Here is a 56945-nt window from a genome sequence, read left to right on the forward strand (position 1 = left end):
GTGTACGGACGCTCGGTGCCGGCCTCGCGGAGCACATGGTATTCCTCCGGGCTCAGCTCGCGCCGCCATTCGTCGTCGCTCTTGGTCACCGGGAATTGTCCGGTTTCTGTGTTGCTCATATTCTCTCCAACGCTCACGAGTCGCCAATGTATCCCGAGCCCGAGTACAGGTGCAGCACGGGGATGCCCAGCTTTTCCTGCGCCCGGTTGGCCCAGTCCGTGTGGAAGGTATCCGAAATGGCATGCGGCCGGGTGATGACCACCGCCCGGTCCGCCGCATGGGCGCCGACGTACGCCACCAAGGCGGACACGCCGTCGTCCTCCACGATGTCCACCGTGGCCTTGAAGCCGCCTTCTTCCAGCAGTTTCACCGACAGCCGCTTGGCCTCGGCGGCCTCCAGCCGCGCCTCGTCCGGATCCGGCTGGCCCTGGGCCAGTTCGCGGAATGCTGTGCCGACCTCCAGCATGCTCAGCCGTTCAAGGAAATCCAGCAGCAGATTCCGCTTGGTGTCCTCCGGAATCAGCACCCGGAAGATGGTCTGTTCGGCGACGGTCTGGTCACCGGCCAGCCAACCCAGGTTCTGCAGGTCGGATTCGTTCAGCGGTTCCTCGGTCAGCACCACGATGGTTTCCGTCATGGGGCCAGCCTAATCAGCGGCCCAACCGCTCACAACAAGGCGGCACGCCGACGGCCTGCCGGTTAGCGGTCCGCGGCGGCACCGGCGAGAATGGAGCCATGGCAGTGTTCGAACGTCCTTCCCGGTCCGGGAACTTTTCCGCCGGCAACGGCAGCGCCAACGGCACCGGCACCCTGCCCAGGGCGCGCTGGCTGTTGCTGGGGGCAGTGGCGGGAGCCACGGCGGGATCCGTCCTGGCCGGCGCGACGTCCGGCCTGGCCTCCTACTTTGCCCGCCAGGTGCTGACCCCGGTCCGCGAGCATGTCCAGGATTTGGAGATCCTGGCCGTCGTCGGGACCGGGCCGGAGCAGGAAATCATCCTGCCGGCCACCTTGGACACCACCGCGCCGGGCGTCTACAGCGTCTATTTCGACGGCGGACGCGGCGTGGCGCGGGTGGGGGAAGTGACGTCGTACTCGCCGCGGGAAGGCACCGTCCAGCGCACGGTCGAGCAGGTGTACTCCGGCGACCTCGCCGCCGCCACGCGCGGTTGGTGGGGCGGTGCAGCCTACCCCGACCCGGCCGCCGTCGGGCTGGCCAATGAGGAAGTGCAGATCGAGGTGGACGGCGGCACTGCTCCCGCCTGGCTGGTCCGCGCCGAGTCGGAGGCCGCCACCTGGGCCATCATGGTGCATGGCCGCGGAGCATCACGGGCGGAGGGCGTGCGCGCCGTGCGGGCTATCCGTGAACTGGGGCTGACGTCGCTGCTGATTTCCTACCGGAACGACGGCGAAGCCCCCTCCGCGCCGGACCGCCGCTATGGGCTGGGCATGACGGAATGGCGCGACGTCGAGGCGGCGATCCGGTTTGCACTGGCCAACGGCGCGCAGGATGTTGTCCTGGTGGGCTGGTCAATGGGCGGGGCGATCAGCCTGCAGGCCGCCGACCAGTCGCTTTACCGGAATCGGATCCGGGCGCTGGTGCTGGATGCTCCGGTGATTGACTGGACCGATGTGCTGGCGCACCAGGCCAGGCTGAACCGGATTCCGGATGCGGTGGGGCAGTTCTCGCAGTGGCTGATCTCGAACAAGGCAGGGCGGCTGCTGACCGGCCTGGCCGCTCCGCTGGATTTGAAGATGATGAACTGGGTGGCCCGGGCCGACGAACTGCGGGTGCCGACGCTGATTGTGCACAGCGAGAACGACGACTTCGTGCCTTACGGGCCGTCCGCCGCACTGGCGGAGAAGAATCCGCTGGTCACCTTTGAGCGCTTCAGCGGGGCCGGGCATACCCGGGAATGGAACGTAGACCCGGAACGCTGGGAGCGTGTGGTCACGTCCTTCCTGCGCCGCGTGCTGAGTCCGGCGGGCCAACGCCAGCGGATGTGACTAGCCGGATTTGATCGGCGCGACGGCGGCCTGCGTCAGCGCGACCAGGTCGCCCGGCGCGATTTCGATGTCCAAGCCGCGGCGTCCGCCGGAGACCAATATGGTGGCGAAGTCCGGCGCGGTGGAATCCAACACCGTGGGGCTGGCCTGCTTCTGCCCGAGCGGCGAGATGCCGCCCAGCACGTACCCGGTGCGCCGCTGCGCCACCTGCGGATCGGCCATGGCAGCCCGCTTGCCGCCCAAGGCGGCAGCGAATCTCTTCAAGTCCAGGCTGGAACTGACCGGCACAATGGCGACCGCCAGCGAGCCGTCCAGCGTGGCCATCAGTGTCTTAAACACCCGGGCCGGATCCATGCCCAGCGCCTCGGCAGCTTCCAAACCGAAACTGGACGCCGACGGGTCGTGGGCATAACTATGCAGCAGATGCGGAACCCCCGCCCGCTGCAGCAGCGTGGTGGCGGGGGTTCCGGCGGACGGCTTGTGCTTGGCCATGCTTTAGGCCGAGGCGGCGCGCAGCTGCCGGGCCTCGGAGATCAGGCGCTTGATCCGGAACAGCATGGCGGACATGCCGCGGATCCGCAGCGGCGTGATCGCGCGGGTCAGGCCAAGGTGCTCGGCGATGTCGTCCGGTACAGCCAGGATCTGCTGCGCCGGAAGCCCATTTAGCCCCTCGTGCAGCACGGAGGCGAAGCCGCGGGTGGTCGGAGCTTCCGGCGGGGCAGAGAAATAGATCTGCACGTCCTGGTCCGGGTCGTCGCCCAGTTCCAGCGTGAGGAAGAGCGGCGACTGGCACTCCACCACCTGCTCCAGCAGCTCCGGATGCCCGGCGAAGCGTTCCGGCAGTTCCGGCAGTTCGCGGGAGAATTCCAGCAGCAGCTGCAGCCGTTCGGCCTCGGTGACCGCCTGGAAATCGTCAATAATCTCGGCCAGCGGTGCGGGGATGGTCTGGGGCGACACGGTCATACTTTGCGCTCTCTAGGGGGAGGATCAGGTCTGTCAGCGTTAACGTTCAGCGCCGGACGGCTATTCCTTAGCGGACGGCGGCAGGAAGCTGGCCGGGCTGGTCACCCTTGGCGATCGGCACACGCACCGCGTTGCCCCATTCGGTCCAGGAGCCGTCGTAGTTCCGGACCGTGTCGAAGCCGAGCAGGTGCTTGAGCACGAACCAGGTGTGGCTGGAGCGTTCGCCGATGCGGCAGTAAGCCACCACATCGTCGCCCGGCTTCAGGCCGGCCTCGCCCAGGTAGATGGCTTCAAGCTCGTCGCGCGAACGGAAGGTGCCGTCCTCGGCCGCGGCGCGCCCCCACGGGACGGACGCCGCCGTCGGGATATGGCCGCCGCGCAGCGCGCCCTCCTCCGGGTAGGCCGGCATGGTGGTGCGCAGGCCGGAGTATTCCTCGGGGGAGCGGACGTCCACCAGCGGCTTGCCGAAGTGGTCCAGCACATCGTTCAAAAAGGCCCGAATCGGTGCGTCGTTACGTTCGACGACGGGGTATTCCACCGGTGCGGGCTGCGGCACCTCGGTGGTGAGTTCGCGGCCTTCCGCTATCCACTTGTCGCGGCCGCCATCCAGCAGGCGCACGTCCTCGTGGCCGAACAGGGTAAAGACCCAAAGGGCATAGGCTGCCCACCAGTTGCTCTTGTCTCCGTACAACACCACGGTGGTATCGCGGCTGATGCCCTTGGAGCCGAGGAGCGCGGCGAAGCCTTCCCCGTCAACATAGTCGCGGGTGTCCGGGTCATTCAGGTCGGTGTGCCAGTCGATCTTGACCGCTGACGGAATGTGCCCGGTTTCATACAGCAGGATGTCTTCGTCGGACTCCACGACCACCAGCCCGTCGGTGCCCAAGTGGTCCGCCAACCACTGCGTGGAGACCAAACGGTCGGGGTTGGCGTAGGCGGCGAACTTCTCGTTCTGCTCAGCGGCAATGGGCATGGCAGGACCTTTCCGTAGCGTGCAGGGGCCGTGCAAAACGGCGCGGGACTTCTGTTTAGCCTAACCACCACAGCGCGCAAAAGCTTCCGGGCGGTCACTCCGCGCCACATTGGCCGGCCGCCCAACGCAGAATCCGTCGCCGCGGTGGCCGGCCCGACGTCGACTGCCGCCGATAGGCGCAGGTAGCGTATCGTTTTGCTGGCGGCATTCCGTCCGCCATGTCTCCATACCCATGTCAGGAAAGCAGCGGTAAGCGTCACGTGCCCAAGATTGAACAGCTTTCACGCCGGACACCGAAAGTGTCCGTGGACGAACTGCTGGCGGGCCTGCACCCGTCGCCTCGCTTCGGCGAAGTGTCCTTTACCAGCTATCGTCCGGACCCGGCGCAGCCGTCCCAAGCCGCGGCGGTCAAGGCGCTGCAGCACTTTGCCGCAGTTGTCGACCGGCCCAAGCCGAAGGGCTTGAAGAAGCTGTTTGGCGGGGCCAAACCAGAAGCTCGCTCCGGCATCTATCTGGACGGCGGCTTCGGCGTCGGCAAGACGCACCTGCTCGCCTCGCTCTGGCACGCGGTGGATGGCCCGAAGGCCTTCGGCACCTTCGTGGAGTACACCAACCTGGTGGGCGCTTTGTCCTTCCGCAAGACCGTGGAAGCGCTCAGCAGCTACCGATTGGTCTGCATCGACGAATTCGAACTGGACGATCCTGGCGACACAGTGCTGATGTCGCGGCTGATGCGCGAGCTGGCCGACGCCGGGGTCAAGCTGGCCGCCACGTCCAATACCTTGCCCGGCTCGCTGGGGGAGGGGCGCTTTGCCGCCGTCGATTTCCAACGCGAGATCCAGGTGTTGTCCGACCAGTTCGACGTCATCCGCGTGGACGGCGAAGACTACCGGCACCGCGGGCTGCCGGCCGCACCGGAACCGCTCAGCGACCACGAGCTCAAGCGCCGGTTGCGTGAATTCGACGGCAAGGTGGTGGCCGCCGACGAATTCTCCGACCTCATCAACCATTTGGAGGGGGTGCATCCCAGCCGCTACCGCCAGTTCCTCGACGGCGTGGATGCGGTTGCCTGGCACAACGTGCGCACGATCTCCGAACAGGCCCTGGCCTTGCGCTTCGTGGTGCTGGCCGACCGCCTGTACGACAAGGACGTGCCGATCATCGCCAGCGGCGTGCCGTTCGATCAGCTGTTCACACCGGAAATGATGTCCGGCGGCTACATGAAGAAGTACTTCCGGGCAGTGTCCCGCCTGACCGCGCTGGCCCGGGAAGGCCAGGCCGGCGAAGCCGCCGCGTAGCCTCTCCCTCGGCTCAGGCGCAGCTTCGCGGTGCGCCGCAACGAGGACTCCATAACGAGGACTCCATAACGAAGGCTCCACAACGTAGAAGGGTGCCGGTGCCGCCTCCCGGCGGTCCGGCACCCTCCATGGCGTGCTAAGGACTAGTTGGACGGAGCGTTCCCGTCGGACGGCGCCTGGCCACCCGTGCCGCCGAACGAGTCGACGAAATCGGAGGCCTTGGCCTGCAGGCCGTCTACCTGCTTGGAATACTTACCGCCGGTCTTGGTGTCGATGTAACCACCGACGTTGCCGACGGCACCCTTGATCGTGTCAGAGTTTTCTCCCACGAGACCGGCTGCCTTGTCCTTGAGCGCTCCTGCCCTGCCCTTGAGCTCGTCAAATAAAGTCACCAGCACCTCCTTCCTGACGGGGGGCCCTTCGCCCCTGCTATTTCCATCGTAGGCACTTCGCAGCGGGTGCTCAATAGTTTAAACAACTGAGGCTCCCACGAGGGGGAGCCGTTTATATGGTGGGCGATACTGGGATCGAACCAGTGACCTCTTCCGTGTCAGGGAAGCGCGCTACCGCTGCGCCAATCGCCCCGGTGTGCCCGAGGCGGGCGCTGGAGGAAATGAAGAAAAACTGGAGCGGACGACGGGATTCGAACCCGCGACATCCACCTTGGCAAGGTGGTGCTCTAGCCAGCTGAGCTACGTCCGCGCGAAACTGTTCCGGATCACTCCGGCCTGTTTCAGTGGGCGATACTGGGATCGAACCAGTGACCTCTTCCGTGTCAGGGAAGCGCGCTACCGCTGCGCCAATCGCCCGTGATCTCTCACGAGATGTTGCCTGCTTGCCATGCCACCGAACGAGGTGGGGACGGGATTCGAACCCGCGTATACGGCTTTGCAGGCCGCTGCCTCGCCTCTCGGCCACCCCACCGCGCCTATGAGCTAACGCTCTAGGACCGGCCAGCGAAGCTGGCGCTAAACAGTGACTTGCGAGCGGACGACGGGATTCGAACCCGCGACATCCACCTTGGCAAGGTGGTGCTCTAGCCAGCTGAGCTACGTCCGCAGAAGTTATCCATCACTTTGGCCGCGAACCGTTGGTTGCTCTGCTCGCGGTGTCGTTGTGATTTCCAACGAGTAAAAACTCTATAGGACGTTTCCCGCTTCGTCCAATCGGCGTGAGCGGCGAACGAATTGCCCGTGAATCCAAGGGGTCCCATCCCCGACGGCGGTGCCCGCGGAGGGTGCCAGCGCGCCTCGGTTGTGACCTCGATGCCGGCTGGCTCAACCGGAATGCAGGCGGCAGCTCCGGGCGATTTTTGATTCTCCGGACCTGTGGGCTAGCATTTCTACACGTTGCAGGAAGCGTTCGGCGCATCCGCAGCACGTTAGGGGCGATTGGCGCAGTGGTAGCGCGCTTCGTTCACACCGAAGAGGTCACTGGTTCGAACCCAGTATCGCCCACCACTTCATTTCATCCCGGCCAGGCAGCAGCCCGGCCGGGATGTTTGTTTAGGGTAACGGGACACTGCAGGCTGCCCTTGGCCGCAGGTGCCGCAAACGCGGACTGCGGACCGGAACCGTCAGTGGAACCTGAGAAGATCTCTATATGACTGCACCACTCCTTGCGCATGCCACCGCCAACGGCCGGATGTACGCGCGCTCCACCTCCGAGCCGCCTTCGGTCCCTTCCATCACCACCGTGATCGCCCAGGAACCGACCACGCTGGACGGCTGGTTCGCACACATGGCGGCCACCTCCTTGGCGTCGGATGCCCGGTTGGCCGAGGCCGCCGGTAATCCGGGCCGGCTGCGGACGCTGGCTAAAGAAGCCACGCTGGCGGCGGACCGCTATCGGGACGCTGCTGCGTTGCGCGGCGACCGGGTCCACGGGTACTGCGAACAGGTGGCACTGCGGGCACTGGACAAAGACCATGACGTCGCGGGGGCGCGGGAGGCGCTGAAGGCACACGGTGAAGAAGCTTTCGCCGACAGGTTCGACGAATGGTGGCAGCTTTACGCGGTGGAGCCGATAGCTCCGGAGATCACCGTCTGGAACCAGGAAGTGGGGTACGCCGGAACCCTGGATTTGGTGGCCCGGATCGGCGGTCGAACCTGCCTGATCGACTTCAAGACCAAGGGGACCGACCGCAACGGCCAAGTCAAAGCGCTCAATGACAAGGTGGTCATGCAGTTGGTTGCGGGCATGAAGGCGCAGGAGTCTTTGGTGGACGGCGTGGCGGGAAGCTGGGAGCCGTGGGCATACGGTGAGGACCCGTTGTTGTTGGGTGTGGCCATCGGCGAGACGGAAGTCCGCCCCATGCGGGCCAACCCCGAGGTTCTCCGCTGGCACTGGTACCGGTTCTGCTCGCTGCGGCGTGCCTGGGAGACGCACCTGCAGGTGTCCGAAGCCGGCCGCGCGCTGCTGCCGATAGCGCCTCCGTCCCCGGCCCTGCAGGCGGCCCAGCAGGCCCACTAAACTGGACCGGAACCCAACAGCTTTCAGCGCCGCCAACGCGGCAGCAGTGAGGACAAGAACTACATGGCGATCCTGAGCATCCGGATTATCGGCGACCCCGTCCTGCGGACCAAGGCGGAACCGGTGACCGAGTTCGGGCCGGAACTGGCCAAACTGGTAGCGGACATGGACGAGACCATGGAGGACGTCGACGGAGCGGGTCTGGCCGCCCCGCAGATTGGCGTCAGCCTGCGCGTCTTTACGTTCCGGGTGGCCGGCCAGCGGGGCCACGTGGTCAACCCGGTGCTTGAGCTCAGCGAGGACTTTCAACAAGACGTGGCCGAAGGCTGCCTGTCCATTCCCGGACTGGGCTATCCGGTGCGCCGGCGCCGCTGGACACGGGTGACGGGCCAGGATCTGCACGGCAACCCGGTGGAATACGAAGGCGAAGGCATGCTGGCCCGCTGCTTCCAGCATGAGACCGACCACCTGGACGGCGTCCTCTACATCGACCACCTCACCGGCGAGGACCGCAAGAACGCGCTGCGGTCCATCCGCAACGCGGGCTATAACGAAGTGGCCGGTGAAACCCAGGCCCAGCGGGCCGCGCACGTCGGTTCCGGCTTCCTCCGCGGAGCGGCACGTACCGGTTCCTTCGGGCAGCCGCTGGCATGACGGAAAGCGGCAACGGCTTGCGCGTTCTTTTCGCCGGCACGCCAGGCGTGGCGGTACCGTCCCTCGACCGCCTCGTCCAGGACGGCTTCGAGATCGTGGCTGTGCTCACCCGGGAGGATGCGCCGGTGGGCCGAAAACGCGTCCTGACTCCCTCGCCCGTGGCGGCCCGCGCCGTCGAGCTGGGCGTGCCGGTTATCCGGGCCAACCGGATTGACCAGGGCGTCATGGATGCCATACGTTCAGCAGCCCCGGATGTGGCGGCCATCGTGGCCTATGGCGGTCTCGTCCCGGAACCAGCCCTTGGCATTCCGGAACATGGCTGGATCAACCTGCACTTCTCCCTGTTGCCTGCGTGGCGCGGTGCCGCGCCGGTGCAGCACGCCGTCATCCACGGCGACGATGTCACCGGTGCCTCCACCTTCCTGCTGGAAAAGGGACTGGATACCGGCCCGGTCTACGGCACCTTGACGGAGACGCTGCGCCCGGAGGACACCAGCGGCGACGTGCTGGAGAGACTGTCCCGCAGCGGCGCCGTGCTGCTATCCCAAACACTCGCGGCCGTCGGCGCCGGCAAAGCCGCGGCGGTGGCGCAGACCGGTCAGGTCAGCCTGGCGCCCAAGCTGTCGCTGGAGGACGGACACATTGATTGGCGGCAGCCGGCGCTGGCCATCCGCCGCCGCATCAACGGCGTGACCCCGGAGCCCGGCGCCTGGACCATGCTTGATGGGCAGCGGTTCAAGCTGGGGCCGGTACGACCGCGCCCGGAGACTCGGGACTTGCCGCCCGGGGTGGTCAGGCTGTCCGGCGGCTCGTCGGCGTCGGCCTTGGTGGGCACCGGCTCCCACGCGGTTGAGCTGGACAAGGTTCAGCCGGCAGGCAAAAAGATGATGGATGCTGCGGACTGGGCCCGCGGGCTTGGGCAGCGTGAGGATGTGCACTTCGAATGAACGGCCGGAACGAAGGCAGCCGGAACAACGGCCGCGGCAGCAACGAAGGACGCGGGCGCGATAACGCCCGCGGGAACAACGAAGGACTCGGCCGCGATAACGCCCGCGGGAACAACCGCGGCAGCGGTCCAAGCGGCGGACGACGTGATGCTGCCGGGCGGGAGCGAAACCGCGGCGGCACCCGGCACTACTCGCAGGCGGCCCCGTCGCAGCGGTCCAGGACGGCAGATCCGGCGCGGCTGGCCGCATTCGAGGTGCTGCGCGCGGTGGAACGGGACGACGCGTATGCCAACCTGGTGCTCCCGGCGAGCATCCGCAAGCACCGGCTGGACAAACGTGATGCCGGTTTCGCCACGGAACTGGCGTACGGCGCCTTGCGCGGCCTGGGCACCTACGATGCCATTCTCGCCCGCTGCGTCGACCGGCCACTGGACCAGCTGGACCCGGCGATCCTTGACGCGCTGCGGCTGGGCGCCCACCAACTGCTGGCCATGCGGGTGCCGGCGCATGCCGCCTTGGACCAGACCGTTAGCCTGGCCCGCGCGGTAATCGGTGCCGGGCCAGGCTCGCTGATCAACGCCGTGCTGCGCAAGGTGACCGCGCACGACCTCAGCGGCTGGACCGCCGAGCTGACGGCGGGGGAGAGCGATCCGGTCAAGGCCGCCGCCCTGGAACACAGCCACCCGGAGTGGATCGTGCGGGCCCTGCGCCAGTCGCTGGCTGGCCATGGCCGCAGCGTGGAGGAACTGGAAGACTTGCTGGTTGCCGACAACGCCGCACCGGTGGTGAACTTGGTGGCGCTGCCCGGCCTGGGCACGTTGGACGAGGCGGTCGAGGCAGGCGCCGAGCCCGGCGACCTTGTCGAAGGCTCCGCCCTCTACGCCGGCGGCGACGTGGGCCGGCTGGCCAGCGTCCGATCCGGCACCACCCGCGTCCAGGACGCCGGGTCCCAGCTGGTAGCCCGTGCCCTGGCCGCAGCGGCTCCGGCAGCGCCGGACGAGCGCTGGCTGGACCTCTGCGCCGGCCCGGGCGGTAAGGCGGCGCTGCTGGCTGCCTTGGCCGCCGAACAGGGTGCCACGTTGTTGGCAAACGAGGTGGCCGTGCACCGTGCCGAGTTGGTCCGCAAGGCGCTGGCTCCGGTTCCGTCTGACGTCTGGGAGGTCCGTACCGGAGACGGCCGCGAAGTCGGTGACCTGTACGCCGGCCAGTTCGACCGGATCATGGTGGACGCGCCCTGCACCGGGTTGGGAGCCCTTCGGCGCCGCCCGGAATCCCGCTGGCGCCGGAAACCCTCCGACGTTGCCCAACTGGGTCCCCTGCAGCGCGACCTGCTCGAAGCAGCCGTCGCGGCCGCCAAGCCGGGCGGCCTGATCGCCTACGTGACCTGCTCCCCACACCCGGCGGAGACGACGGCGGTGGTCGCCGACCTGCTGCGCCGGCACCCCGGGCTGGAACTGCTGGACACATCCGCCGTCCTCGACGGTGTCAGCCTCCCGGGCCACCTGGACGCAGGACAACCTGGCGGGGACACGGTCGGCCGGGCCGGAGGGACAACCACGCAGCTCTGGCCGCACCGCCACGGCACCGATGCCATGTTCATGGCCCTGCTGCGCCGCAGCAACTGACCCCACCTGCGCAACCCGCGCAGGGACCCCCACTCCGACAACACCTAGACAGGCAGGCAAGCAACCGATGACCCACTGCTGCATCAACCCCAGCATCCTCTCGGCTGATTTCGTCAACCTCGAAGCCGAACTGCAGCGGATCAGCACCGCCGACGCCGTGCATGTGGATGTGATGGACAACCACTTTGTGCCGAACCTGACCATCGGGCTGCCGGTGGTGCAGCGGATCCAGGAGGTCAGCAGCCTGCCACTGGACGCGCACCTGATGATTGCCGATCCGGACCGGTGGGCGCCGGCCTACGCCGAGGCCGGCATCGAATCGGTGACCTTCCATGTGGAAGCGGCGAAGGCGCCGGTGCGGCTGGCCAGGGAACTGAGGCTCCACGGAGCCAAGGCGGGCATGGCGCTCAAGCCGGCCACCGCCGTCGAACCGTATCTCGATCTGCTCCCCGAGATGGACCTGCTGCTGATCATGACCGTTGAACCGGGGTTCGGCGGCCAGGCGTTTCTGGAGGTGACGCTGCCCAAGATCCGCAAGGCGGCAGACGCGGTGGCCGGCTCCGGACTGCCGGTGGCCATCCAAGTGGACGGCGGCGTCACAGAGGAGACAATTGTGCGGGCCGCGGAGGCCGGTGCCACGGTTTTCGTCGCCGGCTCCGCCGTCTACGGGCAGCCGGACCCTGAGCAAGCCATCGCCTCGCTGCGGGCCGCGGCCAAGGTTCTGTGACGGCTGTTACAGGATGTGACGGGAATGCCGGACCCCCTGCAGCAGTTGTGAGAGCATAGTTACGCAAACACAACGTGCTCCGGGGTCGGTGTAAGTCCGAACCGGCGGTTATAGTCCGCGACCCGTTGCCCAAGGTTCCACCCGGAACCCGAGGCCACGGTTGAACCGGTGGAATTCCGGTACCGACAGTTAAAGTCTGGATGGGAGAAGCACGTACAGGTGGCAGCAATGGGCCACCGGGTACGGCCACTGGCCGTCATCCCGGATGCCCGGACCTACCGCACTGTCGTTCCCCCGGAGCCGCCGCGGCTCGAAAGGAACGGCATGGATTTTCTGCGGTGGCTCTTTGAAGCCCAGATTCCCGTTGCCGGCAGCTCACTGCTGCTGCGCGAAGTTCTGGGAAATGTTTTTGGACTCCTCAGCGCCCTCGGCGGCATGCGCCGAAAAGTGTGGGCCTGGCCGGTGGGCATCATCGGCAACCTCCTGCTGCTGACGGTCTTCCTTGGCTCGCTGTTCGGCTCGGCCAACACCGCCAACCTGCTGGGACAGGCCGGCCGGCAGATCATGTTCATTGCAGTGGCCGTCTACGGCTGGAACCGCTGGCGCTCCGCACGCAACGGCACCGGCCGCGCCATCACCCCGCAGTGGGCCGGCGGCAGGGCGCGGGTGGGCCTGGTGGCTGCCCTGCTCTTGGGCACCGTCGCGCTCACCCCGGTCTTCGCCGCCCTGGGCTCCTACGAACCGGTGTGGGCCGACGCCTGGACCTTCGTCGGGTCGCTGCTGGCCACCTACGGCATGGCCCGCGGCTGGGTTGAATTCTGGCTGATCTGGGTCGCGGTGGACATTGTGGGCGTGCCGCTGCTGTTCAGTGCCGGTTACTACGCCAGCGCCTTCATGTATCTCTTCTACGGCGGCTTCACGCTGGTCGGGTTCTTCGTCTGGTGGCGGGCCAACGCCCAGGCCAAGCCCGAGGTCGAGACGCTGCACCCGGATCCGCGGATCGGGCAGCCGGCAGGTGCCGGCGGCTACGACAAGCCGGTGCATGCCCGATGAGCCAACCAGCCCTTGGCACCGGCCAGGAATTTTCGACGGCGGAGCAGCGCGGCATGGAGCTGGCGCTGCAGGCCGCCGGACTGGGTGTGCGCGGAGCGAATCCCCTGGTGGGAGCGGCGATCATCGATCCGCGCGGCGACGTGGTCAGCACCGGCTACCACCGGGGAGCCGGCACGCCGCACGCTGAAGTGGATGCGCTGGCCAACGTGCCACCGGGACGTGAAGCGGAGCTGGCCGACTGCACCATGCTGGTGACCCTGGAGCCGTGCAATCACCGCGGCCGGACCGGCCCCTGCTCCGGCGCCATTATGGACGCGGGCATCGGTTCGCTCATCTACGCCGCGGCCGACCCCACCCATGAGGCGGCCGGCGGAGCCCAGCGGCTGGCGGCCGCCGGCGTCGAAGTGCGCACCGGATTGATGCCGCAGCAGGCCCAGGAGCTGAACCACCGCTGGTTCCAGGCCCGGCGGGAAAACCGGCCCTTTACTACGCTGCACATCGCCCAGACGGTGGACGGACTGATCGCTGCAGCGGACGGCACCAGCCAATGGATCACCGGGGAGGAAGCCCGGGCCGACAGCCACGGCATCCGCTCCCGTGCGGAGGCGATCATCGCCGGCACCGGAACCATCGCCGCCGACAACCCCCGGCTGACTGCTCGGGACCGGGCCGGAGCTGAGACGCCCGGCCAGCCGCTGCGAGTGGTGATGGGGCGCCGAAAAGTGCCCGCAGACGCTGCCGTCCGCGGCACCGATGGACGTTTCCTGCAACTGGCCACCCATGATCCGGCTGACGTATTGGCCGAACTGGCCGGGCGTGGCGTCGGCCACGCCATGATCGAAGGCGGAGCCACCATCGCCTCGGCCTTCTTGCGCGCTGACCTGGTCGATGAGCTGGTCCTCTACCTGGCGCCGCTGATGCTCGGGGCCGGCACGCGCGCGGTGGCCGACCTTGGCATCGGCACCCTGGCCGAGGCAGGCCGGTGGCGCTGGGACAGCGCCGGCGGCAGTGCCCGTACCCTGGGCGCGGACCTGCGCCTGCACCTTGAACCTCTGCCGTTCCACGGCACCCAGAAAGGCAAGTGAATGTTTACCGGAATCATCGCCGAACAAGGGCGGGTTGAATCACTGGACCTGAGTCCATCCACCGACAGCGCCGTGCTGACCTTCACCGCGCCCCGGACGGCCTCCGGCCTCGGGCTCGGCGGCTCGATCGCCGTCAACGGTGTGTGCCTCACCGCCGTTGCGCTGGACGGCAGCCGGGTCAGCGTTGACGTGATGGGCGAGACGCTGACCCGCACCACCACCGGGTCGCTCCAGCCGGGGCAGGCCGTCAACCTGGAACGCTGCGTGCCGGCCGGCGGGCGGCTGGACGGCCACGTGGTCCAAGGGCACGTGGACGGCGTCGGCACGCTGGCTGAACGCGAGGACCTGGGCGACTGGGAACGCCTGCGGTTCACCGTTCCGCTGGAGCTGGCCCGCTACATAGCGGAAAAGGGATCCATCGCCGTCGACGGCGTCTCGCTGACGGTCACGGCGGTCAGCGATGCATCAGCGGCGACCCAGTTCTTCGAGGTCGGCCTGATCCCCACCACACTGGCCGAGACCGGACTGGGAGCGAAACAGCCCGGAGACATGGTGAACCTGGAAGTGGACGTCCTGGCCAAGTACGCCGAGCGGCTGCTGGCCTTCACCTCCGGAGCCCGGTCATGAGCGCCGCCGTGGAGCCGCGGATCGCGCTCGACACCATCGAAGCCGCCGTCGCGGCGATCGCCGCCGGCCGCCCCGTCGTCGTCGTCGATGACGAGGACCGGGAAAACGAAGGCGACATCATCTTCGCCGCCGACGCCGCCACCCCTGAGCTGATGGGCTGGACCATCCGCTATACCTCGGGCGTCATTTGCATGCCGCTCGCGGCGGCCCGTGCCGACGAACTGGGGCTGCCGCCGATGGTTGAAGTCAACCAAGATGCTAAGGGCACGGCCTATACGGTGTCCTGCGACGCCGCGGTCGGCGTGACCACCGGGATTAGTTCCGCGGACCGTGCACGCACCGCACAGGTACTCGCCGCCGCGGACAGTACCGCCGCAGATTTGACCAGGCCCGGCCATGTCTTTCCCTTGCGCGCGGTCGACGGCGGCGTGCTGGCGCGCCGCGGACATACCGAGGCGGCCGTGGACCTGTGCCGGCTGGGCGGGCGTGCGCCGGTCGGCGTCATCGCCGAACTGGTGCATGACGAGGGGGACATGATGCGGCTGCCGGCCCTGCGGGCTTTCGCCGACGAGCACAACTGCCCGCTGGTCTCGATCGAGGACCTGGCGAATCACCTGTCCGGGGGAGCGGTCCCCGCAGCCCTTCCGAAGGCGGTTGGCAGTGGCCACTGACGACATCCGCGAAAAGCCGCCGGCTGCAACGGTTGAGGCCGGGCCGTCGGTTCAGCTGCCCACTGCCTTCGGCAACTTCATGGCACAAGCCTGGACGGATGCCGCCACCGGCGTGGAGCACTTGAGCATTACCTCCCCGGTCCGGCCGGCGGCCGAGCCGTTGGTCCGGCTGCACTCCGAATGCCTGACCGGGGACGTGTTCGCGTCCTACCGCTGCGACTGTGGCGAGCAATTGGAACAGGCGCTGGGACTGATCGGCGAGCAGGGCGGAACCGTCCTTTACCTGCGCGGGCAGGAGGGGCGCGGCATCGGCCTGGCCAACAAAATGCGGGCTTACGCACTGCAGGAAGCCGGCGCCGACACGGTGGAAGCCAACGAGCAGTTGGGGCTCCCCGTGGATGCGCGCGACTATTCGGCTGCGGCTGCCATCCTGCGCGCCATGGGCATCGGCTCCATCCGGCTGCTGAGCAACAACCCGGCCAAGAGCGTGATGTTGGCAGCGCTCGGCATCGAGGTGGCGGAGATGGTGACCGCGGAAGTTCCCTTCCGTGAGCAGAACCGCCGCTACCTGGAGACGAAGCGGGACCGGATGGACCACCGGCTGGCCGTCCTGCAGACCACGCCCGTACAGCAGAGCTGACGTCCTGCGCCCCGGCCACACCATCCACTGCTAATCACTACCCATCAAGACATTCACGAAGGAAGAACATGAGCGGACACGGAGCCCCAGTTATCGACATCACCGGCCTGCAGGAGGCGACCGGCGGGCTGAAGCTCGCCATTGTCGCTGCCAGTTGGCACACCCAGATCATGGACGGTCTGGTCAACGGCGCGCTGCGCGCGGCCTCCGAGGCGGGTATCGACGACCCTGCCTTGGTCCGCGTGCCCGGCGCCTTCGAACTGCCCGTGGCAGCCGCCCGCCTGGCCCCGCACTATGACGCAGTGGTGGCGCTCGGCGTGGTAATCCGCGGGGGCACGCCGCACTTTGAGTACGTGTGCCAGGCCGCCACCGAGGGCCTGACCAGTGTCAGCGTCCGTTCCGGCAAACCGGTGGGCTTCGGCGTGCTTACCTGCGACACGGAGCAGCAAGGACTGGATCGTGCAGGGCTGGAGGACTCCAACGAGGACAAAGGGCACGAGGCGGTTACCGCAGCGCTGGCAACCGCGGCTACGCTCCGGGGCCTCGGGGTGTGAGCGGGCAGCCCGGCTGCCGCCGGAGGGGTTCGTCACAATGCGTACGGCCGTTTGTGGCGGCCCTGCGCTCCTGACGTAGGCTAAAGGGCGTGAAATCCTTCGAATCCCTGTTTGCGGAACTGAGCGACAAGGCGCAGCAGCGCCCGGAGGGCTCCCGTACGGTAGCCGAGCTGGATTCCGGAATCCACGGGATCGGGAAGAAGGTCGTCGAAGAGGCCGCCGAAGTCTGGATGGCAGCCGAGTACGAATCCGACGAGGCCGCCGCTGAGGAGATCTCCCAGCTGTTGTACCACCTGCAGGTCCTGATGATCGCCAAGGGATTGCAGCTGGAGGACGTCTACAAGCATCTCTAGCGGGACGCCGCCATCGTCGGCGCCCCGCCCGGACCCAGGCCGAATCCATCCTTGCAGGCCGCACTGCGGCCGAGCCGATTCCAGAAAGACTTCCAGATGCTCCGTGTAGCTGTTCCCAACAAGGGATCCCTGTCCGAGGCCGCCTCCGCCATGCTGGGGGAAGCCGGTTACCGCCAGCGCCGCGACAGCCGCGAACTGGTCATGACCGACCCGGACAACGATATTGAGTTCTTCTTCCTGCGCCCCCGCGACATTGCCGTCTATGTAGGCTCCGGCACCCTGGACGTCGGCATCACCGGCCGCGACCTGTTCCTGGATGCGCAGGTGGAGGCGGTGGAGCTGATGAACCTCGGGTTCGGCGCATCCACGTTCCGGTTCGCCGGCCCGGTGGGGGAGTTTTCCCGCGCCGAGCAATTGCACGGCAAGCGCCTGGCCACCAGCTACGACGGGCTGCTGCGCAGCTACCTGTCCGAGCGCGGCATCGAGGCCTCCGTGGTCCGGTTGGACGGCGCGGTTGAGTCCTCCGTTCGTTTGGGTGTGGCCGATGCCATCGCCGATGTGGTGGAAACCGGCAACACCCTGCGCGCCGCCGGCATGGAGATTTTCGGCGACCCCATCCTGAAATCCGAGGCCGTGCTGATCGGCCGCGCCGGCGAGACCCCTCCGCCAGGACTGGCTGTGCTGATGCGCCGGCTCCGCGGCGTGATTGTGGCCCGCGAATACGTGATGATGGACTACGACATCCGCAAGGATCTGGTGGACGCCGCCGCGACGTTGACCCCCGGCCTGGAATCACCGACGGTCTCTCCGCTCCGCGACACCGACTGGGTGGCGGTGCGTTCAATGGTCCGGCGGACCCAGACCAACCGGATCATGGACGAGCTCTACGATCTCGGTGCCCGGGCCATTCTGGTCAGCACCATCCACGCCTGCCGCATCTGATTGCTCCGGAGTAAGCCATGACTGTTGCCATCCGCGTCATCCCCTGCCTCGACGTCGACGCCGGACGTGTGGTCAAAGGGGTCAATTTCGAAGGCCTGCGCGACGCCGGTGATCCGGTGGAACTGGCACACCGGTACGACCGTGCCGGCGCCGACGAGCTGACGTTCCTGGACGTCACCGCTTCGTCCGGCAACCGCGAAACGACCTTCGACGTCGTGGCCCGCACCGCCGAGGAAGTCTTCATCCCGCTGACCGTTGGCGGCGGCGTGCGGGAAGTGGCCGACGTCGATAAGCTGCTGCGGTTCGGAGCCGACAAGGCCGCGATCAATACCGCTGCGGTGGCCCGGCCCGACGTGATCGACGAAATCACCCGCCATTTTGGTTCCCAGGTACTGGTGCTCTCGCTGGATGCCCGCCGGACTGAGAACCCCTCGGTGGCCTCCGGATTCGAAGTCACCACGCACGGCGGCCGCAAAGGCACCGGCATCGACGCGGTGCAATGGGCGACGGAGGCGGCGGACCGCGGCGTAGGGGAGCTGCTGCTCAACTCGATCGACGCGGACGGCACCAAGGACGGTTTCGATCTGGAAATGATCCGCGCCGTCCGGGCCGCCGTGAAAGTTCCGCTGATCGCCTCGGGCGGCGCCGGGAAGCCGGAACACTTCCCGCCGGCCGTCGCCGCCGGAGCCGACGCCGTGCTGGCCGCTTCGGTGTTCCATTTTGGTCCCGACGACGCGATTGCGCAGGTCAAGCAGGCTATCCGGGAAGCGGGCTATCCGGTCCGTTGATCCGCTCCGGTGCCCGGCTGGGCCAGGGCAGGTGGGCGTACGGTGTCAGAGGCCGATTTCGGCGCTCTCCAGCAGGGCAAGTGCATCGGGCTGGCCCTCAAAGGTAACCAGAGCGTGCTTGGTGCGGCCGTGGGCATGCATCAGCAGTTCGCTGGGTTCCCCAACGATGGCCACCGAAACCGGCGCGCGCTTGGCCACGTGCCGCGGGCCGTCCGGACGCACCAGCACGATGCCCAGGTCCACGCCCCGGTACAACAGCGCGGCGCGCTTGACCAGGTCCTCCCACAGGGCGGTTGAATAGTCCTCGTCGAGCGCGCGCGGCGCCCAACGGTCGGTGGCGCGGCGCACGTCTTCGGTATGGACGAAGAATTCCACCAGGTTGGCCACGTTGTCCACGGCCGGGACCTTGAGCGGCGATATGGCCGGCGGCCCGGCGCGGAAGGCTTCCACCAGTTTGGCGTAGCTGGACGTCGCCCGGGCCTTGTCAGCCGTCTTCCGCGTGGCATGGTCGGAAACTTTGGCGAGCGGTTTAAAGGCCAGCCCGAGTGCGGCACCCACGCGGTGTTCACGGATATACAGGTGCGCGGCGAGCTCCGCGGTCTTCCATCCCTCGCACAGGGTGGGCGAATCCGGCCCGGCAGCCAGCAAGGTCTCGGCCAGGACTTCACGGGACGGATTAACGTAATGCATCACTTCTGAACCTAGCACGAAGCCGCTGCTTTCGGGCCGCGAATCATGTCCCTTCCAGCAGCCCTGGCGCGGGCAGGGGGCCACCGGGACTTGGCACTAGACTTGTAGGGATGTCCTCCCAGCCTGATTCCCCGAAAACTCTGCCTCCCGCCGCCGGCCCGGCCGCCCTTGATCCTGCCGTCGCCCAGCGGCTCAAGCGCGACTCCGCCGGCCTGGTGGCCGCCGTGGTCCAACAGTTCGATTCCGGCGAGGTGCTGATGCTCGGCTGGATGGACGATGAGGCGCTGCACCGCACGTTGACCAGCGGCCGGGTGACCTTCTATTCACGCTCACGGCAGGAATACTGGCGCAAGGGCGACACGTCCGGGCACGTGCAGTTCGTCAAGTCAGTGGCCCTGGACTGCGACGGCGATGCCCTGTTGGTCCAGGTGGACCAGGTGGGGGCAGCCTGCCACACGGGCACCCGGACCTGCTTTGACGGCCGGGACCTCGGCGCTGTTGCCGGCCGCCGTCCGGCGTCGGACGACGCACCAGTGCTGGACAGCTGAAGAAGCTGCCGGCCCCTTCCCATAATCCCAGCTTGATAGCGACTGAAGCGAAAGACGGATAACGCATGCAGGACCTCGGAGTCATCAGCCCCAGCCTGGAAGAATTCCGCACCTTGGCGAAGGACCGACGGGTGATCCCGGTGTCCATCAAGGTGCTCGCCGATGACCAGACCCCGATCTCGATCTACCGCAAACTCGCTGACGCGAGGCCGGGCACCTTCCTGCTGGAGTCCGCTGCCGTGGGAGGCGTCTGGTCGCGCTATTCCTTTATCGGCGCCCATTCGCGGGCGACGCTGACCACCAAGGACGGGCAGGCGCACTGGCTGGGCGAGCCGCCGGTGGGCGTCCCGCGCGATGGCAACCCGGTGGAGGCGCTGCGCGCGACCGTGGAGGCGCTGCGGACCGAGCGCTTTGAATCGCTGCCGCCGCTGACCTCCGGGCTGGTCGGTTTTGTCGGCTGGGAAGCCGTGCGGCACTGGGAGAAGCTCACCTCCCCGCCGGAGGACGATCTGAACCTGCCCGAACTGGCCATGAACCTGGTCACCGACCTGGCGGTGCACGACAACGCCGAGGGCACGGTCACGCTGATTGCCAACGCGATCAACTTCGACAACCGCGACGAGCGCGTCGACGAGGCCTGGCTGGATGCGGTGAAGCGGGCCAAACACATGCTGGCCCAACTGGCCGAACCGCTGGCGCAGCAGGTGTCCGTGCTGGAGAACGCAGCGCTGGCGACCGATGACCTGATGAACAGCGTGACCCACCGCTGGGCCCGCGACAAGTACCTGGCAGCCGTGGACCGCGGCAAGGAGGCCATCGTCGACGGCGAGGTGTTCCAGGTGGTGATCTCGCGCCGGTTCGAGGCCGAATGCTCGGCGCCGGCGCTGGATGTTTACCGGGTGCTGCGGAACCTGAATCCCAGCCCCTACATGTACCTGTTCAGCCTGGAAGACGCCGACGGCGTGGGCTACTCGATCGTGGGATCCTCCCCGGAAGCGCTGGTTACCGTGACCGGCGATGAAGTCATCACGCATCCGATTGCCGGATCACGGCCGCGCGGGCACAGCGTGGAGCATGACAAGGAACTGGCAGAGGAGCTTCTGGCGGACCAGAAGGAACGTGCCGAGCACCTGATGCTGGTGGACCTGGCCCGCAACGATATCTCCAAGGTGTGCAAACCCGGCAGCGTCGACGTCACGCAGTTCATGGAGGTGGAAAAGTTCAGCCACATCATGCACCTGGTCTCCACCGTGGTGGGCCGGCTGTCCCCGGACAAGACCGCCTATGACGTGCTGGCCGCGACCTTCCCGGCCGGGACGCTCTCCGGCGCCCCCAAACCGCGGGCACTGCGGCTGTTGGACGAACTGGAACCGCACCGCCGCGGCATCTACGGCGGCGTAGTGGGCTACCTGGACTTTGCCGGGGACATGGACATGGCCATCGCCATCCGGTCCGCGCTGCTGCGCGGCGGGACCGCCTACGTGCAGTCCGGCGGCGGGATCGTGGCCGACTCCCAGCCGGAGGCCGAGGCGCTCGAGACGGTGAACAAAGCTGCCGCTCCGCTGCGGGCGGTGACGTTGGCCGCGCGGCTGCACCCCGCCAACCCGGCACACGTGCCGGTGAAGGGGCAGCAATGACGGAGGACAAGGCAACACCGGCCAAGGGCCAGCAGCCGGAACAAAGGACGGGTGTGGCGCGGTGGCAGCGCAAGGGCATCGTGGTGCTCGCCGCGGCGGCGGTCGCCCTGGCCGCCTTCGGGACGACCACCCAGACCTGGCTCACCGCCCACCTCCCGGGAACCCAGGTCCAGACACCGGACGTCAGCGTGGCCGGCAGCGATGCCGCCACTGCAGTAACGGCGCTGGCCCTGGTGGCGCTGGCCGCGGCCCTGGCGGCATCCATCGCCGGCCGGATTGCGCGCATCGTGATCGCCGTGCTGCTGGCAGCGGCCGGGATCGGCATTGCCGCAGCAAGTTTGGCCGTGATCGCCAATCCCGCAGCCGCTGCCTCGGCCGCCATCGGCGAGGCGACCGGCCAGATCGGGGGAGAGGCCGCCGTCGTCGTCACTGCCTTTCCTTACCTGGCGGCCGCGGCCGGGATCCTGCTGGTGGCGACGGCCATCTGGCTGGTACTGGCCGGCCGATCCTGGGCGGCGTCGAAGAAGTACGTGCCGGCCGCCGAGCGACAGGCCGACGGCATGCCCTCCGACCGGGCCGGCAGCGTCGACGAGATCGACTCCTGGGACCAGCTCAGCCGCGGCGAGGATCCGACCGACTGAACCCCGGCACCGGATCCGGACGGGAGTCCGGGCCGCCCGCCAGCGTGTCATACTGGCCCGCCACGCCGCTAAACAATGGCAGAATGAAGTAGCAGAACCGTTTAGAGGGAGAAACATCATGGCCAACCACGCCACCGCCACCGAAACCGCAATGAAGACGGATCCGGCAGGCAGCATCCACGACGAAGTCATCGGCCACGGCAACAGCCCCGCTGCCTGGACCTGCGTGTTCATCATGATCGCGGGCTCCATCGTGTCCGGCATCGGTTTCGCCATGGCATCGAACCTGATTTTCTGGGCCGGCGTGGTCGTGATCTTTATTGGCCTGATCGTTGGCTGGATCATGAAGAAGGCCGGCTACGGCGTGGACGGCAGCAAGATCCAAGGGAGCGGACACTAAGCGTGACCGTTCTCGACGACATCATCGTTGGGGTCCGCGAAGACCTCGAATCCCGACGGGCCCAGGTACCGCTCGCGGAGATCAAGCGGCTGGCCGCGGAAGCGCCCGCACCGCGTGACGCCTACGCTGCCTTGGGCGGCAACGATTCCCCGCGTGCGGCGCTGAAGGTGATCGCCGAGATCAAGCGCAAGAGCCCGTCCAAGGGCGAGCTCGCCTCGATCGCCGATCCCGCCGAACTCGGCGTTGCCTACGAACGCGGCGGCGCCGCCGTGATCAGCGTCTTGACCGAGGAACGCAGGTTCAACGGTTCGCTGGCCGACTTCGACGCCGTGCGCGCCGCGGTGGACCTGCCGCTGCTGCGCAAGGACTTCACCGTTGACGAATACCAGGTCTTCGAGGCCCGCGCCCACGGTGCGGACCTGGTGCTGCTGATCGTCGCTGCCCTGGACGACGCCGAGCTGAAGGCCTTGCTGGACCTCGCGCACGAACTGGGCATGAACGCCTTGGTAGAGACGCACACCGCCGAGGAAATCGACCGGGCCGTGGCCGTCGGTGCACGCATCATCGGAGTGAACGTCCGCAACCTCAAGACCCTGGACGTGGACCGTTCGGTGTTCTCGGAGCTCGCGGGCAGGATTCCGGCCGGTGCCGTGGTCGTGGCGGAATCGGGCGTCCGCTCCGTCGCCGACGTTCGCGATTACGCAGGCCAGGGCGCCAACGCCGTCCTGGTGGGCGAAGCACTGGTCACGATGGGTGATCCGGAAGCGGCCGTTGCCGAATTCGGCGCGGCCGGCTCCGAAGCCGTTGCCACCCGCCGCTGAGGCAACGGCCCGTACGACGTAAGAATCCTTCAGGGGCAGGCAGCGGGCCTCCGTGGCTCCGCGGCCTGCCCCCAGCACTAGACAGGACCGCCATGACGCAGAGCCCCGACACCCCGGCCGAGTCCGGAACCCCGCAGGAAGCAGCCGACGCTTTCCTGGCCGGAAGCAGCCTTCGCCATGCCCCCGGTCCCTACTTCGGTGCCTTCGGCGGGCGATGGATGCCCGAATCCCTGATCGCGGCGCTGGACGAGCTGGAAGACACGTTCGAAAAGGCCAAAGCGGACCCCGAGTTCATCGCCCAGGTCGCCGAGCTGAACAAGAACTACTCCGGGCGGCCTTCGCTGCTGACCGAAGCCAAGCGCTTCTCGCAGCATGCCGGCGGTGCCCGGATCTTCCTCAAGCGCGAGGACCTGAACCACACCGGCTCGCACAAGATCAACAACGTGCTGGGCCAGGCCCTGCTGGCCCAGCGCATGGGCAAGACCCGTATCATCGCGGAGACCGGTGCCGGCCAGCACGGCGTGGCCAGTGCCACCGCGGCCGCCCTGCTCGGCATGGAATGCGTGGTCTACATGGGAGCCGAGGACACCCGCCGGCAGGCCCTGAACGTCGCCCGGATGGAACTGCTCGGAGCTACTGTCGTGCCTGTCACCGCCGGCTCGCAGACCCTCAAGGACGCGATCAACGAAGCCCTGCGCGACTGGGTCGCCAACGTGCAGAACACCCACTACCTGCTGGGCACCGCGGCCGGGGCGCACCCGTTCCCGGCGCTGGTGCGCTACTTCCACGAGGTCATCGGCGAAGAAGCCCGCGCCCAGATACTGGACCAGACCGGACGCCTGCCGGACGCCGTCTGTGCCTGCGTCGGCGGCGGATCCAACGCCATCGGCATCTTCCATGGCTTCCTGGACGACCGCAAGGTGGCGCTGTACGGATTCGAAGCCGGCGGCGAGGGCGTGGACACAGGCCGCCATGCCGCAACCATCACGCTGGGCCGCCCCGGTGTGCTGCACGGCGCACGCTCCTACCTGATGCAGGACGAGGACGGCCAGACCATCGAGTCGCATTCGATCTCCGCCGGTCTCGACTACCCCGGGGTCGGACCCGAGCACTCCTATCTGGCCGACATCGGCAGGGCCAGCTACGAACCGGTCACCGACAGCGAAGCCATGGATGCCTTCCGGCTGCTCTGCCGGACCGAAGGGATCATCCCCGCCATCGAATCGTCACACGCCCTGGCCGGTGCCTTGCGGGTGGGCAAGCGCCTGACCGAGGGCAAAGACAATGCGCAGGACGTCATCATCGTGGTGAACCTGTCGGGCCGTGGCGACAAGGACGTTGCCACCGCCGCCGAGTGGTTCGGCCTGCTCCCGGAGGAATCACCAGAGGCAGGAATCGGCTCCGAAGGAGAGCAGCTGTGAACAATACCGCTACCGCCAGCAAGTCGGCGGCCGCCATCGACCGCGCCCTGGCTGCGGGCCGGACCGCACTGGTCGGCTACCTGCCCGCCGGGTACCCGGACGTCCAGACCACCATTGATGCCGCCGTCGCGCTGGCGGAGAACGGGACCGACGTCATTGAGATCGGCATCCCCTACTCCGACCCGGTGATGGACGGTTCGGTGATCCAAGCCGCCACGGTCCAGGCGCTGAAGGACGGATTCCGGGTCAGCCAGGTCTTCGATATCGTCGCCGGCATCACCGCCCGCTGCGACGCCGCGGTGCTGGTCATGACCTACTGGAACCCGGTGATGCGGATGGGCGTTGACGAATTCTCCCGCCGGCTGGCTGAGGCCGGCGGCGCCGGGCTCATCACGCCGGACCTGATTCCGGACGAGGCCGCTGAATGGTTCGAGGCCTCGGACAAGTACGGACTGGACCGGGTGTTCCTGGTCGCTCCTTCGTCCTCGCCGGAACGGATGGCCATGACGGTCAAGGCCAGCCGTGGCTTTGTCTATGCGGTATCCATCATGGGCGTCACCGGCGCCAGGGAGAACGTGTCGGACGCCGCCGAGCGAGTGGTCCAGGCAGCCCACGAGGCCGGCGCTGAACGGGTCTGCGTGGGCCTGGGCGTCTCCCACGCGGAGCATGTGCGGGAGATCGGCACCTATGCCGAAGGCGCCATCGTGGGCACTGCACTGGTCGCCGAACTCGGCCACTCCGGTGTGGAAGCACTGGGCGCACTGGCGGCGCGGCTGAGCGAAGGCACAGCCCGGGCCTGACAGAATGACCGGTGGGTCAGCGGTTCGCTTGCGGCCGCGCCCCGACCTGCAAACTTCGGCCTAGAGGACGAATCTGGTGTACAGCACGACTATGGCAACGGCCGTTCCGGCTTCCATCCCCAGCCCGGGCTGGTCCGGCTTCAGCATCGGCCCGCTCACGATCCACGCGTACGCGCTGTGCATCCTGCTGGGCATTGTCGCCGCGCTCTGGCTCACCAGCCGCCGCTGGAAGGCCCGCGGCGGACCCGACGAATTCATCTGGGACGCGGCCATCTGGGCCATTCCGTTCGGCATTATCGGCGGCCGCATCTACCACGTCGTCTCCTCGCCCGATGCCTACTTTGGGCCGAACGGGGACTTGTCCCTCATCCCGCAGATCTGGCGCGGCGGTCTAGGCATTTGGGGTGCGGTGGCCTTCGGCCTGCTGGGCGCCTGGATCGCCTGCCGCAGGGCCGGCATCAAGCTGCCCGCCTTCATGGATGCGGCCGCTCCCGGAGTGTTGCTGGCCCAGGCCATCGGGCGTTGGGGCAACTGGTTCAACCAGGAACTGTTCGGCGCGCCCACCACGCTGCCCTGGGGCCTGCAGATCGACGCGGACAGCCCCAACTTCCCCGCCGATGCGGCCCCGGGGACGTTGTTCCACCCCACCTTCCTCTACGAGTCGCTGTGGAACCTGGCCGGCGTGGCACTGCTACTGCTGCTGGACCGGCGCTTCAAGTTCCGCCGCGGCATGCTGTTCTGGTTGTACGTCGCGTTCTACACACTCGGCCGGGTCTGGATCGAGATGCTGCGCATCGACGACGCCGAGATGATCACCATCCTCGGCCTGACCCAGCGCCTGAATGTATGGACATCGCTGCTGCTGCTGGTCGTTGCCGTGGTGATCTTCATTGTGCTCGCGCGGCAACCGCGCACCGCGGAGACGGATTCGCTGTACCTGCCGGGCCGGGCACCGACCGCCGGCCTGGACAGCGCGGAAACGGCCGCGGAAACCGACGTGGTGCGCCAGCAGGCTACGGCGGACGACGGCCTTGCCGCCGCCTCCCGCAGCAAGCCCGGATCTTCCCCGGTGGCAGTTGAGACGTCCCCGGCAACCGCAGAGCCTTCCGCGAAGGCCGCCGAGGTTTCCCCGGCAACCGCAGAGCCTTCCGCGAAGGCCGCCGAGGTTTCCCCGGCAACCGCAGAGCCTTCCGCGAAGGCCGCCGAGGTTTCCCCGGCAACAGCAGAGCCTTCCGCGAAGGCTGCTGAGCCTTCTCCGGCAACGGGGGAGACGAGCGCGAAAGCGCCGGTGGCAAAGATTGAGCCGGACGCCGACGCCAAGGGCAGCGAGACTGGCGATCCGCTGGCGGCCGACGGCGCCGAGAGCAAACGGACCAAGGACTAATAACCCGCGAAGCCGCCGGGATGAACGCACGCGTTTGTCCCGGCGGCTTCGTGCTGTCCCCGCGGCCCAGAGGCCGCTGTTAACAATCTGGAAAACGCTCGTTAAATATCCAGAAAAATCTGGTCGCCGGGTGCCTGCCGTGCTATCGTCGCTCTACTGCAGAACCGACAGGTTCTGTGGATCGGGCAGCCCTCAGCGGCAGACCGAAACCAACAGGTACGCACCATCCCGGACTACCGACTGGGGCAGAAATGCAGCGTGCCGACCACACTGACGTGGATGATCCGCCGGCTCAGGCGCACCACTAGTGCGGTTCCCGGCGGTCGTGGCTGATCGACCGCACCGTCTACCCTTGCGGCCCTATCCGAACCCTGAACATCGAATGCGCTGTCCAGGGTGAGCATGCCACTTCCATTCCCAGTGCATCACGGGCGGGCTTGTCCTCAAGCCGGACCGGGCGGGGCCAGTGCCGTCCCCTTCTCACGAACATCTAGGAGAAGGAAGTTCAGATGACTCCTCCATTCAAGGGGTCGAGTACCCCGCGCAGCCTCGGCGGCGGACACGGGCACCAGCACACCACAGTGCAGTCGCCGTTCAGTCGTTTCGCCGCCTACCCGGAGCAGACCGGGCTGTACGATCCCGCTAACGAAAAAGATGCCTGCGGCCTCGCCGTGATCGCCACCCTCAGGGGCGAACCCGGGCACGACATAGTCGACGCGGCGCTGACGGCGCTGCGCAATCTGGAACACCGCGGCGCGGTCGGCGCCGACGAAGGAACCGGTGACGGCGCCGGGCTGCTCACCCAAATCCCCGATGAATTCTTCCGGGCAGTGGTGGGCTTCGAACTGCCCGCCCCGGGCCACTACGCGGCCGGAACCGCCTTCCTGCCCAGCGACGGAGCCGAAGCCGCGGTAGCACGGGACGGCGTGGAATCCCTGGCCGCCTCCGAAGGCCTCACCGTACTCGGCTGGCGCGAAGTGCCGGTAGCCGCCGAGCTGGTCGGTGCCATGGCCAGGTCCTGCATGCCCCACTTTGTCCAGGTGTTCCTGGCCCTCGAGGCCGGCAAGGCAAGCGAAAACGATCTGGACGCCCGCGTTTTCCGCGTCCGCAAGCGCGCCCAGAACAAGTACGGCGTGTACTTCCCGTCGCTGTCCTCGAAGACCATCGTCTACAAGGGCATGCTGACCACCGCGCAGCTGGAGCCCTTCTACCCGGACCTCTCCGACCCCCGGTTCAAGACCAAGCTCGGCATTGTCCACTCACGCTTCTCCACCAACACCTTCCCCTCCTGGCCGCTGGCCCAGCCGTTCCGCACCATCGCGCACAACGGCGAAATCAACACGGTCAAGGGCAACCGCAACTGGATGCGTGCCCGCCAGTCGCAGCTCAAGAGCCCGCTGCTCGGCGACACGCCCGAAGAACTCTTCCCGATCTGCACCCCCGGCGCCTCCGACTCCGCCTCATTCGATGAAGTCGCTGAACTGCTGATGCTCTCCGGCCGGCCCATCACGCACGCCATCATGATGATGATCCCCGAGGCATGGGAAAACCACGCCACGATGGATCCCGAACGCCGCGCTTTCTACCAGTACCACTCCATGCTGATGGAGCCATGGGACGGCCCCGCCGCCGTGTCCTTCACGGACGGCAAGCTCGTCGGAGCGGTGCTGGACCGCAACGGCCTGCGCCCGGCCCGCTACTGGGTTACCGACGACGGGCTGGTCGTACTGGCCTCCGAGGTCGGCGTGGTCAACATCGATCCGGCCACGGTGGTCCAGAAGGGCCGGGTCTCGCCGGGCAAGATGTTCCTGGTGGATACCGAGGCACGACGGCTGGTCGAAGACCAGGAAGTCAAGGCCGAGGTCGCCCGGGCCAACCCGTGGGGTGAATGGCTCAAGGAGAACATGATCCAGCTGGAGGACCTGCCGGAGCGCGAGCACGTGGTGCACACCACCGCGTCGGTCAACCGACGCCAGCAGACGTTCGGCTACACGCACGAAGAGCTACGCATCCTGCTGGGACCGATGGCCCGCACCGGCGCCGAACCGCTCGGCGCGATGGGCACCGACACGCCTATCGCGGTGCTGTCCAAACGGCCCCGGCTGCTGTTCGACTACTTCGTGCAGTCTTTCGCCCAGGTGACCAACCCTCCGCTGGATTCAATCCGTGAGGAACTGGTGACGTCGCTGCGTTCGTCGATCGGCCCGGACGGCAACCTGCTGGCGACCGGGCAGGTGCGCACCAGCCAGGTGGCCTTGAAGTTCCCGGTGGTCAATAACGATGAACTGGCCAAGATCGCGGCGATGGAAGACGACGAGGGCAACCGCGTCACGCTGAAGGTGCGCGGCCTCTACCGGCCCGACGGCGGCGCTTCCGAGCTGGCGGCGAGGCTGCAGGAAATCTGCGAAAAGGTTTCCGGTGCCGTCAACCGGGGCGTGAAATTCATTGTGCTCTCGGACCGGGACTCGAACGCGCAGTGGGCGCCGATCCCGACGTTGCTGCTGACCAGCGCGGTGCACCACCACCTGCTCAAGAGCGCCAACCGGACCAAGATCTCGTTGCTGGTGGAGGCCGGCGACGTCCGCGAAGTCCACCATGTTGCCGTGCTCATCGGCTTCGGCGCCTCGGCGGTGAACCCGTATCTGGCGATGGAAAGCTGCGAGGAACTGGTGCGCAACGGCCACCTGCAGGGCGTGACCGAAGCCCAGGCGGTGCAGAACCTGATCAAGGGCCTGGGCAAGGGCGTGCTGAAGATCATGTCCAAGATGGGCATCTCGACCGTCTCGTCCTACTGCGGCGCCCAGACGTTCGAAGCGATCGGGCTGTCCCAGTCGCTGGTGGACCAGTACTTCGCCGGAACGCAGTCCCTGCTGGGCGGCGTCGGGCTGGACGTCATCGCCGCCGAAGCCGCGGCGCGCCATGCCCAGGCATACCCGTCCGACGGGATCGAGGACCCGCACCGGACCTTGGAGACCGGCGGCGAGTACCAGTGGCGCCGGGAAGGCCCGCCGCACCTGTTCAACCCGGAGACTGTGTTCCGGCTCCAGCATTCCACCCGGGAACGCCGCTATGACGTCTTCAAGGCCTACACCCGCGGCGTGGACGATCAGTCCAAGGAACTGATGACGCTGCGCGGCCTGCTGAAGTTCAAGTCCGGCGACCGGCCGGCGGTTCCGCTGGAGGAGGTCGAGCCGGTTTCCAGCATCGTCAAACGCTTCTCCACCGGGGCGATGAGCTACGGCTCCATCTCCCAAGAGGCGCACGAGACGCTGGCCATCGCCATGAACCGGCTCGGCGCAAAGTCGAACACCGGTGAAGGCGGCGAAGATGTGGATCGGCTGCTCGACCCGGAGCGCCGGTCCGCGATCAAGCAGGTGGCCTCTGGCCGGTTCGGCGTTACCAGCCTGTATCTGACGAACGCCACGGACCTCCAGATCAAGATGGCCCAGGGCGCCAAGCCCGGCGAGGGCGGCCAGCTGATGAGCCAGAAGGTCTACCCGTGGGTGGCCCGGACCCGGCACTCGACGCCCGGTGTGGGCCTCATCTCCCCGCCGCCGCACCATGATATCTATTCGATTGAGGACCTGGCGCAGCTGATTTACGACCTGAAGCGCTCGAACCCTTCGGCACGCGTGCACGTAAAGCTGGTGTCGGAAGTCGGGATCGGCACCGTGGCTGCCGGCGTGACCAAGGCGAAGGCCGACGTCGTCCTTGTATCAGGGCACGACGGCGGAACAGGCGCCAGCCCGCTGAACTCGCTCAAGCATGCCGGCGCCCCATGGGAAGTGGGTCTGGCCGAGACGCAGCAGACACTGATGCTCAACGGGCTCCGGGACCGCGTGGTGGTGCAGGTGGACGGCCAGCTAAAGACCGGCCGGGACGTGGTGATCGCAGCCCTGCTCGGCGGCGAGGAGTTTGGCTTCGCCACCGCACCGCTGGTGGTTTCCGGCTGCATCATGATGCGCGTTTGCCATTTGGATACCTGCCCCGTGGGCGTTGCCACGCAGAACCCCGAACTGCGCCGGCGATTCACCGGCAAGCCCGAATTTGTGGTGAACTTCTTCGAGTTCATCGCGGAGGAAGTGCGCGAACTCTTGGCGGAACTGGGCTTCCGGAGCCTGGAAGAAGCCATCGGCCACGCCGAGCTGCTGGATACCCGCGAAGCGGTGGACCACTGGAAGGCTGACGGCCTGGACCTGGCGCCGATCCTTCGCGGCTACGGGGCCGACGCCGATGTGCCGCTGCGCAACCTGACGACGCAGAACCATGAGCTGGACAAGCACTTCGACAACCAGCTGATCGCGATGAGCGCCGACGCGCTGGCCCGGCGCGAGCCGGTCCGGATCAGCCTGGAAGTCATCAACACCGACCGGTCGGTGGGCACCATGCTGGGCCATGAAGTGACGAAGCGCTTCGGCGTCCAGACCCTCGCGGACGACACCATTGACGTCACGCTGACCGGCCAGGCCGGACAGTCGCTGGGAGCCTTTCTGCCGGCCGGTATTACCTTGCGGCTGCTCGGCGACTCGAACGACTATGTGGGCAAGGGGCTTTCCGGCGGACGGATCATCGTGCGGCCGGACCGGGCCAATGTCTTCGAGTCGGAGCGCAACGTGATTGCCGGCAACGTCATCGGTTACGGCGCCACCAGTGGGGAAATGTTCCTGCGTGGCCAGGTGGGAGAGCGGTTCCTCGTGCGCAACTCGGGTGCCACCGCCGTCGTCGAGGGAATCGGCGACCACGGCTGCGAGTACATGACCGGCGGACTGGCCCTGGTCCTGGGCAGGACCGGCCGCAACTTCGGCGCCGGCATGTCCGGCGGCGTGGCCTACGTGCTGGATTTGGACCCCGCACGGCTGAACACGCAGGGCGTGGACAGCGGGGAACTGCAACTGCTGCGGCCGGACGCCGTGGACGAACAGTCCATCGCCGCGCTGCTGAAGAAGCATGCAGAGGAGACCGGTTCCCAGCTGGCTGCCCAGCTGCTGGAGAACCTCGAAGACACCCTGACCCGCATCACCAAGGTGCTGCCACGCGATTACGCGGCGGTACTGCAAGCCCGGGCGAACGCCGAAACCGAAGGGCTGGACCCCGACGGCGATGTTGTCTGGACCCGAATCCTGGAGGTAACCGGTGGCTGATCCACGCGGATTTTTGAAAGTACGTCAACGGGAGACCCAGCCGCGCCGTCCCGTCCCGGTGCGCATCATGGACTGGAAGGAAGTTTATGAGGCGCAGGAGAAGGGCGTGCTCCGCAGCCAGGCCGGCCGCTGCATGGACTGTGGCATTCCGTTCTGCCATCAGGGCTGCCCGCTGGGTAACCTGATCCCGGAGTGGAACGATCTGACCTGGCGGGACATGGGCCAGGAAGCGATTGAACGGCTGCACGCCACCAACAACTTCCCGGAGTTTACCGGCCGGCTGTGCCCGGCACCCTGCGAGGCGTCCTGCGTGCTGGGCATCAACCAGCCCGCAGTGACGATCAAACAGGTGGAAGTCTCCGTGATCGAGGAAGCCTTCGAGCAAGGCTGGGTGACGCCGCATGCGCCGGAGCGGTTGACCGGCCATACGATCGCCGTCATCGGGTCCGGTCCTGCAGGGCTCGCTGCGGCGCAGCAATTGACGCGGGCCGGCCACACCGTGGCGGTCTATGAACGCGACGACAAGATTGGCGGCTTGCTGCGATACGGCATCCCGGACTTCAAGATGGAAAAGCAATATCTGGACCGCCGGCTGGACCAGATGCGCGCCGAGGGCACGCGCTTCCGTACCGGGATCGAAGCGGGCAAGGACATCAGCTGGGATCAGCTGCGCCGCCGCTACGACGCGGTGGTGATCGCTACCGGCGCCACCGTGCCGCGGGACCTGCCGCTGCCGGGGCGCGAACTGTCCGGCGTGCACTTCGCCATGGACTATCTGGTGCAGGCCAACCGCGTGGTGGCCGGCGAGTCCGTTTCCGATCAAATCGACGCCCGGGGAAAGCATGTGGTGATCCTCGGTGGCGGTGACACCGGCGCCGACTGCCTGGGTACAGCGCACCGGCAGCAGGCCGCCTCGGTCACCACGCTGGCCATTGGCAAGCAGCCGCCGGCCGAGCGTGCTGCGCATCAGCCGTGGCCGACCTTCCCCACGCTGTTTCTGGTAGAGAGCGCGCACGAGGAGGGCGGCGACCGGACCTACCTTGCTTCCACCGTTGAATACGTCGGCGAAAACGGCGTCGTCACCGCACTGAAGGTCGCCGAAACCGAGTACGTGAACGGCGGGCGTGTGCCCAAGCCCGGCACCGAGCGCGAAATCCCGGCAGACCTGGTGCTCTTGTCGCTGGGATTCACCGGGCCGGAGCGGGCCGGGCTGGGCGAACAGGTCGACGCCGCCTTCGACCAGCGCGGAAATGTGGGCCGGGACGGCAGGTACATGACTACCGCAGAGGGCATTTTTGTGGCTGGCGATGCTGGCCGCGGACAGTCCCTGATTGTGTGGGCCATCGCCGAAGGCCGGGCCTGTGCCGCTGCCGTCGACGAGTGGCTAACCGGGACTACGCGGCTGCATGCCCCGGTTGCTCCGGAAGACCGGCCGATCGCCGTGCTGCCTTAGCACGGCATGGCCTGCACGCCCGTCGCATTCTGATTAGGGTAGGGATATGAGACGCGCAAAAATCGTTGCAACCTTCGGCCCTGCCATCGCCAGCTATGAGAGCACCCTGGCCGTCCTCAAGGCCGGGGTGGACGTGGCCCGAATGAACATGAGCCACGGCGACTACGGCGTGCACCAGCAGACCTACGACAACGTCCGCAGGGCGTCCGCCGAGCTGGGCAGGCCGGTGGGGATTTTCGCCGACCTGCAGGGTCCCAAGATCCGGTTGGGCAGGTTTGTTGACGGCCCCCACCACTTGGCGGTGGGGGACCGGTTCACCATCACCACCGAGGACGTGGAAGGAACCGCAGAAATCTGCTCGACGACGCACAAGGGCTTGCCCGGCGACGTCAAGGTGGGGGACTCCTTGCTGATCGACGACGGCAAGGTGGCGCTCAAGGCACTGGAAGTGGACGACGTGAAAGTGGTCACCGAGGTGACGGTGGCGGGTGCGGTGTCCAACAACAAGGGCATCAACCTGCCCGGCGTGGCCGTCAACGTCCCGGCCTTGAGCGAGAAGGACGAGGACGATCTGCGCTGGGCCCTCAAAACCGGCGTGGATATGGTGGCGTTGTCCTTTGTGCGCAACGCCGCCGACGTCCAGCGGGTCCACGAGATCATGGACGAAGAGGGCCGCCGGGTTCCGGTGATCGCCAAGATCGAGAAGCCGCAGGCAGTGGATGCGATCGAGGAGATCATCGACGCGTTCGATGCCATCATGGTGGCCCGCGGTGACCTGGGCGTGGAGCTGCCGCTTGAAGACGTGCCGCTGGTGCAGAAGCGCGCAATTGAACTTGCCCGCCGCTGGGCCAAACCGGTGATTGTTGCGACCCAGGTGCTCGAATCGATGATCGACAACCCCCGGCCCACGCGGGCGGAAGCGTCCGACTGCGCCAACGCCGTCCTCGACGGGGCCGACGCCGTCATGCTCTCCGGCGAAACCAGCGTGGGCAAGTACCCGCTGGAGACGGTCCGGACCATGGCACGGATCATCGAGTCTACCGAGCAGCATGGTCTGGACCGCGTTCCGCCGCTGGGCAGCCAGCCCAAGACCCGCGGCGGCGCCATCACCCGGGCGGCCGTGCAGATTGCCGATCAGCTCGATGCCAAGTACATCTGTACCTTCACCCAGTCCGGCGACTCGGCCCGACGGCTGAGCCGGCTGCGTCCGGGCCGGCCGGTCTACGCCTTCACGCCGCTGCAGTCCACCCTGAACGTGCTCTCGCTGACGTGGGGAATCCAGCCGCTCGTCGTCGAGTTCGTGGAGCACACCGATCAAATGACCGCCCAGGTGGACCGCATCCTGTATGAGCGCGGCCTGGTGGAGATCGATGACCTGGTAGTCATCGCCGCCGGTTCGCCTCCGGGCAAGGCCGGTTCCACCAACTCGCTCAAGGTCCACCGGGTGGGTGACTTGGCCGACGCCGGCGAAGTGCTCAACGGGCATTCGCACCCGCGCCCCGAAAAAGTCGGCCCCTGGCCATTGACCTAACAGCAAAAGAAAAGGACGGGCTCCGGAAAAATCCGGAGCCCGTCCTTTTTATGACCGCGGTGGTCGACTAAGGCCTCGGTGGTCGACCAAGGCCGCTTGCGGCCGCGTGGAGACCCGGCCGCATGGAGACCCGCCCCCCTCGGTGGTCGACCAAGGCCGCTCGCGGCCGCGTGGAGACCCGGCCGCATGGAGACCCGGCTCTCCGGTGGTCGACTAAGGCCGCTCGCGGCCCCACGGAGACCCGGCCCCACGGAGACCCACCGCCCGTTGGTCGACCAAGGCCGCTTGCGGCCGCGTGGAGACCCAGCCCCACGGAGACCCAGCCCCACGGAGACCCGGCCGCGTGGAGACCCGGCTAGTTCACCTGGTTGATGATCGTCTCGGCGACTTCGCGCATGCTCAGCCGGCGATCCATCGACGTTTTCTGGATCCACCGGAACGCCTCGGGCTCGGTCAGGCCCATCTTGGTGATCAGCAGGCTCTTGGCACGCTCGACCAGCTTCCGCGTTTCAAACTGCTCCTGCAGGTCGGACACCTCGGATTCCAGCGCCATGATTTCGTCGTGGCGGGACAGCGCGATCTCAAGGGCCGGAATCAGGTCCGCCGGTGTGAAGGGCTTGACCACGTACGCCATGGCGCCGGCGTCGCGGGCCCGCTCCACCAGTTCCTTCTGGCTGAACGCGGTCAGCAACACCACCGGAGCAATACGCGCCTTGACGATCTGCTCTGCGGCCGTGATCCCGTCCATCACCGGCATCTTCACGTCCATCAGGACCAAGTCCGGCTTCAGTTCCTGCGCCAGTTCGACTGCCCTTTCGCCATTGTCGGCTTCGGCAACGACGTCGTATCCCTCGCCTCGGAGGATCTCGACGATATCCAAGCGGATCAGTGTCTCGTCTTCTGCAACGACGACGCGGCGAGCGGGGGCAGACTCGGTTTGTTCAGGCACTGGTGCTCCTAGACTGTTTCGTTGCCATTCACCATGGCGTCGGTTCCGTGAAACAGCCTATCGGCATGTAGAGTAGATTCGCGCACCAAGCAGCATGACGGTTTTCACAGTTCGGAAGTCGGCTTTGCAACCGGTGCCGGCCCGAGTGGCGGAACGGCAGACGCACCGCACTCAAAATGCGGCGGGGAGACCCGTGTGGGTTCGAATCCCACCTCGGGCACGCATTTTCTTAGCGCCTCTGAGCGTCCACAGATCTTCTGTTCTGTGGACACTCAGAGGCGCTTCTTGTTGACGGGCCTTGCTGCGGCCGGCTGCCTCCTACCTGCCTGGTCGACAGCCCGGGCCTCAGCAGCTTCTTTCATGGCAGCAGGGTCCACCCCGTTGGACGGCTGCGAACGGTGTCGACGATCTTTTGGTCCTCTTTTCACCCGCATCGGGTGAAGGCAGCCCCCGCTGGAAGCGCTAGCTTGGCCAACATGCGACTGAACAGCCTCTATCCCGCGTAACACGTCACCAACGGCCCGTGCCGTCCAGGGGGCGGCCAGCGGAAGGAGCAGTGATGCTCAACTGTCAGATGGGGCGCACCGAACCCGTCTCCTCGGTCCTTGGCGCCACGGTAGGCCGGCCCTGTCGTTCGGGCGCACGAGGGCTGAGTCCGCGCCTGTCTTTCGGGGTGGCCCTCATCGGCACAGATGTGCGGGGATCCCGGGAATGAGCAGTCCGGCCGCGTCGCCGCCCGGTTTCGATCCAGCTGTCGCGATTCGTTCCCGGCCGTACATTGCTGCTCTCGTGCGGTACGGTCGCGCCGGCTACACCTACATCATGCGGAACATGCAGGCCAACGCCCGGGTCCTGGGGAGGAGTTGGACGCCATGGGCCGGTTCGAAATCATCGGGGCAAATGCGGAGCAACTGCCGCTGGTTGCGTTTCGGCTAGCCGAAGGCATCCAGGCACCCGGCCCTTGGAGTACTGTGGATCAACCGCCGGACGTTCGTTGGTCCGCCACATCTCTCAGGGGGAGCCGTGCCGTACACTGTCGACTTCAAGGACGTTTCACCTGTCGGCCTGGAATCGTCTCCGGTCGCCGAGTCGCTGGCAGGATTACGTGCCAACGAGGCCCGCTACTACCGCAACAAGTACGACCACGTTTTCACCGTCAGCCCTGCAGACGAAGCCCCGGAGGTGATTGACCGGGTCAGCCGCATCCTGAAGGAGGAGCGCGACATCGCCATCGCTTCCCGCGCCCTTGAAGCAACAGCCTTCGAAGTCGACGGTTTGCGGATGGATTACGTGTTCTACGAGTCGGGGCTGTCGATCAACGTCATGTACAGCATCGACGAGGGCGGCAAGCGCGCCGTCGGATTCAAGCTGGCGGAAGGCATGGAGATTCCAGAGGAACTGGCAGGTTTCAAGTTCGCCCGGCAGAAATCCAAGCTGGCAGGCGTCGTCCGCGGCTCCTACTTTGTGATCAAGGGCGAATACTGATCCGCTGACGTTAGCGTTCGCGATGATGACGACGACGGCGGGGCGCAGACATCCCACGAAGCGGCAATCAGCCTTAGATTGTGACTTTCATCACTATCCCCTGTGAGGTGAACCACAGCCCGCTCAATATTGAGCTTGCATGTTTGGGTGTAGCCTGATATAAGCACCAGGGTAGTGCTGACCAAGGAGTCGAACCATGAGTATCGAATCAAGCTCCGCGGCGGGAACCGTCCCGACTGGAAGTGGTCGCAGGGCTGAAAATCCCCTACCAGCGCAAGGCAATGTTGCGTCACCTCAAGCGAACGCAGGCCCACTTTTTGCAGACCCGGCAGCATTGGGTCTGGGCGCTTTCGCAATGACCACGTTTGTCTTGAGCGTTATCAATGCCGGCATGATCCCCAGAGCGGACGAACCGGTGGTTCTGGGACTGGCATTGTTCTACGGCGGTCTAGCGCAGTTTGCCGCGGGAATCTGGGAATTCGCCAACCGCAACGTTTTCGGCGCAACAGCCTTTTGCTCGTTCGGAGCCTTCTGGATGTCCTTCTGGTTCCTAAGCCAGTTCAGCGCTGGCAGCCTTCCGCCGGCAGAGGCCGGCAAGGCCGTCGGCCTGTACCTTCTGGGCTGGGCAATCTTTACCGCCTACATGACCATCTCCGCGTGGCGGGTCAGCATGGGCGTCTTTGCCGTCTTCGTCTTCCTGACCCTGACCTTCATCGCGCTGTGCCTGGGTGCTTTCTCCGGGGCAGACGGGCTAACGGCGTTGGGCGGTTGGCTGGGCATCGTGACCGCGCTCATCGCCTGGTACTGCTCCTGCGCGGTGGTCGCGAACTCCACCTTTAAGCGGGCTGTGCTTCCGGTGGGACGACGGTGAGAGGCCATGGCCGCAGACCCAACAGAATCGGAAGAGACCCTCGCAAACCTCTTGCACGAACAGCGGCGCTTTCCTCCAGAAGCCGGCTTTTCCGCCCAAGCCAACGCCACGTCGTCGGATTATGACGAAGCCGACGACGACAGGTTGGGCTTTTGGGCGCGGCAGGCGGGACGGCTCGACTGGGCCCAGACCTGGAACCAAGTTTTGGACTGGACAAATCCGCCGTTCGCCAAATGGTTCGTCGGCGGCAAACTCAACGCCGCCTACAACTGCCTGGACCGGCATGTAGCAGCAGGCCACGGGGACAAGGTTGCCTATTATTTTGAAGGCGAAGCGGGGGACAGCCGCACGATCACGTATGCCGAACTCACCGGCATGGTGTGCCAGGCAGCGAACACGCTGACCGATTTGGGTGTCGAGTCCGGGGACCGGGTGGCCATCTACATGCCCATGATCCCGGAGACCGTCGTGGCGATGTTGGCCTGCGCGCGCATTGGTGCACCGCACACCGTGGTGTTCGGCGGGTTCTCCGCGGACGCGCTCCGGACGCGGATCCACGACTGCGATGCGCGGATTGTCATCACCTCCGACGGCGCCTACCGCCGCGGCAAGGCCAACGGGTTGAAGTCCGCCGTCGACGAGGCGTTGCTGGACTGCCCGGACGTGCGCAACGTCCTGGTGGTCCGGCGAACCGGCCAGGAGGTCGACTGGACACCGGGCCGCGACATGTGGTGGCACGAATCGGTGGAGCTGGCTTCCGCCGAGCACCGCGCTAAGGCGTTCGACGCCGAGCATCCGCTGTACGTGATGTACACCTCGGGCACCACCGGCAAGCCCAAGGGCATCCTGCACACCACCGGCGGCTACCTCACGGCGTGCGCCTACACGCACTGGGCGGTGTTCGACCTCAAGGCCGAGTCCGACATCTTCTGGACAGCCGCGGACATTGGCTGGGTTACCGGCCACAGCTACATCGTGTATGGACCGCTGGCTAACGGTGCAACGTCGGTGCTCTACGAGGGCACGCCGGACACCCCGCACCAGGGCCGCTGGTGGGAAATCATCGACAAGTACAAGGTTTCGATTCTTTACTGCGCTCCGACCGCCATCCGTACGTTCATGAAGTGGGGCGCCGACATACCGGCCAAGTACAGCCTCGACAGCCTGCGGGTGATCGGCACCGTGGGCGAACCGATCAACCCGGCTGCCTATATCTGGTACCGGGAAAACATCGGGCACAACCAGACGCCGGTTGTGGACACGTGGTGGCAGACCGAGACCGGGGCCATCATGATCAGCCCGCTCCCGGGGGTAACAGCAGGTAAACCCGGCGCCGCCATGACGCCGCTGCCCGGGGTGGTGGCCGACGTGGTCAATGACGCGGGCGCACCGGTTGGCAACGGCTCCGGCGGCTATCTGGTCCTCAAGGAACCGTGGCCCTCCATGTTGCGCACTATCTGGGGCGACAACGACCGGTACGTGGAGACCTACTGGACGCGGTTCCCGGGGCTGTACTTCGCCGGTGACGGTGCAAAGAAGGACGAGGACGGCGATATCTGGCTTCTCGGCCGCGTCGACGACGTGATGAACGTGGCAGGACACCGGCTTTCGACCACCGAAATCGAATCGGCGCTGGTCGCCCATCCTAAGGTCGCCGAAGCCGCCGTCGTCGGCGCTTTGGACGAGACCACCGGGCAGGCCATTGTTGCCTTCGTCATCCTGCGCAGCGAGGCGGGCGACGGCGGACCTGAGGTTGTGCAGGAGCTGCGGGACCATGTGGCCAAGGAAATCGGCAAGATTGCCCGGCCCCGGCAGGTCATGGTGGTAGCCGAGCTGCCGAAGACCCGTTCCGGCAAGATCATGCGCCGGCTCCTCAAAGATGTGGCGCAGGACAGGCCGATCGGGGATGTCACCACCTTGGCGGACTCCTCCGTCATGGAGTTGATCAAAGCCGGCATGCCGGGCGGTGCGGACGGGAAGCACTAGCCCGGGATGCACTAGTGCGGGATGCACTGGCAGGCGGTCGCCGAAGCTCTGGAGTTGGCGCCCGAAGCTACCTGTTTGCACAGCGATGCGGTCCAACCCTTGCCGCTGTACCCCTTCTTGGTGTCGAATCTGTTAACAGCACAAGAGTGTGCAGGGACGAGGCTGCCTACGACGCCAGGAGGCGCTCATGTCGGGGAAATCCGCCAACGGGGCCAAGGGATTGGGACGGAGCGCTGATCAGCGGCGGGCGGAGGCTTCTGCTGCGGCAACGGTTTCCCGGCCCGAGCAAATCCGCAACGTGGTGCTGGTAGGGCACTCCGGCGCCGGCAAGACGATGCTCGCAGAGGCCATGCTCCTGGCGACGGGCGCCACCAACCGCATGGGCTCCATCCTGGAGGGAACCACCGTCAGCGATTCGGACCCTTCGGAAATCCGCCAGCAGCGTTCCGTGGTGCTGTCCGTTCTCCCGTTCATGTACGACGACGTCAAGATCAACCTCCTCGACACGCCGGGCTTCTCCGACTTCACGGGCGAACTGCGTGCCGGTCTCCGCGCCGCCGATGCGGCCCTGTTCGTGGTGTCCGCCGTCGAAGGCATCGACGCGGCGACCACCGCGCTCTGGGAGGAATGCACCAATGTGGGCATGCCGAGGGCGGTGACCATCAGCCGGCTGGACCACCCGCGGGCCAACTTCGAAGCCGCGCTGGCCAACTGCCGCCGTGCATTCGGCGAGTCGGTGCAACCGCTGTACCTCCCGGTGCGGAGCGGGGCGGACGTGACCGGATTACACGGACTGCTCTCCGGCACCGTGTCAGAGTACCCAGCCGGGGAACGTCAACCCGCCTTCCGCCCCGCGGAGACCGGTGAACTGGCGGCCGCCGAGGGAGCCCGCAGCGCGCTGATCGAGGGCATCATCGCGGAGAGCGAGGATGAGTCGCTGATGGACCGCTATCTCGGCGGCGAAGACATTGGACTTGACGTTCTCCTGTCCGACCTGGAGACCGCCGTCGCACGCGGTTCGTTCTACCCGGTGCTAGCCACCTCCTCGGAAACGGGGCTCGGCATTGCAGAGTTGTTGGAGATGCTCCAGCGGGCCTTTCCATCCCCGCTGGAACGTCCGGCGCCTCAGGTGACGGGCCTTTACGGTGCACCCAGCCTGCCGCTGCGCTGTGATCCCGACGGCCCGCTCGCCGGCGAAATCGTCCGCACAAGCACAGATCCCTTCCTGGGCCGGGTATCCCTGGTGCGGGTATTCTCAGGAACCTTGCGGGATGATTCGGCGATTCACGTCTCCGGGCATGGGCTCGCCGACCGAGGCCATGCGGACCATGATAGTGATGAACGGGTCACCCACCTGCACGCCCCGGTCGCCTCGACGTTGCGGTCGGTGTCCCATTGCATCGCCGGCGACATCTGCGCGCTGACGAAGATCGGCACCGCCGAGACGGGAGACACCGTATCCGGGCGCGAGCACCCGATGCTCATCCAACCGTGGGAGATGCCTGAACCCCTGTTGCCGGTGGCAGTGGAGCCTACGTCACGCAACGATGAGGCCGCGTTGGCCAAAAGCCTGGCCAAGGTGGCTGCGGGTGATCCGACGCTCAGGGTGGAACGCAATCCGGAGACGCACCAGCTCATCCTGTGGTGCATGGGCGAATCCCACGCCGAGGTGGTGCTGGACCGGCTGCGCGGGCAGGGCGTGAATGTCCAGACAGTTGACGTGGTCACCCCACTGCGGGAAACCTTCGCGGCAGCTGCCCCCGGGCACGGACGCTACGTCAAGCAATCCGGCGGTCACGGCCAGTTCGCCATCTGCGACATCGAGGTCGAACCGCTCCAGCAGGGTGCAGGGTTCGAGTTCGTGGACAAGATTGTCGGGGGAGTGATCCCCGGCCCGTACATTGCCGCCGTCGAGAAAGGTGTCCGGTCGCAGATGGAAAAGGGTGTCGCCGCCGGTTTCCCCGTCGTCGACATCCGGGTGACGCTGGTGGGCGGCAAAACCCACAGCGTCGATTCGTCCGACGCTGCCTTCCAATCAGCCGGCGCTCTCGCCTTGCGCGAAGCCGCTGCGGCGGCGCGGATCCAGCTGCTCGAGCCGGTCTCCGCGGTGACCATCACCGTGCCTGACGACTACGTGGGGCCGGTCATGAGCGACCTGTCCGCCCGACGGGCCCGGCTCACCGGCTCGGACGCAGCCGACGGGGAGGGCACCGAAATCAGCGCCGAGGTTCCCGAACAGGAATTGCTCCGCTACGCCATCGAGCTCCGGGCGTTGACCGGCGGCACCGGACGTTTCCGGCGCACCTACCTGAGGCACGATCCGGTGCCCTCAAGCGTGGTGGGCGAGAAGGCGCAACGCTAGGATGCTGCCGCAGCCGTTCGTCAGGTTCCCGAGCGAATCACCTGCGCAAGCTTCCCGAGGGCGTCCGTCCAGCCGGCCCGATGCAGGGCGAGCCGTTCTTCGGTTGCGAATTCGCCGTGGGAAAGCGCGATCCACGTGAGGTCGCCCTGGGGCGCGAGCGAAAGTGTGACGATGGTTTCGCGGTCATCGGGTGTGGGTTCCTCCCACCGGAAGGAGTAGACGAGGCGGCGGGGAGGATTGATCTCGAGGAACTCACCGGCAAGGTGGAAGGGTTCGCCGTCGGGCGGCTGCATGGTCAGGCGGTACCTGCCGCCTGGTTGTGGGTCGAGCGTGGCCTCGGTCGTCCTAAAGCCTTCGGGGCCCCACCATTGAGCCAGCTCGGCCGGTTCCGTCAGCATGCGGAAGACGCGCTCGCAGGGTGCTTCCAGCAGGGTTTCCAACTCCAGCGTGAATCCGCTGCTTCGCTCCTTCATCGGATCCTTCCTCAAGGGAATGCTGTGCGAGGGTACCGAGGGCATCGTCTGCCGCCCAGCGTAGTCCCGGGACAGGAGCCCGGCTAGGGAGATCTGATGGACGTCCCCGGCCGGCCGGTGGGACCATGGCTGTACCGACGGCCCACCAGCGCCGACGGCTTGCGGCCGCGGCGGCAGCAGGAGGAATCATGTCTTGGTCCGGTCTTGATCCGATCGTCGAGCGGTACCATCACGCCCTGGATGAGTTTGTCCGCGGAAACCCTGATCTTCAGAAGGAGCTGTTCTCAAAACGGGATGACGTGACGCTCGCGAATCCGCTTGGCCCGCCTGGCCGCGGCACGGACCGGGTTGAGCAGACCATGGACCGGGCGGCTGCCTTGCTGCGGGAGGGCGAGCCTACCCGGTTCGAACGCGTGTCCGCGTACGCCGGCACAGACTTGGCCTACATGGTGGAAATCGAGCGGACCCGAGCGAAGGTCGACGGCTCCGAGGAGGCACTGCCGGTATCACTGCGGGTCACAACGGTCTTCCGGTTGGAGGACGGCCAGTGGAAAGTAGCCCACCGTCATGCCGATCCGATCACCTCCCCGCGGACCATCGACACCATTGTGGACCGGGACGAGTCCTAGCCACGGCGCGGTTGTTGGAGGTCAGCGGCGTGAGCGCAGGAATTCGGTCACGGGCGCTGCCAAGGAGGCGCCGACGTCGTCCGCAGAACGCTTGAGGCCCTTCACGCTAAAGGAGTGGTCGCCGCCTTCCTGCCAATTGAGAGCTGCGTTGGGCCCGATCCGCTCGACCACGGATTCGAGCAGCTCGCGGGTGGCGAAGGTGTCTCGGGTGCCCTGCAGGAAGAGCATCGGCAGCGTGAGGCCGTACAGGTGCTCGTCGCGGAGCTTTTCCGGCTTCCCCGGCGGGTGCAGCGGATAGCCCAGGTAGACCAGGCCCGCTGCGGGCATGCCCTCGGCGACGGCCATCGACGCCATGCGGCCGCCGAAGGACTTCCCGGCAGCCCACAGCGGTTCGCCATCGGAACGGGCAGCCGCTTCCTGCATGGCAGCACGCCAGGCCTCGAGGGCAACCGGCGGGCGGTCGGGGAATTTTTTGCCGGCCTCCCGGTAGGGGAAGTTGAAGCGCAAGGTGGCCACGCCGTCGTCGTTCAATGCCCGGGTGAAGCCCGACAGGAACGGATGGTCCATGCCGGCACCGGCGCCGTGGGCCACCACCACTGTTGCGACCGGAGCATCCGGCCGTGCATAGACACCGGAGACGGTGGCCTCGCCCACGTCGATGGACACATGCGACTCGCTGACTTGCATGCTCCCATCATGCCCTCGCCAGAAGCGAGGTGTGTATGTTTAGGTGTTCCCATGGCCAGCGAACAAACAACGCTGACGGTCGATGGACCGCACGGTGAACGCGACATCCGCATCTCCAGTCCGAGCCGGGTGATGTGGCCCGAGCTCGGCATCACCAAACTGGATCTGGCGCGCTACATCGCGGAAGTGGGGGAGGCGTTCATCCGCGCCAACGGCGACCGGCCGGTCTCCCTGCAGCGGTTCTCCGACGGGATCGACGGCGAGCAGTTCTTCTCGAAGAATCCGCCCAAGGGTGCCCCGGACTTTGTGCGTTCGGTGATGGTGGTCTATCCGAGCGCGCGCTCGCACCCGCAGTTGGTGCTCGATGAGCCTGCCGCAGCCGTCTGGGCGGTGCAGATGAACACCGTGGTGTTCCATCCGTGGCCTTCCCGGGCGGAGAACTCCGACAATCCCGACCAGCTGCGCATCGACCTCGATCCGCAGCCGGGGACGTCCTTCGACGATGCCATCCCGGTGGCCATCGAACTGAGGTCAGTGCTGGCCGAGGCCGGGCTTGAAGCGTTCATCAAGACGTCCGGAAACCGCGGGCTGCATATGTTCGCTCCGATCGAACCGACGCACGAGTTCCTGGATGTACGCCACGCCGTCATTGCCGCGGCGCGGGAAATCGAGCGGCGGATGCCGAAGCAGGTCACGACCTCCTGGTGGAAGGAAGAGCGGGGGGAACGGATCTTTGTGGACTTCAACCAGGCCAACCGCGACCGGACCATGGCCGGTGCCTACAGCCCGCGAGCGCTGCCGCACGCCTCGGTGTCCTGCCCGATCGGCTGGGATGAACTGGAGACAGCGGATCCGAAGAACTTCACCATTGCCACGGTCCCGGACCGGTTGAAGTCAACCGGCGATCCCTGGGCGACGATGCACGATAACCCGGGCAAAATCGACGTCCTGCTGCAGTGGTGGGAGCGCGACCTGGCCGCCGGCCTGGGCGAGATGCCGTTCCCGCCGGACTATCCGAAGATGCCGGGCGAGCCGCCGCGGGTCCAGCCCAGCAGGGCGCGCAAGAAGGACTGACTTGGCCAGCTCAAGCCGGCCAGCCTACGCGAACCGGCCTGCTCAAGCCGGCCAGCCTACGCGAACAGGCGGCCTACTCGAACCGGGACGGCCTACTTGAGCCGGCCGGCCTACTCGAACCGGGACGGATCGCCGGCGCCGTAGCGGACCACCTCAGCAGTGCCGGAGGAAAAGTCGACCACGGTGGATGGTTCGGAACCGCAGTCGCCGGCGTCCACCACTGCATCCACCACATGGTCCAGCCGCTCCTTGATCTCCCAGCCTTGGGTCATCGGCTCGTCCTCGTCCGGCAGCAGCAGCGTGCTGGAAAGCAGCGGTTCGCCCAGTTCCGTCAAAATGGCCTGGACGACGTTGTTGGCCGGAATCCGGACACCGACCGTCTTTTTCTTCGGGTGCAGCAACCGGCGCGGAACTTCCTTGGTGGCCGGCAGGATGAAGGTGTAGCTGCCGGGAGTGGCGGCCTTGATGCTGCGGAAAACCGTGTTGTCGACGAGCACGAACTGGCCCAGTTGGGCAAAGTCCTTGCAGACCAGGGTGAAGTGGTGCTTCCCGTCGAGTTGGCGGATGGTCCGGATCCGGTCCAGGGCGTCCCGGTTACCCAACTGGGCGCCGAACGCATAGCAGGAGTCGGTGGGGTACGCGATCAAGGCGTCGGACCGGACAAGGTCGACGATCTGGCCGATCGACCGCGGCTGGGGGTTCTGGGGGTGGACGTCGAAGTATCTCGCCATTCCCTGAGCTTACGACGATGGGTGTTAATTGATCCACGAGTGGGTGGTCGGTCTCCGGCCCGGGCGCGGCATCAGAGGCGAACAGGGCGCCGATCTGTGGTCTCCCACGCTTGCCGATAGGCATGTGATCCATGCCGCAGTTTGCGCGTTCATCCCACCGTTGAACTGCGCGCTCCAAGCCGGGGAAGCCCGGCTTTCCCGCAGGGGCGGGCCCGGGCCTTGCCGCGGGGCGGGGCGGGGCATTCCCGCGGGAGCGCACGCGTCGGACCCGGTCCGGTTTGCGCGGACCCGGCGGCACTCTACAATCGGAAGGCAGTTTGCCGAAAGTTGCTTCCACAACCCCGGCCCGGTGAACTCACGATGAATTCTTCCAACAAGATTGGGTAACTAGGTGGATCTCACCTTCATAGTCGCGCTCGTCGTCGTGCTGGCGCTGTTCTTCGATTTCACTAACGGCTTCCACGACACAGCGAATGCGATGGCGACGCCGATTGCGACCGGGGCCATCAAACCCAAGACCGCTGTGGCACTGGCAGCCGTGTTGAACCTCGTGGGCGCCTTCCTCTCCACCGAAGTGGCCAAGACCGTTTCGGGCGGACTCATCCGCGAGGGAGAGGGTGGCATTCAGATCACACCGCTGATGATTTTTGCCGGACTGATCGGTGCGATCGTGTGGAACATGATCACGTGGCTGCTGGGCCTGCCGTCCAGTTCCTCGCATGCCCTCTTCGGCGGGCTGATCGGTGCTGCCATCGTCGGTGCCGGCTTCCAGGCGGTGAACTACGGCGTGGTCATGTCCAAGGTGCTGCTGCCGGCCATCCTGGCCCCGTTGATTGCCGGAACGGTGGCGTATTTGGCGACAAAACTGGCCTACTGGATCACCAAACGGGACGAGAGCGCCTCCAGCCCCAAACGCGGCGGGTTCCGCTACGGCCAAATTTTCTCGTCGTCGCTGGTGGCCCTGGCACACGGCACCAACGACGCGCAGAAGACCATGGGCGTCATCACGCTGGTGCTGATCGCGGGCGGTTTCCAAGCGGCGGGCACCGGTCCGGAGTTCTGGGTCATCGTGTCCTGTGCGCTGGCCATCGCCATTGGCACCTACTCCGGCGGTTGGCGGATCATCCGCACCATGGGGTCCGGCCTGACCGAGGTCAAGCCCGCCCAAGGCTTCGCCGCGGAGTCCTCCACAGCGTCGGCCATCCTGGCCTCCTCCCATCTGGGCTTCGCACTGTCAACCACCCAGGTAGCCTCCGGCTCGGTCATCGGGTCCGGGTTGGGCCGCAAGGGAGCGCAGGTCCGCTGGGCCACTGCCGGGCGCATTGGCATCGGCTGGCTGCTGACCCTGCCCGCGGCCGGCGGCATTGGCGCCCTGGCAGCGTTCATCGCGCATCTGGGCGTCGCCGGCGTGGTGATCGACGCCGTGGCCGGTGTGGCGGTGATCGGCCTGATGTACTTCATCTCCAAGCGCAACAAGGTCGGTCATGACAACGCCATCAGCGACGTGGACCAGGCCGGTGAAATCGTCAGGATCAAACGCAAGAAGAAGCGCAAACCCACAGCCAAGAAACGCGCCCGGCAAGCGGCGGTGCCCACTGCACCGGCTGCCGGCAAGACGGGGGCCACCGACAACCACGCCGGTACCGATGAAGGAGAGGCACGATGAACATCGACTGGATGGCGTTCCTGATCGTCGCCGTCGCGACTCTCGTATCGGCTTTGCTCGTCGTCGGTTCCTATGGCCTCGGCGTCCGCCTGTTGGCGGTCGCCAACGATGCGACTGAGTCGCGCCGCCCGGCCTACCGAGGCCTGGCCTACCTGTGCTTCGGGGTGGCGGCTGTGGCCGTGGGCTACGGTATCTACCTCATCGTGCCCGCCTTCCACTAGTCCTTCCCGCTGGCTAGCATGGGCCCATGGCCCGGACTATCTACTATGTCGGCAGCTCGGTGGACGGGTACATCGCCGACCGCAGGAACAAGCTCGACTGGCTGATGCAGTTTAACGAGGCAACCGGCGTCCAGGACAGCATCGAGACGTTCATGCAGCGCGTCGGCGCGATCGTGATGGGCTCCGAGACGTACAAGTTCCTCGTGTCCGAGGGGCCCAGTTCGTGGGCTTACGGCTCAACACCCACGTGGGTTTTCACGCACCACGAACTGCCTGGCATCCCGGGGGCGGACATCACGTTTGTTCGCGGCGACGTCTCTGTCTTCCATCAGAGCATCTGCGCCGACGCCGGTGAGAGAGATGTGTGGCTGATGGGCGGCGGCCAACTCGCTGCGCAGTACGCGGCCGCCGGGCTCTTGGATGAACTGATTCTTACCCTGGTCCCGGTCGCGCTGGGCGGCGGCCAGCCGCTGTTACCCGTCTCAAGCACGACGGCGCCGGCCCGGCTTCGTGCCACCCGCGCCTTCGGCGACTTGGTCGAGATGCACTACGACCTCACACCGGTAACGCTCCAGTGACGCAACAGAATGAGGTTTGATCAGGTTTGATCGCCGAGCCCGGCTGAGCATGACGGTCCTCGCGCGCCGATCCGCCATCCACCGGGGGACTTCAGCACAGGATCCACCATGACCGTTCGCCAGCCGCAGTTTCCGCCCTGCAAGACCAAGCCCTTCCCAGCCCTTGTGGCCGTGCTGCTGGCTGTGCTGGCCATCGGGGCCTGTGGCCTGGGGCGGCCGCTGCCTGGCCCAAGCCCGGAGGCGCCGCAACCGGTGACCAGCCAAAGTTTGCCTGCGCAGCAAACCAAACCGGCGCCCGGCCATAGCCAGCCTGCGCAGGGAACGGAACCGGCGCCGAGTCGCCGCGGCGGACTGGACCATGTGGTGATCATCGTGGAGGAAAACAAGCCCGCCGCCGATCTGCTGGGCAGCGCTTCCGCGCCCTTCATCAACCAGTTGGCGGCGGACTATGCGCTGGCGACCGACTATGTGGCAGTGGCGCACCCGAGCCTGCCTAACTATTTGGCGCTGACGGGCGGCACTACCGCTGGCATCACCAACGACTGCCTTCCGACGGAGGGCAACTGCCTGGCCCGCGGTGACAGTATTGCCGGGGAGATCGGGAAGTCGGGACGTACCTGGAAAATGTATGCCGAAGGCATGCCCGGCCCCTGCAGCGCTGAAAACTCGGGACTCTACGCCGTGAAGCACAATCCCTTCATGTACTACCCCGGGCTCACCGCTGACGCAGCCGACTGTGCCGAACACATTGTCCCCTTCACCGAGTTGGCCCGCGACCTGAAGACGGCCTCCACGTTGCCGGATTACGTCTTCATCAGCCCCAACCTTTGCGACGATATGCACAACTGCTCCATCGAAACCGGGGATGCGTGGCTGTCCCGGGAGGTGCCGAAGATCCTTTCCTCTCCGGCCTTCACGCAACAGCATTCTCTGCTGGTGATCACCTGGGACGAAGGCCGCGGCAGCCGCAACGACGTCGCGGCGATTTTCGCAGGATCCGCAGCCAAGAGGTCCTACCGGTCCAATGCTGAGTACAGCCACTATTCCTTGCTGCACACCATCGAAGACGCGTGGAACCTGCAGCCGCTCACCGAGAACGACCGGAACGCGCCGGTCATGAACGACCTGCTGCGGTAGGGTGGGCCGCCGCGATCTAGGAGAGGCCATTCAGGAAGTGCGGAGCGGTCCTTCGGCTCGCCCACGGTGAAGGCCGCACGGCCTGACCCAAACCGGCGCGGAAGGCGCAGCGTCAGCGGTTGTCGCGAATCATGTTGGTGATCCGTGCCGTGGAGAGGCGTCGTCCCTCGTCGTCGGTCATCACCACTTCGTGCACTGTGAGCGATCGGCCCAGCTGGATTGCCGTCGCTGTTCCGGTAACCAGCCCGGAGGAGACGGAGCGGTGATGGCTGGCGCCAACTTCAATCCCGACGGCGTGGCGGCCCGGTCCGGCATGCAGCGCTGCAGCGAAGGAACCCAGCGTTTCGGCCAGCACAACATGGGCGCCGCCGTGCAGGATGCCCGCCACTTGGGTATTTCCCTCCACCGGCATGCTGGCAACGATGCGCTGTGGGGTCATTTCGCTGAAAACAATGCCCATCTTCACCACCAGCGAACCAACGCCGGTGTGCGCGAGCCACCGGTGCAGGTGCTCCGGAACACCTGCGTCGACGAGTTCTGCGATCGTCGCCGCCGCAGACGGCTGCACGTGTTCGGGCACACCGCCGTCGGGTGTGAATTTGTCGCTCATGGGAACTAGGCTGGCAGGTGTGAGTGAAACTAACAAACCGGACGCAACGACAGCCACATTGGACGCCGGCGGGGCTCCGCTGACCGCCGTGGAGGGCGAATCTTCCGGCCCTCACCGACTGCTGCTGATCGACGGCCATTCCATGGCGTTCCGCGCCTTTTACGCCCTGCCGGTGGAGAACTTCTCCACCGATACCGGCCAGCACACCAACGCGGTTTACGGTTTCACTTCAATGCTGATCAAGATGATTGAGCAGCGCCAACCCACGCACGTTGCGGTGGCCTTCGATCTGGACACCCCCACGTTCCGGACTCAGGAGTACGCCGAGTACAAGGGCGGCCGGAACAAGACGCCGGAGGAATTCCACGGCCAAGTGGACCTGATCGTCAAGGTGATGGAGGCGATGCAGATTCCGACCGTCACCCTCGACGGTTATGAGGCCGACGACATCATCGCCACGCTCAGCACCCAGGCTGAAGCAGCCGGCTGGGAAGTGATGGTGGTTTCCGGCGACCGCGACGCCTTCCAGCTGATCACGGACAAGGTCACCGTGCTGTACCCGAAGAAGGGCATCAGCGACATCCCGCCGATGGACAGCGCCGCGGTGGAGTCCAAGTACTTCGTCCGGCCGGAGCGGTATTCCGATCTGGCCGCCCTGGTCGGCGAAACGGCCGACAACTTGCCGGGCGTTCCGGGCGTGGGCCCAAAAACCGCGGCCAAGTGGATTAATATGTACGGCGGAGTGGACGGCATCCTGGAGAACCTGGATTCCATCGGCGGCAAGGTCGGCGAAGCCCTGCGCGCCAACGTCGACTCGGTCAAGCGCAACCGGCGGCTCAACCACCTGCTGCGGGATCTGGAACTGCCGGTGGAGCTGGAGACCATGGTGCTGCAGCACCCGGATCGCGCCGCCATCGAGGAACTCTTCGACGCGCTGCAGTTCAACACCCTGCGGAAGCGCCTCTTCGACCTCTTCGGCGAGGAAGACGCCGTGCGCGAGACGGAGGTCAACGCCCCCCCGTATCAGGTGGTTTCCGACGCAGCTGCGCTCAAGGAATGGCTGGCGGAGAGCAACCAGCTGAACGTCGCCCTGCAGCTGGTGGTGGAAACTGCGGAAGGCGGGGACGACGCCGTCGGGCTGGCTTTGGTGGCGCACGCACGCGCGGCCTATGTGCCGCTGGCATCGCTGGACGCCGAGGCCGAGCAGCTGCTGGCGCATTGGCTGTCCGACCTGGACGCGCCCAAGATCATCCATGACTTCAAGTACGCCTACAAGGTTCTCTCGCGGCGCGGTTTCGAGTTGCTGGGGGTGGTGGACGACACTGCCATTTCGGCCTATCTGATCCAGCCCGACCGCCGCAGCTACGAACTCGCTGACCTGGCCCAGTACCACTTGAAGATGTCCGTGGCGGCCTCCGAAACAGCCGCGAGCGGACAGCTTGAGCTTGGCCTGAGCGAGGATGACAAGGCCGGCCCCGCCGTGGTCCAGGCGTTCGCGGCGCTGCAACTGAGCGAGCATTTTGCCGGGCAACTGGTCGAGCGCGGCGCCAACCAGCTGATGGGCGGGCTTGACCTGCCGCTGTCGCTGGTGCTGGCGCGAATGGAACTGGCTGGCATTGCCATGGACACCGACGCACTGGACCGGCTGATGGACGACTTCACGGTCACCATCGACGCCGCCAGTTCGGCAGCCTTCGACATCATCGGCAAGGAAATCAATCTGGGCTCGCCCAAGCAGCTGCAGGCCGTGCTGTTTGAGGACCTGGGCCTGCCGAAGACCAAGAAGATCAAGACCGGCTATTCGACCGACGCCGACGCACTCAATGATTTGTTCGCCAAGACCGGCAACGAGTTCCTGGTGCAACTGCTGGCCTACCGCGATGCCACCAAGCTCCGGCAAACGGTGGAAGGCCTGCGCAAGACCGTGGCGGACGACGGGCGTATCCACACCACCTATGCCCAGACGGTGGCCGCCACCGGGCGGCTCTCCTCGATCAACCCCAACCTGCAGAACATCCCGGTCCGTTCGGAAGCGGGCCGGCGCATCCGGGAAGCGTTCGTCGTCGGCGAGGGCTACGAAACGTTGCTGACCGCAGACTACTCGCAGATCGAAATGCGCATTATGGCGCACCTGTCCGGAGACGAAGGCCTGATCGAGGCATTCCGCTCCGGCGAGGACCTGCACCGGTTTGTCGGTGCGCACATCTTCGGGGTCGCGCCCGAGGACGTCACCAGCGAGATGCGCGCCAAGGTCAAGGCGATGTCCTACGGGCTGGTGTACGGGCTCAGTTCGTTCGGGCTGTCCAAGCAGCTGAACATCTCCGTGGACGAGGCGCGGACGCTGATGAAGGATTACTTCGCTCGGTTCGGCGCCGTCCGCGACTACCTCCGCGGCGTCGTGGACCAGGCCAGGGTTGACGGGTTCACGTCCACGATCGAAGGCCGCCGCCGGTACCTGCCGGATCTGGCCAGCGACAACCGGCAATTGCGGGAAATGGCGGAGCGCATGGCCCTGAACGCGCCGATTCAAGGGTCCGCCGCGGACATCATCAAGAAGGCGATGCTCGGCGTCTCCGAGGAACTGCTCAACCAGGGGCTGAAATCCCGGATGCTGCTGCAGGTCCACGACGAACTGGTACTGGAAGTAGCACCGGGGGAGCGCGAGCAGGTGGAGCAGCTGGTCCGGGCCCAGATGGGCGGTGCGGCAGACTTGTCCGTGCCGTTGGACGTTTCGGTGGGCGTGGGCGCCAACTGGCAGGAAGCCGGCCACTAGGCGGTCGCCGGCGTCTTTGTTGACCATCGACTGGAGCGCGAAGTTGCAGCGACACGCCAAGGCGCGCTGCAACTTTTCTCCACTCGATGATCAGTGGCCGGTTCCGCTGCCCATCCATCGGCCTCGTTCACGTAACCGGTAGCGTTGAATGATCCGGCACCCGCCCAGTCTCGCACCTGGGCTGGCGGCGTTGCCTAACCTGGAGGTGCTCTGGCGGACCGGGGGAGGTGCGGCTAGGCTCACAAACCGTGACCACCCACACGCAGGACACCCGCCGGGAACTCCGCATCGACCGGTTTGCCGCCGGACTCGACGGAGAAAAACCCGATGCCAGGACTTTCGGCTGGTTCGAAGCGGTCGGTCTCGGCTTCCACGACAAAAAGCCGGATCCCAGCGACGTTGCCGCCTACACCAAGGCCTACGAGGCCGACCGGCGCATCCTCTGGGGCGCCTACGATGACGCGCCGCGCCCCGGTGCGTGGGACGCCCAGATTCCCGTCGCCACCTACGCCACCATGGTCAACACCCTCAACGTGGGCGGCGGACGGCTGATGGACACGCACCTCATTACCGCTGTCACCGTCCGGCCAACCCACCGTCGCCGCGGCCTGCTGCGGCGGATGATGACCGACGACCTGAAGCAGGCAGCCGAGCAGGGGCTGGCGATGGCGGCATTGACGGCTTCCGAGGCCACCATCTACGGCCGGTTCGGTTTCGGCGCCGCAACATTCACCCGCGAAGTGGAAATCGATGTCCGGGAGCGGTTCGGACTGCGCGCCCCGGCGACCGGAACGATGGAACTGGCCGACCCGGCCTCGCTCCAGGCGCTGGCGCCGGAGCTGTTCAAGCGGTTTCATGCCCGCGTGCTGGGCTCCATCGGGCGCCAAGCCAGCTACGCCCTGCGTGTCTCCGGCCGCTGGAGCCAGGACAGTGTGTCGGAGGACAAGGCGCTGCGCACGGCAGTGCATTACGACGGCGGCGGCCGCCCGGACGGCTACGTCAGCTATCGCTTCGCCGGCTGGGAAAACAAGCCGTACACCGTGAAGGTGATGGACTTGGTCGCCGACGGAGAGGATGCCTACCTGGAGCTGTGGCGCTATCTCGGATCACTGGACCTGGTGGAGCGGATCCAGTTCCCGCTCGGCCCGGAGCAGGATCCGTTAACCTGGGGGCTGACGGACGGCCGCGGCTATGAGGTGAAGTCGGTGGAGGACGTGTTGTGGCTGCGCGTGCTGGACCCGGTGACGGTGCTGCAGACCCGGCCGTACCTTCACGACGGCACCTGCACGCTGCGGATCAGCGATCCGTTGGACATCTGCGGCGGCGCTTACCGGCTCACTGTGAGGGACGGCCGCGGTACAGTCGACCGGCTGGCTGAGGACGTCGACGTCGACGCCGTCGTGCCGGTGGATTCGCTTGGCTCCCTCTTCCTGGGCGGGGTCCGGGCCCGGACGCTGGCCGCGGCCGGGCATTTCTCCGGGACCTCCGACGACGACGCTGTTTCCCGGCTGGACCGCCTGTTCGCCACGGACACCGCGCCCTACTGCATCACGCATTTCTGACCAGGTGACCTGCGGGCGGGCGGTCGGCCACGGCCTTAGCGCCGGCCCGCCGCGCCACGAGGCGGCGCGCTTTGCCCGAATTGGGCTGACCGGCTAGACTTATTGGGCGCGTAATGCGTATGGAGAGCCCCTTCCTACGGAGGGCAGGCTCCATGAGCTTCACCAAAATACATCAGTCCGTTTCCGTAAACGGCAATGCATCCCATGGGCAGCAGCGGTTGAGTGCTGTTGCGTGCCGGGAGGCAGGGCAGTAACGGAACTCATAAAACTATCCACATCGGAGCCCCTACTACATGACCATCACCTCCACCGAGAAGCCCGGTACCCCGCAGGTCGCCATCAACGACATTGGTACCGCTGAAGACTTCCTCGCAGCCGTCGACGCAACCATCAAGTACTTCAACGATGGCGATCTGGTCGAAGGCACTGTCGTCAAGGTTGACCGCGACGAAGTCCTGCTCGACATCGGTTACAAGACCGAAGGTGTCATCCCCTCCCGCGAGCTTTCCATTAAGCACGACGTCGATCCGGGCGAAGTTGTCGCCGTCGGTGACGAGGTCGAAGCCCTGGTGCTGACCAAGGAAGACAAGGAAGGCCGCCTGATCCTGTCCAAGAAGCGTGCTCAGTACGAGCGCGCCTGGGGCGACATCGAGAAGGTCAAGGAAGAGGACGGCGTTGTCACCGGCACCGTCATCGAGGTTGTCAAGGGTGGCCTGATCCTCGACATCGGCCTGCGCGGCTTCCTGCCCGCCTCCCTGGTCGAAATGCGCCGCGTGCGCGACCTGGCTCCGTACATCGGCCAGCAGATCGAAGCGAAGATCATCGAGCTGGACAAGAACCGCAACAACGTTGTGCTGTCCCGCCGTGCATGGCTCGAGCAGACCCAGTCCGAGGTCCGCTCCACCTTCCTCAACAAGCTGGAGAAGGGCCAGGTCCGTCCGGGCGTTGTCTCCTCGATCGTCAACTTCGGTGCCTTCGTGGACCTGGGCGGCGTCGACGGCCTGGTGCACGTCTCCGAGCTGTCCTGGAAGCACATCGACCACCCCTCCGAGGTTGTCGAGGTTGGCCAGGAAGTCACCGTCGAGGTGCTCGAGGTGGACCTGGACCGCGAGCGCGTGTCCCTGTCCCTGAAGGCCACCCAGGAAGATCCGTGGCAGACCTTCGCCCGCACCCATGCCCTGGGCCAGATCGTCCCGGGCAAGGTCACCAAGCTGGTACCGTTCGGTGCGTTCGTCCGTGTCGAAGACGGCATCGAGGGCCTGGTCCACATCTCCGAGCTGGCCGTGCGCCACGTGGAGCTGGCCGAGCAGGTTGTCTCCGTCAATGACGAGGTCTTCGTCAAGGTCATCGACATCGACCTGGAACGCCGCCGCATCTCGCTGTCGCTGAAGCAGGCCAACGAGGGCGTCGACCCCGAGGGCACCGAGTTCGACCCGGCGCTGTACGGCATGGCTGCCGAGTACGACGAGCAGGGCAACTACAAGTACCCGGAGGGCTTCGACCCGGAGACCAACGAATGGCTCGAAGGCTACGAAGCACAGCGCGCAGCATGGGAGCAGCAGTACGCTGACGCCCAGGCTCGCTGGGAAGCCCACAAGAAGCAGGTTGCTGCTTCCATGGCCGAGGAAGCCCAGGCTCCGGGCGAGTCCGAGGCTGCACCGACCAGCTACTCCTCCGACGCCCCGGCGGCTCCCGCCTCCAGCGGCGGCACCCTGGCTTCCGACGAAGCTCTGGCTGCACTGCGCGAGAAGCTGACCGGCCAGTAACAACTGCGTCAACGGCGTCCTCGCCATCCGTCGCCGCGTGGCTCCCGGAACCCCCGTACCTTTCAGGTGCGGGGGTTCCGTGTTGTAGGGCCCGGTCTGCCGGCGCAAGCCCGGCGACAGCCTTGGAGAGGCCGGGCCGTTGACGGCGGCGGAAGCCCGGGTTTGCTCACCTGGCCCTGCCGATCTGACCGAGCTTGAGGATCTGACCGAGGTCGATGTCGGCCAGATCGAAGATGACGCCGAGAAACAGCAGGAGGAGGCTAAGTGCCGCCCCTCCTATGGCCATGTTGTCGATCGTCGTCCAACCGTCGTCGCCTGGGATGGATTCGACCACCACTCCTGCCCGCGCGCGACGACGCGCGCGCCACATCGACAAGCAGATGCAAAAGGCGAAGGCAACGGCGAACCAGACCCAGGCAGGCAGGGCCGCCACTTCCCCTAACATGGCCGATTCCCGACGGCGATGCCGCCCCGCGTGCAGTGAAACATTACGCGCCTCCCCCTGGTACGAAATGTCTGTCCGTAGTACCAGACGCTGTGTT

At 66.3% G+C, this 56945-nt stretch carries 53 protein-coding genes, 7 tRNA genes and 1 riboswitch (1 of these 61 cut by a window edge); of the genes, 42 read left to right on the top strand and 18 right to left on the bottom strand.

Going from position 1 to position 56945, the window contains the following annotated elements; translation table 11 throughout:
• On the bottom strand, nt 1-119 hold the start of the coding sequence (gene msrB / locus AC5RWX_RS12780; RefSeq protein WP_493939596.1) for a peptide-methionine (R)-S-oxide reductase MsrB. The gene continues 313 nt to the left of window position 1, outside the view; only the first 119 of its 432 coding nucleotides appear in the window; it begins with the start codon at nt 117-119; its stop codon lies beyond the left edge, outside the window.
• Between the two features lie 14 nt (nt 120-133).
• On the bottom strand, nt 134-637 hold the full coding sequence (locus AC5RWX_RS12785) for a hypothetical protein (protein ID WP_493939597.1): 504 nt from the start codon (nt 635-637) through the stop codon (nt 134-136).
• Between the two features lie 98 nt (nt 638-735).
• On the opposite strand from AC5RWX_RS12785, the gene AC5RWX_RS12790 reads away from it, so the two are divergent.
• Nucleotides 736-2004 (top strand): alpha/beta hydrolase family protein, encoded by a 1269-nt coding sequence (locus tag AC5RWX_RS12790; protein WP_494097508.1) that lies wholly within the window; start codon nt 736-738, stop codon nt 2002-2004.
• Here the strand turns inward: AC5RWX_RS12790 and ybaK are convergent, their stop codons facing one another.
• The 3 genes from ybaK to AC5RWX_RS12805 form a co-directional block, all read right to left on the bottom strand.
• Nucleotides 2005-2496, bottom strand: coding sequence for a Cys-tRNA(Pro) deacylase (gene ybaK, locus AC5RWX_RS12795; protein WP_493943024.1), 492 nt, complete (start codon nt 2494-2496; stop codon nt 2005-2007).
• A 3-nt stretch (nt 2497-2499) separates the two neighbouring features.
• Nucleotides 2500-2961, bottom strand: coding sequence for a SufE family protein (locus AC5RWX_RS12800; protein ID WP_493939600.1), 462 nt, complete (start codon nt 2959-2961; stop codon nt 2500-2502).
• A gap of 73 nt (nt 2962-3034) precedes the next feature.
• Complete coding sequence (locus AC5RWX_RS12805; protein ID WP_493943026.1) at nt 3035-3940, bottom strand: sulfurtransferase; 906 nt, start codon at nt 3938-3940, stop codon at nt 3035-3037.
• Between the two features lie 260 nt (nt 3941-4200).
• On the opposite strand from AC5RWX_RS12805, the gene zapE reads away from it, so the two are divergent.
• A complete protein-coding gene (zapE, locus tag AC5RWX_RS12810; protein WP_493939602.1) occupies nt 4201-5238 on the top strand; it encodes a cell division protein ZapE in 1038 nt (345 codons plus the stop codon).
• Nucleotides 5239-5381: 143 nt separating this feature from the next.
• Here the strand turns inward: zapE and AC5RWX_RS12815 are convergent, their stop codons facing one another.
• From AC5RWX_RS12815 to AC5RWX_RS12840, 6 genes are all read right to left on the bottom strand, one after another.
• Nucleotides 5382-5630 (bottom strand): antitoxin, encoded by a 249-nt coding sequence (locus tag AC5RWX_RS12815; RefSeq protein WP_493939603.1) that lies wholly within the window; start codon nt 5628-5630, stop codon nt 5382-5384.
• A 117-nt stretch (nt 5631-5747) separates the two neighbouring features.
• Nucleotides 5748-5822, bottom strand: a tRNA-Val gene (locus AC5RWX_RS12820).
• 41 nt (nt 5823-5863) lie between these two features.
• Nucleotides 5864-5940: transfer RNA gene (locus AC5RWX_RS12825), tRNA-Gly, on the bottom strand.
• Between the two features lie 35 nt (nt 5941-5975).
• Nucleotides 5976-6047, bottom strand: a tRNA-Val gene (locus tag AC5RWX_RS12830).
• A 44-nt stretch (nt 6048-6091) separates the two neighbouring features.
• Nucleotides 6092-6162, bottom strand: a tRNA-Cys gene (locus AC5RWX_RS12835).
• A gap of 61 nt (nt 6163-6223) precedes the next feature.
• Nucleotides 6224-6297 (bottom strand) — tRNA-Gly (locus tag AC5RWX_RS12840).
• Nucleotides 6298-6623: 326 nt separating this feature from the next.
• Here AC5RWX_RS12840 and AC5RWX_RS12845 point away from each other — a divergent pair.
• The 15 genes from AC5RWX_RS12845 (at nt 6624) to hisF (ending at nt 18376) form a co-directional block, all read left to right on the top strand.
• Nucleotides 6624-6698: transfer RNA gene (locus AC5RWX_RS12845), tRNA-Val, on the top strand.
• A gap of 142 nt (nt 6699-6840) precedes the next feature.
• On the top strand, nt 6841-7710 hold the full coding sequence (locus tag AC5RWX_RS12850) for a cytochrome (RefSeq protein WP_493939604.1): 870 nt from the start codon (nt 6841-6843) through the stop codon (nt 7708-7710).
• 63 nt (nt 7711-7773) lie between these two features.
• On the top strand, nt 7774-8364 hold the full coding sequence (def, locus tag AC5RWX_RS12855; RefSeq protein ID WP_493939605.1) for a peptide deformylase: 591 nt from the start codon (nt 7774-7776) through the stop codon (nt 8362-8364).
• Between the two features lie 17 nt (nt 8365-8381).
• A complete protein-coding gene (fmt, locus tag AC5RWX_RS12860; RefSeq protein ID WP_493939606.1) occupies nt 8382-9311 on the top strand; it encodes a methionyl-tRNA formyltransferase in 930 nt (309 codons plus the stop codon).
• On the top strand, nt 9308-10936 hold the full coding sequence (locus tag AC5RWX_RS12865; RefSeq protein WP_493939607.1) for an RsmB/NOP family class I SAM-dependent RNA methyltransferase: 1629 nt from the start codon (nt 9308-9310) through the stop codon (nt 10934-10936). Before fmt ends, AC5RWX_RS12865 begins: the two co-directional genes overlap by 4 nt.
• A 67-nt stretch (nt 10937-11003) precedes the next feature.
• A complete protein-coding gene (gene rpe / locus AC5RWX_RS12870) occupies nt 11004-11663 on the top strand; it encodes a ribulose-phosphate 3-epimerase (protein WP_493939608.1) in 660 nt (219 codons plus the stop codon).
• 71 nt (nt 11664-11734) lie between these two features.
• A riboswitch (FMN riboswitch) is annotated at nt 11735-11879 on the top strand.
• A 108-nt stretch (nt 11880-11987) separates the two neighbouring features.
• Complete coding sequence (gene pnuC, locus AC5RWX_RS12875) at nt 11988-12716, top strand: nicotinamide riboside transporter PnuC (protein WP_493939609.1); 729 nt, start codon at nt 11988-11990, stop codon at nt 12714-12716.
• Nucleotides 12713-13801 carry a bifunctional diaminohydroxyphosphoribosylaminopyrimidine deaminase/5-amino-6-(5-phosphoribosylamino)uracil reductase RibD gene (gene ribD, locus AC5RWX_RS12880; RefSeq protein ID WP_493939610.1) on the top strand — a complete coding sequence of 363 codons (1089 nt, stop codon included), beginning with the start codon at nt 12713-12715 and terminating at the stop codon, nt 13799-13801. Before pnuC ends, ribD begins: the two co-directional genes overlap by 4 nt.
• On the top strand, nt 13802-14428 hold the full coding sequence (locus AC5RWX_RS12885; protein ID WP_493939611.1) for a riboflavin synthase: 627 nt from the start codon (nt 13802-13804) through the stop codon (nt 14426-14428).
• Nucleotides 14425-15099, top strand: coding sequence for a 3,4-dihydroxy-2-butanone-4-phosphate synthase (ribB, locus tag AC5RWX_RS12890; RefSeq protein WP_493939612.1), 675 nt, complete (start codon nt 14425-14427; stop codon nt 15097-15099). Before AC5RWX_RS12885 ends, ribB begins: the two co-directional genes overlap by 4 nt.
• Nucleotides 15089-15739, top strand: coding sequence for a GTP cyclohydrolase II (gene ribA, locus AC5RWX_RS12895; protein WP_493939613.1), 651 nt, complete (start codon nt 15089-15091; stop codon nt 15737-15739). Before ribB ends, ribA begins: the two co-directional genes overlap by 11 nt.
• Before the next feature lie 68 nt (nt 15740-15807).
• Nucleotides 15808-16293 carry a 6,7-dimethyl-8-ribityllumazine synthase gene (gene ribH, locus AC5RWX_RS12900; protein ID WP_493939614.1) on the top strand — a complete coding sequence of 162 codons (486 nt, stop codon included), beginning with the start codon at nt 15808-15810 and terminating at the stop codon, nt 16291-16293.
• 89 nt (nt 16294-16382) lie between these two features.
• Nucleotides 16383-16646, top strand: a complete 264-nt coding sequence (locus AC5RWX_RS12905; protein ID WP_127514683.1) for a phosphoribosyl-ATP diphosphatase — start codon at nt 16383-16385, stop codon at nt 16644-16646.
• Nucleotides 16647-16742: 96 nt separating this feature from the next.
• On the top strand, nt 16743-17588 hold the full coding sequence (gene hisG / locus AC5RWX_RS12910; protein WP_493939615.1) for an ATP phosphoribosyltransferase: 846 nt from the start codon (nt 16743-16745) through the stop codon (nt 17586-17588).
• A 17-nt stretch (nt 17589-17605) separates the two neighbouring features.
• A complete protein-coding gene (gene hisF / locus AC5RWX_RS12915) occupies nt 17606-18376 on the top strand; it encodes an imidazole glycerol phosphate synthase subunit HisF (RefSeq protein WP_493939616.1) in 771 nt (256 codons plus the stop codon).
• Nucleotides 18377-18421: 45 nt separating this feature from the next.
• On the opposite strand, the gene AC5RWX_RS12920 is transcribed toward hisF, so the two are convergent.
• Complete coding sequence (locus AC5RWX_RS12920) at nt 18422-19066, bottom strand: TIGR03085 family metal-binding protein (protein WP_493939687.1); 645 nt, start codon at nt 19064-19066, stop codon at nt 18422-18424.
• 110 nt (nt 19067-19176) lie between these two features.
• Between AC5RWX_RS12920 and hisI the strand changes: the two genes are divergently transcribed.
• The 11 genes from hisI to pyk all read left to right on the top strand — a co-directional run bounded on the left by hisI (nt 19177) and on the right by pyk (nt 34843).
• Nucleotides 19177-19614, top strand: coding sequence for a phosphoribosyl-AMP cyclohydrolase (gene hisI / locus AC5RWX_RS12925; RefSeq protein ID WP_493939617.1), 438 nt, complete (start codon nt 19177-19179; stop codon nt 19612-19614).
• Nucleotides 19615-19679: 65 nt separating this feature from the next.
• Nucleotides 19680-21251: an anthranilate synthase component I gene (locus AC5RWX_RS12930; RefSeq protein WP_493939618.1), complete on the top strand. Its 1572-nt coding sequence runs from the start codon at nt 19680-19682 to the stop codon at nt 21249-21251.
• Nucleotides 21248-21892 (top strand): Trp biosynthesis-associated membrane protein, encoded by a 645-nt coding sequence (locus AC5RWX_RS12935; protein WP_493939619.1) that lies wholly within the window; start codon nt 21248-21250, stop codon nt 21890-21892. The genes AC5RWX_RS12930 and AC5RWX_RS12935 overlap by 4 nt, the downstream gene beginning before the upstream one ends.
• A 118-nt stretch (nt 21893-22010) precedes the next feature.
• A complete protein-coding gene (locus AC5RWX_RS12940; protein ID WP_493939620.1) occupies nt 22011-22292 on the top strand; it encodes an HGxxPAAW family protein in 282 nt (93 codons plus the stop codon).
• A 2-nt stretch (nt 22293-22294) separates the two neighbouring features.
• Nucleotides 22295-23113, top strand: coding sequence for an indole-3-glycerol phosphate synthase TrpC (trpC, locus tag AC5RWX_RS12945; RefSeq protein WP_493939621.1), 819 nt, complete (start codon nt 22295-22297; stop codon nt 23111-23113).
• 92 nt (nt 23114-23205) lie between these two features.
• Complete coding sequence (gene trpB / locus AC5RWX_RS12950; RefSeq protein WP_493939622.1) at nt 23206-24534, top strand: tryptophan synthase subunit beta; 1329 nt, start codon at nt 23206-23208, stop codon at nt 24532-24534.
• A complete protein-coding gene (trpA, locus tag AC5RWX_RS12955) occupies nt 24531-25334 on the top strand; it encodes a tryptophan synthase subunit alpha (RefSeq protein ID WP_493939623.1) in 804 nt (267 codons plus the stop codon). The genes trpB and trpA overlap by 4 nt, the downstream gene beginning before the upstream one ends.
• 76 nt (nt 25335-25410) lie before the next feature.
• The gene (gene lgt / locus AC5RWX_RS12960) at nt 25411-26718 is read left to right on the top strand and encodes a prolipoprotein diacylglyceryl transferase (protein ID WP_493939624.1); all 1308 of its coding nucleotides are present in this window, start codon (nt 25411-25413) and stop codon (nt 26716-26718) included.
• A gap of 509 nt (nt 26719-27227) precedes the next feature.
• Entirely contained in the window at nt 27228-31859 is a 4632-nt protein-coding gene (gene gltB, locus AC5RWX_RS12965) for a glutamate synthase large subunit (RefSeq protein ID WP_493939625.1), read from the top strand.
• Complete coding sequence (locus AC5RWX_RS12970) at nt 31852-33312, top strand: glutamate synthase subunit beta (protein ID WP_493939626.1); 1461 nt, start codon at nt 31852-31854, stop codon at nt 33310-33312. The genes gltB and AC5RWX_RS12970 overlap by 8 nt, the downstream gene beginning before the upstream one ends.
• 46 nt (nt 33313-33358) lie before the next feature.
• On the top strand, nt 33359-34843 hold the full coding sequence (gene pyk / locus AC5RWX_RS12975; protein ID WP_493939627.1) for a pyruvate kinase: 1485 nt from the start codon (nt 33359-33361) through the stop codon (nt 34841-34843).
• A 355-nt stretch (nt 34844-35198) separates the two neighbouring features.
• Here pyk and AC5RWX_RS12980 read toward each other — a convergent pair whose 3' ends face one another.
• Nucleotides 35199-35792 carry an ANTAR domain-containing response regulator gene (locus tag AC5RWX_RS12980; protein ID WP_493939628.1) on the bottom strand — a complete coding sequence of 198 codons (594 nt, stop codon included), beginning with the start codon at nt 35790-35792 and terminating at the stop codon, nt 35199-35201.
• Between the two features lie 139 nt (nt 35793-35931).
• On the opposite strand from AC5RWX_RS12980, the gene AC5RWX_RS12985 reads away from it, so the two are divergent.
• The 5 genes from AC5RWX_RS12985 (at nt 35932) to AC5RWX_RS13005 (ending at nt 42496) form a co-directional block, all read left to right on the top strand.
• Nucleotides 35932-36012 (top strand) — tRNA-Leu (locus AC5RWX_RS12985).
• Between the two features lie 803 nt (nt 36013-36815).
• Nucleotides 36816-37277, top strand: a complete 462-nt coding sequence (locus AC5RWX_RS12990; RefSeq protein ID WP_493939629.1) for a DUF8821 family protein — start codon at nt 36816-36818, stop codon at nt 37275-37277.
• 196 nt (nt 37278-37473) lie between these two features.
• Nucleotides 37474-38148 (top strand): acetate uptake transporter, encoded by a 675-nt coding sequence (locus tag AC5RWX_RS12995; protein ID WP_493939630.1) that lies wholly within the window; start codon nt 37474-37476, stop codon nt 38146-38148.
• Nucleotides 38149-38154: 6 nt separating this feature from the next.
• On the top strand, nt 38155-40134 hold the full coding sequence (gene acs, locus AC5RWX_RS13000; protein WP_493939631.1) for an acetate--CoA ligase: 1980 nt from the start codon (nt 38155-38157) through the stop codon (nt 40132-40134).
• Nucleotides 40135-40321: 187 nt separating this feature from the next.
• Complete coding sequence (locus AC5RWX_RS13005; RefSeq protein ID WP_493939632.1) at nt 40322-42496, top strand: elongation factor G-like protein EF-G2; 2175 nt, start codon at nt 40322-40324, stop codon at nt 42494-42496.
• Between the two features lie 20 nt (nt 42497-42516).
• Here AC5RWX_RS13005 and AC5RWX_RS13010 read toward each other — a convergent pair whose 3' ends face one another.
• On the bottom strand, nt 42517-42969 hold the full coding sequence (locus AC5RWX_RS13010; RefSeq protein WP_493939633.1) for an SRPBCC family protein: 453 nt from the start codon (nt 42967-42969) through the stop codon (nt 42517-42519).
• A 188-nt stretch (nt 42970-43157) separates the two neighbouring features.
• Between AC5RWX_RS13010 and AC5RWX_RS13015 the strand changes: the two genes are divergently transcribed.
• On the top strand, nt 43158-43598 hold the full coding sequence (locus tag AC5RWX_RS13015) for a nuclear transport factor 2 family protein (protein WP_493939634.1): 441 nt from the start codon (nt 43158-43160) through the stop codon (nt 43596-43598).
• 21 nt (nt 43599-43619) lie between these two features.
• Here AC5RWX_RS13015 and AC5RWX_RS13020 read toward each other — a convergent pair whose 3' ends face one another.
• A complete protein-coding gene (locus AC5RWX_RS13020; RefSeq protein ID WP_493939635.1) occupies nt 43620-44285 on the bottom strand; it encodes an alpha/beta hydrolase family protein in 666 nt (221 codons plus the stop codon).
• Nucleotides 44286-44336: 51 nt separating this feature from the next.
• Here AC5RWX_RS13020 and ligD point away from each other — a divergent pair, with 51 nt between their 5' ends.
• The gene (gene ligD / locus AC5RWX_RS13025) at nt 44337-45359 is read left to right on the top strand and encodes a non-homologous end-joining DNA ligase (protein ID WP_493939636.1); all 1023 of its coding nucleotides are present in this window, start codon (nt 44337-44339) and stop codon (nt 45357-45359) included.
• Between the two features lie 110 nt (nt 45360-45469).
• Here the strand turns inward: ligD and AC5RWX_RS13030 are convergent, their stop codons facing one another.
• Nucleotides 45470-46090 carry an L-threonylcarbamoyladenylate synthase gene (locus AC5RWX_RS13030; protein WP_493939637.1) on the bottom strand — a complete coding sequence of 207 codons (621 nt, stop codon included), beginning with the start codon at nt 46088-46090 and terminating at the stop codon, nt 45470-45472.
• A 391-nt stretch (nt 46091-46481) separates the two neighbouring features.
• Here AC5RWX_RS13030 and AC5RWX_RS13035 point away from each other — a divergent pair, with 391 nt between their 5' ends.
• The 4 genes from AC5RWX_RS13035 to AC5RWX_RS13050 all read left to right on the top strand — a co-directional run bounded on the left by AC5RWX_RS13035 (nt 46482) and on the right by AC5RWX_RS13050 (nt 49692).
• Nucleotides 46482-47756 carry an inorganic phosphate transporter gene (locus tag AC5RWX_RS13035; RefSeq protein WP_493939638.1) on the top strand — a complete coding sequence of 425 codons (1275 nt, stop codon included), beginning with the start codon at nt 46482-46484 and terminating at the stop codon, nt 47754-47756.
• On the top strand, nt 47753-47977 hold the full coding sequence (locus AC5RWX_RS13040) for a hypothetical protein (RefSeq protein WP_493939639.1): 225 nt from the start codon (nt 47753-47755) through the stop codon (nt 47975-47977). Before AC5RWX_RS13035 ends, AC5RWX_RS13040 begins: the two co-directional genes overlap by 4 nt.
• Nucleotides 47978-48003: 26 nt before the next feature.
• Nucleotides 48004-48555 carry a dihydrofolate reductase family protein gene (locus AC5RWX_RS13045; RefSeq protein WP_493939640.1) on the top strand — a complete coding sequence of 184 codons (552 nt, stop codon included), beginning with the start codon at nt 48004-48006 and terminating at the stop codon, nt 48553-48555.
• A 108-nt stretch (nt 48556-48663) separates the two neighbouring features.
• Nucleotides 48664-49692, top strand: coding sequence for an alkaline phosphatase family protein (locus AC5RWX_RS13050; protein ID WP_493939641.1), 1029 nt, complete (start codon nt 48664-48666; stop codon nt 49690-49692).
• Between the two features lie 112 nt (nt 49693-49804).
• On the opposite strand, the gene AC5RWX_RS13055 is transcribed toward AC5RWX_RS13050, so the two are convergent.
• On the bottom strand, nt 49805-50302 hold the full coding sequence (locus AC5RWX_RS13055) for a hotdog fold thioesterase (RefSeq protein WP_493939642.1): 498 nt from the start codon (nt 50300-50302) through the stop codon (nt 49805-49807).
• Nucleotides 50303-50444: 142 nt separating this feature from the next.
• Between AC5RWX_RS13055 and polA the strand changes: the two genes are divergently transcribed.
• The 3 genes from polA (at nt 50445) to rpsA (ending at nt 56403) form a co-directional block, all read left to right on the top strand.
• Nucleotides 50445-53075, top strand: coding sequence for a DNA polymerase I (gene polA, locus AC5RWX_RS13060; protein ID WP_493939688.1), 2631 nt, complete (start codon nt 50445-50447; stop codon nt 53073-53075).
• Nucleotides 53076-53323: 248 nt separating this feature from the next.
• Nucleotides 53324-54637 (top strand): GNAT family N-acetyltransferase, encoded by a 1314-nt coding sequence (locus AC5RWX_RS13065; protein WP_493939643.1) that lies wholly within the window; start codon nt 53324-53326, stop codon nt 54635-54637.
• A 293-nt stretch (nt 54638-54930) separates the two neighbouring features.
• Nucleotides 54931-56403, top strand: a complete 1473-nt coding sequence (gene rpsA / locus AC5RWX_RS13070) for a 30S ribosomal protein S1 (RefSeq protein ID WP_493939644.1) — start codon at nt 54931-54933, stop codon at nt 56401-56403.
• A gap of 166 nt (nt 56404-56569) precedes the next feature.
• Here rpsA and AC5RWX_RS13075 read toward each other — a convergent pair whose 3' ends face one another.
• Nucleotides 56570-56836 carry a hypothetical protein gene (locus tag AC5RWX_RS13075; protein WP_494097509.1) on the bottom strand — a complete coding sequence of 89 codons (267 nt, stop codon included), beginning with the start codon at nt 56834-56836 and terminating at the stop codon, nt 56570-56572.
• Nucleotides 56837-56945: the final 109 nt, after the last annotated feature.

The sequence above is a fragment of the Arthrobacter sp. SPT-J7 genome (genome assembly GCF_059089965.1).

Coding starts and splice junctions, on each gene's coding strand:
- AC5RWX_RS12785 (WP_493939597.1), bottom strand. CDS start 637: ATGACGGAAACCATCGTGGTGCTGACCGAGGAACCGCTGAACGAATCC.
- AC5RWX_RS12790 (WP_494097508.1), top strand. CDS start 736: ATGGCAGTGTTCGAACGTCCTTCCCGGTCCGGGAACTTTTCCGCCGGC.
- ybaK (WP_493943024.1), bottom strand. CDS start 2,496: ATGGCCAAGCACAAGCCGTCCGCCGGAACCCCCGCCACCACGCTGCTG.
- AC5RWX_RS12805 (WP_493943026.1), bottom strand. CDS start 3,940: ATGCCCATTGCCGCTGAGCAGAACGAGAAGTTCGCCGCCTACGCCAAC.
- AC5RWX_RS12850 (WP_493939604.1), top strand. CDS start 6,841: ATGACTGCACCACTCCTTGCGCATGCCACCGCCAACGGCCGGATGTAC.
- def (WP_493939605.1), top strand. CDS start 7,774: ATGGCGATCCTGAGCATCCGGATTATCGGCGACCCCGTCCTGCGGACC.
- AC5RWX_RS12865 (WP_493939607.1), top strand. CDS start 9,308: ATGAACGGCCGGAACGAAGGCAGCCGGAACAACGGCCGCGGCAGCAAC.
- rpe (WP_493939608.1), top strand. CDS start 11,004: ATGACCCACTGCTGCATCAACCCCAGCATCCTCTCGGCTGATTTCGTC.
- pnuC (WP_493939609.1), top strand. CDS start 11,988: ATGGATTTTCTGCGGTGGCTCTTTGAAGCCCAGATTCCCGTTGCCGGC.
- ribD (WP_493939610.1), top strand. CDS start 12,713: ATGAGCCAACCAGCCCTTGGCACCGGCCAGGAATTTTCGACGGCGGAG.
- AC5RWX_RS12885 (WP_493939611.1), top strand. CDS start 13,802: ATGTTTACCGGAATCATCGCCGAACAAGGGCGGGTTGAATCACTGGAC.
- ribB (WP_493939612.1), top strand. CDS start 14,425: ATGAGCGCCGCCGTGGAGCCGCGGATCGCGCTCGACACCATCGAAGCC.
- ribH (WP_493939614.1), top strand. CDS start 15,808: ATGAGCGGACACGGAGCCCCAGTTATCGACATCACCGGCCTGCAGGAG.
- hisG (WP_493939615.1), top strand. CDS start 16,743: ATGCTCCGTGTAGCTGTTCCCAACAAGGGATCCCTGTCCGAGGCCGCC.
- hisF (WP_493939616.1), top strand. CDS start 17,606: ATGACTGTTGCCATCCGCGTCATCCCCTGCCTCGACGTCGACGCCGGA.
- AC5RWX_RS12920 (WP_493939687.1), bottom strand. CDS start 19,066: ATGCATTACGTTAATCCGTCCCGTGAAGTCCTGGCCGAGACCTTGCTG.
- hisI (WP_493939617.1), top strand. CDS start 19,177: ATGTCCTCCCAGCCTGATTCCCCGAAAACTCTGCCTCCCGCCGCCGGC.
- AC5RWX_RS12930 (WP_493939618.1), top strand. CDS start 19,680: ATGCAGGACCTCGGAGTCATCAGCCCCAGCCTGGAAGAATTCCGCACC.
- AC5RWX_RS12935 (WP_493939619.1), top strand. CDS start 21,248: ATGACGGAGGACAAGGCAACACCGGCCAAGGGCCAGCAGCCGGAACAA.
- AC5RWX_RS12940 (WP_493939620.1), top strand. CDS start 22,011: ATGGCCAACCACGCCACCGCCACCGAAACCGCAATGAAGACGGATCCG.
- trpB (WP_493939622.1), top strand. CDS start 23,206: ATGACGCAGAGCCCCGACACCCCGGCCGAGTCCGGAACCCCGCAGGAA.
- gltB (WP_493939625.1), top strand. CDS start 27,228: ATGACTCCTCCATTCAAGGGGTCGAGTACCCCGCGCAGCCTCGGCGGC.
- pyk (WP_493939627.1), top strand. CDS start 33,359: ATGAGACGCGCAAAAATCGTTGCAACCTTCGGCCCTGCCATCGCCAGC.
- AC5RWX_RS12995 (WP_493939630.1), top strand. CDS start 37,474: ATGAGTATCGAATCAAGCTCCGCGGCGGGAACCGTCCCGACTGGAAGT.
- acs (WP_493939631.1), top strand. CDS start 38,155: ATGGCCGCAGACCCAACAGAATCGGAAGAGACCCTCGCAAACCTCTTG.
- AC5RWX_RS13005 (WP_493939632.1), top strand. CDS start 40,322: ATGTCGGGGAAATCCGCCAACGGGGCCAAGGGATTGGGACGGAGCGCT.
- AC5RWX_RS13010 (WP_493939633.1), bottom strand. CDS start 42,969: ATGAAGGAGCGAAGCAGCGGATTCACGCTGGAGTTGGAAACCCTGCTG.
- AC5RWX_RS13015 (WP_493939634.1), top strand. CDS start 43,158: ATGTCTTGGTCCGGTCTTGATCCGATCGTCGAGCGGTACCATCACGCC.
- AC5RWX_RS13020 (WP_493939635.1), bottom strand. CDS start 44,285: ATGCAAGTCAGCGAGTCGCATGTGTCCATCGACGTGGGCGAGGCCACC.
- ligD (WP_493939636.1), top strand. CDS start 44,337: ATGGCCAGCGAACAAACAACGCTGACGGTCGATGGACCGCACGGTGAA.
- AC5RWX_RS13030 (WP_493939637.1), bottom strand. CDS start 46,090: ATGGCGAGATACTTCGACGTCCACCCCCAGAACCCCCAGCCGCGGTCG.
- AC5RWX_RS13040 (WP_493939639.1), top strand. CDS start 47,753: ATGAACATCGACTGGATGGCGTTCCTGATCGTCGCCGTCGCGACTCTC.
- AC5RWX_RS13045 (WP_493939640.1), top strand. CDS start 48,004: ATGGCCCGGACTATCTACTATGTCGGCAGCTCGGTGGACGGGTACATC.
- AC5RWX_RS13050 (WP_493939641.1), top strand. CDS start 48,664: ATGACCGTTCGCCAGCCGCAGTTTCCGCCCTGCAAGACCAAGCCCTTC.
- AC5RWX_RS13055 (WP_493939642.1), bottom strand. CDS start 50,302: ATGAGCGACAAATTCACACCCGACGGCGGTGTGCCCGAACACGTGCAG.
- polA (WP_493939688.1), top strand. CDS start 50,445: ATGGCGTTCCGCGCCTTTTACGCCCTGCCGGTGGAGAACTTCTCCACC.
- rpsA (WP_493939644.1), top strand. CDS start 54,931: ATGACCATCACCTCCACCGAGAAGCCCGGTACCCCGCAGGTCGCCATC.